51 protein-coding genes and 1 tRNA gene (2 of these 52 only partly in view) are annotated in these 56,884 nt (G+C 65.3%); 28 read left to right on the top strand and 24 right to left on the bottom strand.

Features of this window, described 5'->3' with window-relative positions; all coding sequences use genetic code 11:
* The 6 genes in view from ACI1V7_RS16745 to ACI1V7_RS16720 are tightly spaced (at most 28 nt apart) and all read left to right on the top strand, a layout consistent with a single transcriptional unit that may run on beyond the window.
* Positions 1–746 carry the 3' portion of a phage major capsid protein gene (locus ACI1V7_RS16745; protein WP_404532935.1) on the top strand. Its footprint begins 472 nt before the window's first position, so 746 of the gene's 1,218 nt are visible here — the last part of the coding sequence; its start codon lies off the left edge, out of view; it ends in the stop codon at positions 744–746.
* A 9-nt stretch (positions 747–755) separates the two neighbouring features.
* Positions 756–1,295 (top strand): HK97 family phage prohead protease, encoded by a 540-nt coding sequence (locus ACI1V7_RS16740; protein WP_404532934.1) that lies wholly within the window; start codon positions 756–758, stop codon positions 1,293–1,295.
* Positions 1,295–2,581 carry a phage portal protein gene (locus tag ACI1V7_RS16735; RefSeq protein ID WP_404532933.1) on the top strand — a complete coding sequence of 429 codons (1,287 nt, stop codon included), beginning with the start codon at positions 1,295–1,297 and terminating at the stop codon, positions 2,579–2,581. The genes ACI1V7_RS16740 and ACI1V7_RS16735 overlap by 1 nt, the downstream gene beginning before the upstream one ends.
* A gap of 28 nt (positions 2,582–2,609) precedes the next feature.
* Positions 2,610–2,927 (top strand): HNH endonuclease signature motif containing protein, encoded by a 318-nt coding sequence (locus ACI1V7_RS16730; RefSeq protein ID WP_404532932.1) that lies wholly within the window; start codon positions 2,610–2,612, stop codon positions 2,925–2,927.
* 12 nt (positions 2,928–2,939) lie between these two features.
* On the top strand, positions 2,940–3,332 hold the full coding sequence (locus tag ACI1V7_RS16725; RefSeq protein WP_404532931.1) for a P27 family phage terminase small subunit: 393 nt from the start codon (positions 2,940–2,942) through the stop codon (positions 3,330–3,332).
* Positions 3,304–4,872, top strand: coding sequence for a terminase large subunit (locus ACI1V7_RS16720; protein ID WP_404532930.1), 1,569 nt, complete (start codon positions 3,304–3,306; stop codon positions 4,870–4,872). Before ACI1V7_RS16725 ends, ACI1V7_RS16720 begins: the two co-directional genes overlap by 29 nt.
* 315 nt (positions 4,873–5,187) lie before the next feature.
* On the opposite strand, the gene ACI1V7_RS16715 is transcribed toward ACI1V7_RS16720, so the two are convergent.
* A tRNA-Arg gene (locus ACI1V7_RS16715) sits at positions 5,188–5,263 on the bottom strand.
* 269 nt (positions 5,264–5,532) lie between these two features.
* Between ACI1V7_RS16715 and ACI1V7_RS16710 the strand changes: the two genes are divergently transcribed.
* Together ACI1V7_RS16710 and ACI1V7_RS16705 are read left to right on the top strand one after the other, a co-directional pair.
* Positions 5,533–6,453, top strand: coding sequence for a c-type cytochrome (locus tag ACI1V7_RS16710; RefSeq protein ID WP_404532929.1), 921 nt, complete (start codon positions 5,533–5,535; stop codon positions 6,451–6,453).
* A 334-nt stretch (positions 6,454–6,787) separates the two neighbouring features.
* Positions 6,788–9,028 (top strand): RIFT barrel domain-containing protein, encoded by a 2,241-nt coding sequence (locus tag ACI1V7_RS16705; protein WP_404532928.1) that lies wholly within the window; start codon positions 6,788–6,790, stop codon positions 9,026–9,028.
* An 82-nt stretch (positions 9,029–9,110) separates the two neighbouring features.
* On the opposite strand, the gene ACI1V7_RS16700 is transcribed toward ACI1V7_RS16705, so the two are convergent.
* From ACI1V7_RS16700 to ACI1V7_RS16690, 3 genes are all read right to left on the bottom strand, one after another.
* On the bottom strand, positions 9,111–10,154 hold the full coding sequence (locus ACI1V7_RS16700) for a hypothetical protein (protein WP_404532927.1): 1,044 nt from the start codon (positions 10,152–10,154) through the stop codon (positions 9,111–9,113).
* Between the two features lie 214 nt (positions 10,155–10,368).
* Positions 10,369–11,373, bottom strand: a complete 1,005-nt coding sequence (locus ACI1V7_RS16695; protein WP_404532926.1) for a glycosyltransferase — start codon at positions 11,371–11,373, stop codon at positions 10,369–10,371.
* A 12-nt stretch (positions 11,374–11,385) separates the two neighbouring features.
* A complete protein-coding gene (locus tag ACI1V7_RS16690; protein WP_404532925.1) occupies positions 11,386–13,032 on the bottom strand; it encodes a glycosyltransferase family 39 protein in 1,647 nt (548 codons plus the stop codon).
* 543 nt (positions 13,033–13,575) lie between these two features.
* On the opposite strand from ACI1V7_RS16690, the gene ACI1V7_RS16685 reads away from it, so the two are divergent.
* A complete protein-coding gene (locus ACI1V7_RS16685) occupies positions 13,576–14,766 on the top strand; it encodes a right-handed parallel beta-helix repeat-containing protein (protein ID WP_404532924.1) in 1,191 nt (396 codons plus the stop codon).
* A gap of 70 nt (positions 14,767–14,836) precedes the next feature.
* On the opposite strand, the gene ACI1V7_RS16680 is transcribed toward ACI1V7_RS16685, so the two are convergent.
* From ACI1V7_RS16680 to ACI1V7_RS16670, 3 genes are all read right to left on the bottom strand, one after another.
* Positions 14,837–16,909, bottom strand: coding sequence for a M13 family metallopeptidase (locus ACI1V7_RS16680; protein ID WP_404532923.1), 2,073 nt, complete (start codon positions 16,907–16,909; stop codon positions 14,837–14,839).
* 79 nt (positions 16,910–16,988) lie between these two features.
* The gene (locus tag ACI1V7_RS16675) at positions 16,989–19,007 is read right to left on the bottom strand and encodes a M13 family metallopeptidase (RefSeq protein ID WP_404533423.1); all 2,019 of its coding nucleotides are present in this window, start codon (positions 19,005–19,007) and stop codon (positions 16,989–16,991) included.
* A gap of 389 nt (positions 19,008–19,396) precedes the next feature.
* Positions 19,397–19,978 (bottom strand): hypothetical protein, encoded by a 582-nt coding sequence (locus tag ACI1V7_RS16670; protein ID WP_404532922.1) that lies wholly within the window; start codon positions 19,976–19,978, stop codon positions 19,397–19,399.
* 294 nt (positions 19,979–20,272) lie between these two features.
* On the opposite strand from ACI1V7_RS16670, the gene ACI1V7_RS16665 reads away from it, so the two are divergent.
* The 3 genes from ACI1V7_RS16665 to ACI1V7_RS16655 all read left to right on the top strand — a co-directional run bounded on the left by ACI1V7_RS16665 (position 20,273) and on the right by ACI1V7_RS16655 (position 23,550).
* Positions 20,273–21,697 (top strand): S41 family peptidase, encoded by a 1,425-nt coding sequence (locus ACI1V7_RS16665; RefSeq protein ID WP_404533422.1) that lies wholly within the window; start codon positions 20,273–20,275, stop codon positions 21,695–21,697.
* Positions 21,698–21,847: 150 nt separating this feature from the next.
* On the top strand, positions 21,848–22,969 hold the full coding sequence (locus ACI1V7_RS16660; RefSeq protein ID WP_404532921.1) for a beta-ketoacyl-ACP synthase III: 1,122 nt from the start codon (positions 21,848–21,850) through the stop codon (positions 22,967–22,969).
* 161 nt (positions 22,970–23,130) lie between these two features.
* Positions 23,131–23,550, top strand: a complete 420-nt coding sequence (locus ACI1V7_RS16655) for a hypothetical protein (protein ID WP_404532920.1) — start codon at positions 23,131–23,133, stop codon at positions 23,548–23,550.
* A 175-nt stretch (positions 23,551–23,725) separates the two neighbouring features.
* On the opposite strand, the gene ACI1V7_RS16650 is transcribed toward ACI1V7_RS16655, so the two are convergent.
* The 9 genes from ACI1V7_RS16650 to ACI1V7_RS16610 all read right to left on the bottom strand — a co-directional run bounded on the left by ACI1V7_RS16650 (position 23,726) and on the right by ACI1V7_RS16610 (position 32,596).
* The gene (locus tag ACI1V7_RS16650; RefSeq protein ID WP_404532919.1) at positions 23,726–25,759 is read right to left on the bottom strand and encodes an oxidoreductase; all 2,034 of its coding nucleotides are present in this window, start codon (positions 25,757–25,759) and stop codon (positions 23,726–23,728) included.
* A 126-nt stretch (positions 25,760–25,885) separates the two neighbouring features.
* Positions 25,886–26,341 carry a hypothetical protein gene (locus ACI1V7_RS16645; protein WP_404532918.1) on the bottom strand — a complete coding sequence of 152 codons (456 nt, stop codon included), beginning with the start codon at positions 26,339–26,341 and terminating at the stop codon, positions 25,886–25,888.
* Between the two features lie 44 nt (positions 26,342–26,385).
* Positions 26,386–26,832 carry a DUF2721 domain-containing protein gene (locus ACI1V7_RS16640; RefSeq protein WP_404532917.1) on the bottom strand — a complete coding sequence of 149 codons (447 nt, stop codon included), beginning with the start codon at positions 26,830–26,832 and terminating at the stop codon, positions 26,386–26,388.
* Between the two features lie 102 nt (positions 26,833–26,934).
* Complete coding sequence (pip, locus tag ACI1V7_RS16635) at positions 26,935–27,891, bottom strand: prolyl aminopeptidase (protein WP_404532916.1); 957 nt, start codon at positions 27,889–27,891, stop codon at positions 26,935–26,937.
* Positions 27,892–27,940: 49 nt separating this feature from the next.
* Positions 27,941–29,272, bottom strand: coding sequence for an amino acid deaminase (locus ACI1V7_RS16630; protein ID WP_404532915.1), 1,332 nt, complete (start codon positions 29,270–29,272; stop codon positions 27,941–27,943).
* A gap of 16 nt (positions 29,273–29,288) precedes the next feature.
* Positions 29,289–29,678, bottom strand: a complete 390-nt coding sequence (locus ACI1V7_RS16625) for a DUF2750 domain-containing protein (protein ID WP_404532914.1) — start codon at positions 29,676–29,678, stop codon at positions 29,289–29,291.
* Positions 29,679–29,735: 57 nt separating this feature from the next.
* Positions 29,736–30,458 (bottom strand): AAA family ATPase, encoded by a 723-nt coding sequence (locus ACI1V7_RS16620; protein WP_404532913.1) that lies wholly within the window; start codon positions 30,456–30,458, stop codon positions 29,736–29,738.
* Between the two features lie 140 nt (positions 30,459–30,598).
* Complete coding sequence (gene phbB / locus ACI1V7_RS16615; protein WP_404532911.1) at positions 30,599–31,339, bottom strand: acetoacetyl-CoA reductase; 741 nt, start codon at positions 31,337–31,339, stop codon at positions 30,599–30,601.
* 81 nt (positions 31,340–31,420) lie between these two features.
* Positions 31,421–32,596 carry an acetyl-CoA C-acetyltransferase gene (locus tag ACI1V7_RS16610; protein WP_404532910.1) on the bottom strand — a complete coding sequence of 392 codons (1,176 nt, stop codon included), beginning with the start codon at positions 32,594–32,596 and terminating at the stop codon, positions 31,421–31,423.
* A 347-nt stretch (positions 32,597–32,943) separates the two neighbouring features.
* Here ACI1V7_RS16610 and minC point away from each other — a divergent pair, with 347 nt between their 5' ends.
* From minC to minE, 3 genes are read left to right on the top strand one after another with little or no spacing between them, the layout of a single operon-like run.
* Positions 32,944–33,753: a septum site-determining protein MinC gene (gene minC / locus ACI1V7_RS16605; protein ID WP_404532909.1), complete on the top strand. Its 810-nt coding sequence runs from the start codon at positions 32,944–32,946 to the stop codon at positions 33,751–33,753.
* A gap of 42 nt (positions 33,754–33,795) precedes the next feature.
* Positions 33,796–34,611 (top strand): septum site-determining protein MinD, encoded by an 816-nt coding sequence (gene minD, locus ACI1V7_RS16600; RefSeq protein ID WP_404532907.1) that lies wholly within the window; start codon positions 33,796–33,798, stop codon positions 34,609–34,611.
* 1 nt (position 34,612) lies between these two features.
* Positions 34,613–34,864, top strand: a complete 252-nt coding sequence (gene minE, locus ACI1V7_RS16595; protein ID WP_290413031.1) for a cell division topological specificity factor MinE — start codon at positions 34,613–34,615, stop codon at positions 34,862–34,864.
* A 51-nt stretch (positions 34,865–34,915) separates the two neighbouring features.
* Here minE and ACI1V7_RS16590 read toward each other — a convergent pair whose 3' ends face one another.
* Positions 34,916–35,440 carry a DUF697 domain-containing protein gene (locus ACI1V7_RS16590; protein ID WP_404532906.1) on the bottom strand — a complete coding sequence of 175 codons (525 nt, stop codon included), beginning with the start codon at positions 35,438–35,440 and terminating at the stop codon, positions 34,916–34,918.
* Positions 35,441–35,664: 224 nt separating this feature from the next.
* On the opposite strand from ACI1V7_RS16590, the gene ACI1V7_RS16585 reads away from it, so the two are divergent.
* The 9 genes from ACI1V7_RS16585 to ACI1V7_RS16545 all read left to right on the top strand — a co-directional run bounded on the left by ACI1V7_RS16585 (position 35,665) and on the right by ACI1V7_RS16545 (position 45,573).
* Positions 35,665–36,354: a response regulator transcription factor gene (locus ACI1V7_RS16585; protein WP_404532904.1), complete on the top strand. Its 690-nt coding sequence runs from the start codon at positions 35,665–35,667 to the stop codon at positions 36,352–36,354.
* A gap of 53 nt (positions 36,355–36,407) precedes the next feature.
* Positions 36,408–37,682, top strand: coding sequence for a glutamyl-tRNA reductase (gene hemA / locus ACI1V7_RS16580; RefSeq protein ID WP_404532903.1), 1,275 nt, complete (start codon positions 36,408–36,410; stop codon positions 37,680–37,682).
* Between the two features lie 100 nt (positions 37,683–37,782).
* Positions 37,783–38,859: a peptide chain release factor 1 gene (gene prfA, locus ACI1V7_RS16575; RefSeq protein ID WP_404532901.1), complete on the top strand. Its 1,077-nt coding sequence runs from the start codon at positions 37,783–37,785 to the stop codon at positions 38,857–38,859.
* A 176-nt stretch (positions 38,860–39,035) separates the two neighbouring features.
* A complete protein-coding gene (locus tag ACI1V7_RS16570; protein ID WP_404532900.1) occupies positions 39,036–39,506 on the top strand; it encodes a disulfide bond formation protein B in 471 nt (156 codons plus the stop codon).
* A complete protein-coding gene (gene prmC, locus ACI1V7_RS16565) occupies positions 39,506–40,345 on the top strand; it encodes a peptide chain release factor N(5)-glutamine methyltransferase (protein ID WP_404532898.1) in 840 nt (279 codons plus the stop codon). Before ACI1V7_RS16570 ends, prmC begins: the two co-directional genes overlap by 1 nt.
* A 76-nt stretch (positions 40,346–40,421) precedes the next feature.
* Positions 40,422–42,296 carry a DUF885 domain-containing protein gene (locus tag ACI1V7_RS16560; protein ID WP_404532897.1) on the top strand — a complete coding sequence of 625 codons (1,875 nt, stop codon included), beginning with the start codon at positions 40,422–40,424 and terminating at the stop codon, positions 42,294–42,296.
* Between the two features lie 89 nt (positions 42,297–42,385).
* Positions 42,386–43,981: a glutamate--cysteine ligase gene (gshA, locus tag ACI1V7_RS16555; RefSeq protein ID WP_404532896.1), complete on the top strand. Its 1,596-nt coding sequence runs from the start codon at positions 42,386–42,388 to the stop codon at positions 43,979–43,981.
* A 52-nt stretch (positions 43,982–44,033) separates the two neighbouring features.
* On the top strand, positions 44,034–45,050 hold the full coding sequence (locus ACI1V7_RS16550) for a histone deacetylase family protein (RefSeq protein ID WP_404532895.1): 1,017 nt from the start codon (positions 44,034–44,036) through the stop codon (positions 45,048–45,050).
* A 58-nt stretch (positions 45,051–45,108) separates the two neighbouring features.
* The gene (locus ACI1V7_RS16545; protein ID WP_404532894.1) at positions 45,109–45,573 is read left to right on the top strand and encodes a GNAT family N-acetyltransferase; all 465 of its coding nucleotides are present in this window, start codon (positions 45,109–45,111) and stop codon (positions 45,571–45,573) included.
* A gap of 118 nt (positions 45,574–45,691) precedes the next feature.
* Here the strand turns inward: ACI1V7_RS16545 and ACI1V7_RS16540 are convergent, their stop codons facing one another.
* The 3 genes from ACI1V7_RS16540 to ACI1V7_RS16530 all read right to left on the bottom strand — a co-directional run bounded on the left by ACI1V7_RS16540 (position 45,692) and on the right by ACI1V7_RS16530 (position 50,181).
* Entirely contained in the window at positions 45,692–47,014 is a 1,323-nt protein-coding gene (locus ACI1V7_RS16540; protein ID WP_404532892.1) for an MFS family transporter, read from the bottom strand.
* Positions 47,015–47,155: 141 nt separating this feature from the next.
* Positions 47,156–48,181 carry a ketopantoate reductase family protein gene (locus tag ACI1V7_RS16535; RefSeq protein WP_404532890.1) on the bottom strand — a complete coding sequence of 342 codons (1,026 nt, stop codon included), beginning with the start codon at positions 48,179–48,181 and terminating at the stop codon, positions 47,156–47,158.
* A gap of 122 nt (positions 48,182–48,303) precedes the next feature.
* Positions 48,304–50,181 (bottom strand): potassium transporter Kup, encoded by a 1,878-nt coding sequence (locus ACI1V7_RS16530; RefSeq protein ID WP_404532889.1) that lies wholly within the window; start codon positions 50,179–50,181, stop codon positions 48,304–48,306.
* A gap of 246 nt (positions 50,182–50,427) precedes the next feature.
* On the opposite strand from ACI1V7_RS16530, the gene rarD reads away from it, so the two are divergent.
* From rarD to ACI1V7_RS16515, 3 genes are all read left to right on the top strand, one after another.
* Positions 50,428–51,315, top strand: a complete 888-nt coding sequence (gene rarD / locus ACI1V7_RS16525) for an EamA family transporter RarD (RefSeq protein WP_404532888.1) — start codon at positions 50,428–50,430, stop codon at positions 51,313–51,315.
* Positions 51,316–51,489: 174 nt separating this feature from the next.
* The gene (gene ettA, locus ACI1V7_RS16520; RefSeq protein WP_404532885.1) at positions 51,490–53,157 is read left to right on the top strand and encodes an energy-dependent translational throttle protein EttA; all 1,668 of its coding nucleotides are present in this window, start codon (positions 51,490–51,492) and stop codon (positions 53,155–53,157) included.
* A gap of 280 nt (positions 53,158–53,437) precedes the next feature.
* A complete protein-coding gene (locus tag ACI1V7_RS16515) occupies positions 53,438–53,995 on the top strand; it encodes an REP-associated tyrosine transposase (protein ID WP_404532884.1) in 558 nt (185 codons plus the stop codon).
* Positions 53,996–54,057: 62 nt separating this feature from the next.
* Here the strand turns inward: ACI1V7_RS16515 and ACI1V7_RS16510 are convergent, their stop codons facing one another.
* Positions 54,058–54,609, bottom strand: coding sequence for a porin family protein (locus tag ACI1V7_RS16510; RefSeq protein WP_404532883.1), 552 nt, complete (start codon positions 54,607–54,609; stop codon positions 54,058–54,060).
* Between the two features lie 206 nt (positions 54,610–54,815).
* Positions 54,816–55,412: an alpha-ketoglutarate-dependent dioxygenase AlkB family protein gene (locus ACI1V7_RS16505; protein ID WP_404532882.1), complete on the bottom strand. Its 597-nt coding sequence runs from the start codon at positions 55,410–55,412 to the stop codon at positions 54,816–54,818.
* 49 nt (positions 55,413–55,461) lie between these two features.
* Between ACI1V7_RS16505 and ACI1V7_RS16500 the strand changes: the two genes are divergently transcribed.
* Positions 55,462–56,049 (top strand): putative pterin-binding protein, encoded by a 588-nt coding sequence (locus ACI1V7_RS16500; protein WP_404532881.1) that lies wholly within the window; start codon positions 55,462–55,464, stop codon positions 56,047–56,049.
* A 33-nt stretch (positions 56,050–56,082) separates the two neighbouring features.
* Here the strand turns inward: ACI1V7_RS16500 and ACI1V7_RS16495 are convergent, their stop codons facing one another.
* Positions 56,083–56,445: a hypothetical protein gene (locus ACI1V7_RS16495; protein ID WP_404532880.1), complete on the bottom strand. Its 363-nt coding sequence runs from the start codon at positions 56,443–56,445 to the stop codon at positions 56,083–56,085.
* A gap of 163 nt (positions 56,446–56,608) precedes the next feature.
* A protein-coding gene (locus tag ACI1V7_RS16490; RefSeq protein ID WP_404532879.1) for an MAPEG family protein crosses the window boundary here: on the bottom strand, positions 56,609–56,884 show its 3' portion. It continues 108 nt past the right edge of the window; 276 of the gene's 384 nt are visible here — the last part of the coding sequence; its start codon lies off the right edge, out of view; its stop codon occupies positions 56,609–56,611.

Genomic DNA, 56,884 nt, shown 5'->3' with positions numbered 1-56,884 from the left:
CCCGCCGCCTGGGCGTGCGCGTGCTGTCGGGCCTGACCGGTAATGTCACCATCCCGAAGCACGGTTCCGGCGTCTCGGTTGGCTGGGTTGCCGAGAACGGCGACCTGTCGGAAAGCGGCATGACCTTCGATAGCGTCACGCTGGCGCCGAAACACGCCGGCGGCATCACCGAACTGTCCCGCCAGCTCATCATGCAATCGTCGCCGGACGCCGAGCGCCTGGTGACTGACGATCTGCGGTTCATGCTGGCCAAGGCCATCGATACTGCGCTCATCAAGGGCGGCGGCACTAACGAACCGAAAGGCGTCCTGTCGACGGCCGGTATCCAGACCGCCAGCCTGGCAACCCTGAACTGGCTAAACGTCCTGTCGATGAAAGAGAAGCTGGAGCTGGTCAACGCCACGGCCGCTAACTGGCTGATGAGCAAGAAGGTCTCGACCAAGTTCGCCGGCACCGAAAAGTCGACCGGCACCGGCATCTACCTGATGAGCGGCGGCCAGCTGGCGGACCTGCCGGCTTACAGCACGAACCAAGTACCGAACACGGATGCGACCAAGGGCGTGGCGATCTTGGGCGACTGGTCTCAAGTCCTGCTGGGCATCTGGTCCGAGATCGACATCCTGGTGAACCCCTACGACTCGGCGGCCTACGCTCGCGGCGCCGTGAAGGTCCGCGCAATGTCCACGGTCGACATCGCGGTACGTCACCCAGAAGCCTTCGTTGTCGCCAACGACGTGGCAATCTAAGGGGGTAGCATGGACCTTGAGCTGAGGACCGGCAACGGCCTGTCAGTCGCAGCGCAAGGCCGGCTCGCCGGCTACGCGGCTGTCTACAACTCCGAGAGCCAAGACCTGGGCGGGTTTATCGAAGTGATCCGCCCTGGTGCTTTCGATGCGTCCCTCAGTTCCGGCGTCAACGTCCGCGCCCTGTGGCAGCACGACGGCAAAGCCCTACTGGGCACCACCAAGGCCGGCACCTTGCGCCTCAAGGATGACGCTCGCGGCCTTGGCTTCGAGCTCGACCTACCCGGCACCACCCTGGGCAAAGACCTGTCTGTGCTGGTCGAGCGCCGCGACGTATCCGGCTGCTCGTTCGGCTTTCGCGTGCCCGAGGGCGGCGACCGTTGGGAACAGCGCGGCGGCCAGCTGGTGCGTGAGCTGCTGAATGTTCAGCTGGTCGAGATCACCTTGACCGATGACCCGGCGTACATGGACACCACCGTAGCGAAACGCAGTATGTCCGCCCGGACCTGCGACACCCGCTCCCTTCAATCCCTCTGGCTGGAGACGCTGTAATGAGCCTGATTAACCGAATGCTGAGCCGTCTGGGCTACGAGCGCCGCGATGCCTCTGACTCGTATTGGGCGAACTACGCGGCACTGCGCAGCGGCGGCACCAGTCCGGCACGGGCCGAGAGCGTGAGCACCGTGTATGCCTGCGTCTCGGCGATCTCGGAAACCATCGCTACCCTGCCGCTGGTGCTGTACCGCCGTAACAGCGACGACGGCCGGGAGCGCGCCAAGGATCACCCGCTGTACAAGGTGCTCCACGACACCCCGAACGGCACCCAGACCGCGCTGGAGTTCCGCGAGCAGATGCAAGCCGCCGTGCTCTTGAAGGGTAACGCTTACGCTGAGATCGTCCGAGGCTACGACGGCCAGGTGCGCGAACTGCTGCCGCTCCACCCCGACCGCGTGACTGTGCTGGTGCTTGAAAATGGAAGGCTGGGCTATGAATACGTTGATACGAAAGGCCGCGTGCGGCGCCTACTACAAGACGAGGTATTTCATCTTCGTCACCGCACCGACAATGGCGCCCTGGGCGTCTCACCTATTGCTGCCGCTCGTGAGGTTGTAGAGCTGGCGCTTGCCGAGCGTGACCACGGCAACAGTACCTTCCGCAATGGCACCCGCCTGTCTGGCCTGCTCAAGTTCCCGGCCAAGCTCAACGACGGCCAGCGCGAGCGCATCCGGCAAGGCTGGCAGTCACAGTACGGCGGCGGCGCCAATGCTGGCAAGACCGCGATCCTTGAGGAAGGCGTCGATTACCAGACTGTCTCGATGACCCTCGAGGATGCCGAGTGGATCGCCTCACGCCAGTTCAGTGTTGAGGAAGTCTGTCGCCTGTTCCGCGTCCCACCAACCATCGTGGGCGATCTGAGGCACGGCAACTACTCCAATTCCGTCGAGATGAGCCGCCAGTTCGTGGTGCTGTCCCTGCGCCGCCACCTGACGATGTGGGAGCAGGCTATCTCGCGCTGTCTGCTGACCGAGGCCGGCCAACGCATCTACTTCGCCGAGCACAGCGTAGAAGGCCTACTGCGCGGTGACAGCCTCAACCGAGCCCAGTTCTACCACTACGCCATAGACGATGGCTGGATGGACGCTGATGAAGTCCGCCAACTGGAAAACCTGCCCAAGAAGGAACTCAATGCCGACCGCAATCAAACGCCACAAGCTCCAGACGCTCAAACCCCGCCTCAAGGAACTGGACCCGCTACAGGCAAGGGGAATCAAGACCCTGTCGAGCAAGACGCTCAAGGAAAAGCAGCAGGCCAACGGGCGAACGCTGGCGCTCAATAGCAAGGCATGGCGCGACCTGCGGCGCCTGGTGCTGAGTGAGCAGCCCATCTGCCCGGAGTGTCAACGCCGCGGCTCCTACACAGCGGCCAGCGAAGTCGACCACATCGACAACGACGCCAGCAACAACGAGCGCTCCAACTTGGTCGGACTTTGCAAGCCTCATCACTCGGAGAAGACCGCCCGCTATGAGCACTTCAAGCGTACGGGACGCTGGCTGCCGGTGAAGGGATGCGATGCGAACGGCATCCCTCTGGACCCGGAGCACCACTGGAACAAGGGCGAAAAATCACCAGCAACCGGCGCGCCCGAACCGACATGTACCCTTCACACGCACGGCCGCACTTGAGGATTTCACGAAATGGCGAATCGTCCGACCCCTACCGCGCTCAAAAAGCTCGCCGGGAACCCTGGCAAGCGGCCTATCAACAAGGATGAGCCTACGCCCACGACCGGCGCGCCACAGTGTCCCGACTGGCTCACGGGCGACTCGCTCAACGAGTGGAACCGGATCGTCCCCGAGCTGGACCGCCTGGGCGTCCTCACCTGCGTTGATGGCGGCGTGCTGGAGGCGTATTGCGTGACCTACGGCGCGATCGTCTCGGCTGTGAGAACCAATGAGCCACCGAAGGCGGCGCTCCTGGGCCAGCTGCGCGCCTACGCTGCCGAGCTGGGCCTGACGCCGGCCGCTCGCGCAAAACTGGTAATCCCGAAAGGAAAAGAAGATGACCCGGCAGAAGAGTTCTTCCACTGACCCTGGATTTTGGTACGACGAGGAAGCAGCGGAGCGCGCCGTCAAGTTCTTCTCGACCTGCCTCACCCATACCAAAGGCGAATGGGCCGGCAAACCGCTGGCGCTGTCGGACTGGCAGGCGGACGAGATCATTCGGCCGCTGTTCGGCTGGAAGCGTGCGGACGGCACCCGAAAGTATCGGACGGCCTATATCCAGATCCCACGGAAAGCCGGTAAGTCCACGCTGAGCGCTGGTATTGCGCTGTACATGCTCCTGGCGGACAAGGAGCCGGGCGCCGAGGTCTACAGCGCCGCCGCTGACCGCGATCAGGCCGCTATCGTGTTCGAGATGGCGCGAGGCATGGTAGACGCCTCAGAACCGCTCAGGAAGCGCACACAGGGCTATAAACGGTCCCTGGTAGTGCCGAGCACCGCGAGCAGCTACAAAGTCCTTTCCAGCGACGCATACACGAAGCACGGCCTCAACGCGCACGCCATCATCTTTGACGAGCTTCATGCGCAGCCCGACCGCGAGCTATGGGACGTGCTCACGACTTCGACCGGCGCCCGTCGCCAACCGCTGACCATCGCCATCACGACGGCCGGCTATGACCGCCATTCGCTGTGCTACGAGCTGTACGACTACGCGGTGAAGGTGCGGGACGGTATCTTCGATGATCCCTCGTTCCTGCCCGTGATCTACGAGGCCGGCCAGGATGATGACTGGAAGGCGCCGGCCACCTGGCGCAAGGCTCACCCCGGCCTCGGCGTCTCGGTCCGAGAAGAGTACTTCGAGCAGGAGTGCGCGAAGGCTGTCCAGCTGCCGAGCTACGAAAACACCTTCAAGCGGCTGCTGCTGAACGTCTGGACCGAGCAGGATACCCGCTGGCTGTCGATGGACGCATGGGACGCCTGCGGGGAGGAGCTGCCCGACCTGGAGGGCCGTATCTGTTTCGCCGGCCTGGACCTGTCGACCACCACTGACATCACCGCCCTGGTGCTGGCCTTCCCTGTCGGCGGGACGATCCACCTCAAGCCGTTCTTTTGGGTTCCGCGTGATGGCATCCAGAAGCGCGCCAAGCGTGACCGCGTGCCTTACGACGTATGGGTGAAGCAAGGGCTCATCGAGGCCACCGAGGGCAACGTGATCGACTACGACGTGATCCGGGCTCGCATCAACGAACTGGCTGAGCGTTACCACATCGCTGAGATTGCAATCGACCGCTGGAACGCTACCCAGCTGGCGACTCAGCTCACTGGCGACGGCTTCACGGTTGTCGGCTTCGGCCAGGGTTACGCCAGCATGAGCGCGCCTTGCAAGGAGCTGGAGCGCCGCATCCTGGGCCGGGAGATCAATCACGGCAAAAACCCGGTTCTTCGCTGGATGGCGTCTAACGTGAGCGTAACGATGGACCCGGCCGGGAACATGAAGGCGGACAAAGCCAAGAGCACCGAGCGCATTGATGGCATCGTGGCGTCCCTGATGGCGCTGGGGCGCACGATGGAATCGGACCACGACCGGCCAAGCGTGTACGAGACCGAAGGCATCATGTTTGTTTAGTGGACGGTGTCGTTCGGCGAAACGACACTTCCTCAAATTGAGGAATGCTGTGTAATCAATGAGATGGTCCACCATTGGTGGATAGCCAAGGGGTTGCCACAGATCGTGGCACCCCGGCAGATGCATCCAGCTTTGGATGGATTGGAGAAGGGGGGTAGCGCTTTGCGACCCCCTAGCAACGCGGGCTCTGCGTTCAATACAGACCCCTGGTGCATCCAAGCGGCCTAGCTGAGCAGGATTAGTCCACTAAAAGACCACAGAGACTTGTAGTCCACAGACACAAGGTCAAAATACCCTGTAAGTCATTGATTCTTATGGCGCGGCTGGCTGGGATCGAACCAGCGACCCTTGGCTTCGGAGGCCAATACTCTATCCACTGAGCTACAGCCGCGCTGGAGAGGTGTGCGAAGGATACAGAGTTTCGGCGCCGCCGTCTATGGAGGAGGCGCGTTACCTTCCCGGCGCAGCGCTCCTGGCAGCACTTTCCCTTGTGCAGGGCACCATGCAAAGTCACGTTCCGCGCGTGGAATTGCGTTTCCATTAATTACTTTGCGGTCTATAATCCTGCGGAGGCCATTGCGTACAAGAAGTATTCGAACGACAGGCATGGCCAGGCTGGCACAGATGTGAAGCGGTTTTTTTAATTCAATTAAGGAAATCATGAGCGACGCACACAACGAACAGCAATCCTTCATCCATACCCCCAAACAGTTGATTGCCGTAGTCGCTGGTTTTTTCCTGGTGATCGTCGTTGGCATCATCCTCCTGGTGACCTTCGTCACCAACAAACCATTGGAAGGTGCAGGATCGTCGGACCGTAACGCACAGGCACTCGTGGAGCGCATCCGTCCCGTTGCCGACGCAGGCTTCGTGTTCAAGGATGCGAACGCGCCGAAGGTGCTGCAGTCCGGCGATGCCGTCTATGCGGCGGTCTGCGCGGCTTGCCACGGCACCGGCGCCGCCGGCGCGCCGAAGGTCGGCGATGCCGCTGCCTGGAAGGCACGCCTCGGGCAAGGCTACGATAAGCTGGTGCAGCACGCGGTCCAGGGCATCCGCGCCATGCCGCCGAAAGGCGGTAATCCCGATCTCGACGATATCGAAGTGGCGCGCGCGGTCGTGCACATGGCCAATCAAAGCGGCGCCAAATTCAAGGAACCGGAAGCGCCGGCCGCCAACGCGGTCGCAGGTACGCCTGCCCCGGCTGCTGCACCGGCGGCATCCGCCGCGCCAGGTGCGGACGCTGCCGCCAGTGCCCCCGCCACGCCGGCTGCGGCAGCCCCGCCAGCTGCGGCACCGTCGCCGTCGCCCGCGCCGGTCGTCGCTGCGTCAGCCGAAACCGGAAAAACCGTGTATGGCACCGCGTGCATTGCGTGCCATGGTGCCGGAATCGCTGGCGCGCCAAAGTTCGGCGACAAGGCGGCCTGGGCCACGCGTCTCCAGCAAGGCAACGCCATCCTGTACGAGCACGCCATCAAAGGCTTCCAGGGCAAGGCTGGCGTCATGCCGCCGAAGGGCGGCTCTACCGCGCCTGATGCCGACATCAAGGCTGCCGTGGACTACATGGTCGCCGCGGCTAAATAAGGAATCTGGAAGCCATGTATTGTCCGGACGGATCCCATACCGCTCTGAACAAATGACAACAAGTTGCCGTTAGTTACTTTCAATTTGGCATCAGAAGCCGCCGAATGGCGATGCATTTCTGTTCGCCTTCCGTCGCCCGCATCGAATAATAATTAGTTATTTTGCTAGAAAGCAGAATACTATTTGTTGATGAGAGGCTATTTTTTCGTTGCCTTGCGGGAACAAACTCAAGAAAGTTCAAAATTTTTCTGGCCATCACTATTTCTGTGTCGTAATCTCGGTTTATTCGCCGTGCCTACTTATTGGCACAAAGTCATAACCGAGAGAGATAGTGATGAAATCAGCAAACGCCTTCCCGTCCTTCCGTTACCTCGCCATCGCCGCGGCCTGCGCCGCGCTGGCGGCGTGCGGCGGCGGCGGCGGTGCCAACGGCACTGATGTCGGCACCACGACCGCGGCATCGACCATTACCGTACCGAGTACCGCCGCAACGGCACCTTCGTCGGGCGCCAATGCGTCGACCGGCACGACCCCGGCATCCGGCTCGTCGGCTGCAACTGCCGCCAGTGTCATCACCGACGTGCGCATCCAGAATACCGATCCCGTCACGGCGCAAACCAATGTTCCGTTCACTTTCGGCCAGGTGTTCGCCGCCGGCCAGGTGAAGTCGGCCGACGCGCTCAGCGCTCGCCTCGAGGACGGCACCGTCGTCGCCCTGCAGATGGATGTCAAGGCCACCCACCCGGATGGCTCGGTGCGTCACGCCGTCGTTTCCGGCATCCTGCCGAACGTCGCCGCCGGCGGCCAGCGCACCGTTTCCCTCGTCAAGGGCGGCAACGCCCCCGCCGCGGCCATGCCGGCCTCCGTCGGCGACCTGATGCGCAATGGCATGAGCTTCTCGTTCCACGCCAAGATCAACGGCACCGACTATTACGCGTCGGCTGACGACCTGCTCAAGAGCACCACCCCGACCAGCTGGCTGAAAGGCGGCGTGGCCAACGAATGGCAAGTGGCGACGCCGCTGCGTACCGCCGATGGCACGCAGCACCCGCACCTGTCGGCGCGTTTCGCGATCCGCTACTACGGCGCCATCAAGAAGGCGCGGATCGACATGACCGTGGAAAACGACTGGGCCTACGAACCGTCGCCGCAGAACTTCAAGTATGACGCCAGCGTCATCATGAACGGCAAGTCGGTCTATTCCAACGCCGGCCTGAACCACCTGCACCACACGCGCTGGCGCAAGATCTTCTGGTTCAGCGGTACCGAGCCGAAAGTCGCCAGCGAGCCGTCGATCGCGATCAAGCACAACACCGCCTACCTGATTGCCAGCCGCGCCGTGCCGAACTATGACCAGAGCCTGGTGATTCCGGAACAGGCACTCGCCGACATGCAGACGCGTTGGAACGGCATCGGCAAGGAACCGATGTCCACCGGCCTCATTACCTATTACATGCCGATGACCGGCGGCCGCGACGACATCGGCCTGCTGCCGGCCTGGGGTGCGACCTACCTGCTGAGCCAGGACAGCCGCGCCCGCGAAATCACCCTGCGCACCGCCGACCTGGCAGGCAGCTTCTCGTCGCACTACCGCGACAAGAACACCGGCCGTCCGGTGAGCCTGCTCGACTATCCGTACATGACCATCGCCGGCCGCTCGACCGATACCGGGAACCCGGCTACCGGCAAGTACGAAGCCTTCCCGGGCTGCGGCGGCGACTGCAGCACGCCGAACACCCACGACGTGGCGCACCAGCCGGCCATGGCCTACCTGCCCTACCTGGTGACCGGCGACTACTATTACCTGGAAGAGTTGCAGTTCTGGGCAATGTACAACGCGTTCTCGACCAATCCGGGCTATCGCGACAACATCAAGGGCATCATGTCGTCCGAGCAGGTGCGCGGCCAGGCATGGTCGCTGCGTACCCTGGCCGAAGCCGCCTACATCACGCCGGATACGGATTCGCTGAAGAAGGCGTTCACGGACATCATCAACAATAACCTGGACTGGTACAACAAGACGTACACCGACAATGCGTCGGCCAACAAGCTGGGAGTGATCGTCAACGGCTACGCGCTGGGCTACGACAACAATACCGGCCTGGCTCCGTGGCAGGATGACTTTTTCACGGCGGCGATCGGCCATGCCGCGGAACTCGGCTTCACCAAGGCGACGTCGCTGCTGGCCTGGAAGGCGCAGTTCCCGATCGAGCGCATGGTCGGCAAGGGCGCCTGCTGGATCGATGCCGCGAGCTACTCGCTGCGCGTGCGCAGCGCCGACGGCGCGCCGTTCTACAGCACGATCGGCGAAGCCTACGCGGCCAGCCACGATGCCGCGACCAATGCGCTGGCCTGCGGCAGCGCCGCCATGGCGAGCGCCTTCGGCCTGAAGGTGGGCGAGATGACCGGTTACGCGAATGCCTACGCCGGCTATCCGTCGAACATGCAACCGGCGCTGGCCTATGCTGCGGACGTCGGCGGTGGCAAGGGCAAGGCGGCATGGAACCAGTTCGCGGCCCGCTCCGTGAAACCGGATTACCGCTATGGTCCGCAGTTCGCGATCGTTCCGCGCTGATCGCGGCCCCGGGAAGTCCGCCTTCCCGGTCCGCTCCTGAAAACGGCTGCCCTCGGGCAGCCGTTTTTTTATGGCGGGCGCGTCAGAACCTGGGCGTGGCGTCGAAGTGATCGCGGTCCTGGGCCAGCGGGTCGTGCATCCCGAAACCCGAGGCGCGACGCGCCGGCCGGGCGGTGGCGGCAGGGAACACGAGGGCCACGACCTTCGAGCCGGCCTGGCCGAGCACCCAGGCCGTCGCGACGATGAGCACGAGGGACAGCACGAAATCCAGCAGGTGCTGCCCGGTCGGGTGCACGAACAGGTACATGTGGATGATGAAGATCTCGAGCAGGCAGCCTTCCAGCTTCGCCAGCATGCGCAAGGGAGCCCAATGCGGCAGGCGCGCCTTCATCAGCCACAGGTTGGTACTGATGCAGGACAGTGCCAGCAAGGCATTGTTCGCGCCCTTGTAGCCCAGCACCAGGTTCAGCGCGAGGATCAGGACGAGCGACCCGGCCCCCAACGCCAGGGCCAGCCGCGGTGCGACACGGGTGTCGTACAAGCCGACGAATACCCCAAGGATGAAGCCCAGTGTCGTCAGCCACAGGGAAAATCCGAGATTCACGTTCTTGTCCATGAACATGAAAAAGGCGGTAGCGACGAGCGGCAGGAAGAAATCGTTGCCGTTGGCAACGCAGGCGCGCACCAGATAGGGATAGGTGGCGTAGAACAGCAGGAGCACCGTGAAGAACCACAAGCCCGCTCCCAGCGCACTCTCGTTGTGGCCGAATACGTTGAGGAAGCCGGACAGGCCGAACACATGGACCAGCGAGTGCCAGTGGAATACGACCTTGTCCTGCGCCAGCAGCAATACCGACAGGCACACGAGCAGGAACCAGTACCGTACCAGCAGGCGCTGCAGCTTTTTCTGCCAGAAGCTGCGCACGTCCAGCTTGCTGCCGTAGATGCGCGTCGTGAACAATGCCGACGAAAAGGTGAAGATGAAAAGTCCCACGACGGTGGGAATCCACAGCGGCAAGTCGGCGAACCAGTGCGACGCCACCACGGTCAGTATCGCCACGACCTTGAAGACGGAGTAGTTGAAACTGGCGGGAGAGTCCTGCAATGCCCGGGCGCTCGATGTCATGATGGGGTCCTCAATGAATGGGCCATGGAATGCCGCTCAGGCGCAGCAATCCAATGATTCAAAGGGCAATAATAACTTGGTATTTTTTTAAATAAAAGAACTAAGTGTTACTATTCAGCCATGCCCAGGCGGCTGTGGTTTTTATTTCCTTTTGCACAAATAGAAACGCCCGGTATTGCTACCGGGCGTTCATGCAGCACGAGGCCGAGGGAGATTAAAGGTCCTTCTCAAGCACTGCGCGCACCGATGGCGTGGTGAGGTAGGCCAGGCGCTTCAGCTCGCGCCGGCCATGCGTCACGGTGTCCAGGATCAGGCCGCAGGTCAGCGACAGGAAGGCCAGCAGCATGACGCTCGCCGCCAATACCGCGGTGGGCAGGCGGGGCACCAGGCCGGTCTCGAAGTAGGTCACGAGCACGGGGATCGCCAGGCCCGTCGCTATCAGCGACAACAGGCCGAAGATGAGCGCGAAGAAGGCCAGCGGGCGCTCGTTCTTGAACAGCTTGGTGATCATCATGAGGATGCGGAAGCCGTCGCGGTAGGTCGACAGCTTGCTGGTCGAGCCCTCCAGGCGCGCGCCGTACGGCGTGTCGATCTCGCCGATCGGCATGCGCAGCTCGAGCGCATGCACCGTCAGCTCGGTCTCGATCTCGAAGCCATTCGACAGCGCCGGGAACGACTTCACGTAGCGCCGTGAGAACGCGCGGTAGCCCGACAGGATGTCGGTGAAGCGGTTGCCGAACAGCCGCGCGACGGCACCGGTGAACAGGGCATTGCCGAAACGGTGGCCGGCGCGGTAGGCGGCGACTTCGGTATCGACGCGGCAGCCGACGACCATATCCATGTTCTCGTCGACCAGCTTGGCGATGAGGGCCGGGGCGCTGGCGGCATCGTAGGTGATGTCGCCATCGCACATCAGGTAGACGTCAGCATCGATGTCGGCGAACATGCGGCGCACGACGTTGCCCTTCCCTTGCAGGGTTTCCTTGCGCACGATGGCGCCGGCGGCCGCCGCTACTGCCGACGTGCGGTCCTTGGAATTGTTGTCGTAGACATAGATGCGCGCCTGGGGCAGTTCCTTGCGAAACGCCGTGACGACGGTACCGATGGCTGCCTCTTCGTTATAGCAGGGCAGGATGACGGCGATCTCGAGCCCGGCAAACGCCGTGTCGGCCGCTTCGGTCGGCAACGTGCTGTTCGACATCTTCGCTATTGAATGCATTGTGCTTTCTCGTTACTGTAATTTGACAATATTGGTCGCCTTGGCGGGAATGCCGAGGTCGCGTACCGCCGCGATATCGGGAACGACTGTCCCTACGGCGTCGTACACTTCGGTCGTGCCCGGTCGGTACTTGTGGGCGATCCGCTCGCGCAATCGGAAACCCGAGTCACTGCGCGCCAGGGCATCGCGCAGCTGGCTGCTGTGCGGGTAGGCGGCCACATTGCGTGCCAGGACCACGACGACGTGCTGGACGCCCAGCCGCCGCAGTTCCGCCTGCACCTGCTTCGCGTCACCGTATTTGAGGATATAGGAACTACCCATGAAATTCGAGTCGGCCAGCAGCTTCGAGGCACGAATGACGTAGCTGTGCAACGCCGGGTCCTGGATGGCCATGTCGGCGATGAAGGCACCTTCGCTGCCGGCGGCGCCGTCGATCACGGTCACGCTCGGCTGGCCCGATGCGCCTAGTTCGCGCGCCACGCGCGCGACGCCCGTATCCGCTTTCGGTTCGCGTTCGGCCAGGTGGAGCAGGCCCGGCACCGCCATGACGGCACCCAGCACGCCGACGACGAGCGGCCCTGCCACCGGCCGGCCGGGCGTGACCAGCCGCCGCGCCAGGCGCTCGGCCCCCAGCAGGGCCAGCACCACGACGGCCGGCAAGGCGGGCGCCATATAACGGTCGACGATGTCGACCGGCACCAGCGACTGCAGCGCCAGCGTGGCCAGCAGCAGGCTGAGGATGCCGGCCACGAGGCGCCAGCGCTGCGGCGAGGCGTGTCGTTCGCGCCATTCCATGACCACGGCGAACAGGGCCAGCAGCGCACCGACCGGCGTCAGGTTGTGCACCAGCGCCAGCAGGTTCGCCCCCAGTGCCTTCGATGCATAGTCGAGGCCGGCTTGATAATTGAACCCATCGGCGGCGATCTTCGCCGTCAGCATGTACCACGGCACGACGATGGCCGCGGACAGTGCGGCGGCCACGAGCAGCTTCACGTCCAGCAGGCGTTTCCAGTCGCCGGTGAGGACGATGTGGAAGACGGGGACCAGGGCGATCAGCCAGCCGTTGCCCTTGATGAGAACGGCCAGCGCGGCCAGCGCCGCAAAGCCCAGCGCCTTGCCCCAGCCCGGTTGCGCGGCATAGGCGATCCAGACGGCGGTGGCAGCCATCAGGCAGGCGCTCAGCGGCTGGTCCACCATGAACATCGCCTGGCCTTCCAGCGCGAGCGGCGCGAGCGCGTACACGAGCACGCCCACCAGCGCGGCACGGCGGCCGGACAGCAGCGTCAACGCCGCGGCGATGCCGAGCGCGGGCAGCGCGGCGACCAGTACATTGATGGCAAAGGCAACGGGAATCGTGGCCGGCAGAACCAGGAACAGCAGGCCGAGGAAACCGTAGTAGGCCGGCGGCCAGTGGCCGATCGAGATCTTCGGATAATGCACATAGAACTCGGTGGCGGCGCCCATCGGGTTCGCACCGAACTGGTGGCTCAGGTAATGGGCGATGAAATAGCCGTTGAGGAAGTGTGACGGCTCATCGGCACCGGAAAAACCGGCCTGGTAGGCGCGCGCCAGCAGCATCGCCAAGACGCCCATCCCTACCGCGCACAGGTAGGCCGCGAAGAGGAACGCGGCTGACGGCTTGTTGCTGGCTGCTTGCATTGGATCCGTTCTGAAAATCAAGGAAATTGTCTAATTTTACACTTATTTTTTATCAACAATTTAAAAATTGCTGATGTGTTGTGTGCGACGACACGGTGTCCACAACCCCGAAGGAGGTCGGGAAATCGGGCTTGGACGAGAAGAATGTAGCGTGAGCACAACGTCGACTATAAAAAATCGCGGATTTCAATTGCAGCAATTTTTTAGATATGTTCAATAACATTATTTTCCATATGAGAAATAGTGCTTTGAAGTCATGCTTTCGTTTGTACATTGCCGATCAAATGGACTTTCATAGGGAAAACATTGGCCTTGGGATGTTTTCCGGCCTGGAACTTGAGCAATGAAGAAGATGCTTAGGCAAGACGGAACTTATTTTTTAACTAATTACCGTGAAATAAGACACAATTTTGTGAATATATAAATCCTGGATGTAGCGGAGAGATCGTTACAACTGGTTACATCCTGGGATGGTCAGGCCTCGTATGCTCAAACTTTCCAGCAGGAATAACTGCTCACAGGAATTTGTTCACGAGGATATACATGCAATCTCTTCACACCAAAGCATCGCACCTCTTCCAATTCGCCGTGCTGGGCATGATGACGATCGGCAGCGCTTCCGCCGCTACCCTGGCGGTCGGTGCCGGCAAGCCGTATGCGACTCCGTGCAAGGCCTTTGCTGCCGCCAAGGATGGCGACGTCGTCGAGATCGCCAATGGCACGTACAGCGGCGATGTCTGCGGCATCTATGCGAATAACCTGACCATCCGCGGCGTCAACGGCCGCCCGAAGATCGATGCCGCCGGCAAGAACGCGATGGGCAAGGCGATCTGGGTTGTGTCGGGCAATAACATCACCATCGAGAACGTCGAGATGTACGGCGCCAAGGTGCCGGACCAGAACGGCGCCGCGCTGCGCCTGGAAGGCACCAATTTCACGCTGCGCTCGGCCTTCCTGCACGATAACGAGAACGGCATCCTGAGTGGCGTCAACACCGCCAGCAAGATCCTGATCGAATACAGCGAGTTCGGCTACAACGGCTACGGTACTGGCTATACCCACAACCTGTACATCGGCAATGCCGGCAGCCTGACCTTCCGCTACAACTTCTCGCACGACGCCAACGGCGGCCACAACCTCAAGTCGCGCGCCCAGGTCAATGCGATCTACAACAACCGCTTCTCGAGCACGGCGCCGGGCGAGACGGGCACGACGGCAGCCGGCAAGCCCAGCTACGAGATCGACCTGCCGAATGCCGGCTCGTCCTACGTGATCGGCAACGTGATCGAGCAGCCCGCCGCCAACAGCAACCCGAACATGCTGGCCTACGGCGAAGAAGGCGCGACCAATCCGGGGCAGGACCTGTACGTGGTCAACAACACCTTCCTGAACGACTACAGCTCGGGCGGCACCTTCGTGATGGTCGGCTCCGGCGTGAGCAAGCCGGTCCTGCTGCAAAATAATATTTTCGGCGGCATCGGTAGCGTCACCAACCAGGCGAACGCGATCGACAAGACCAATTACCGCTCGGCCGCGCCGGGCTTCGTCAACCGCGCCGCCTACGACCTGCGTCCGCTGGCCGACAATGCGCTGGTGGTGAATGCCGGTTCGGTGCCGGGCGTCGCGACGAGCGGTTTCGGCCTCAAGCCGGGCGCCGTCTACAAGCACCGCGCATCGGGTGCCACCCGCAACTACGACGGCAAGTACGACATCGGCGCGTACGAGGCCCAATAAGCCGCTCCGCCGCATCGCAAAATAAAAAGGGGTCGCTCAGGCGACCCCTTTGTTCATGGACGGCGCGCGCTTACCAGATGATCACGCGGTCCTTCGGTGCCAGGTACATCTTGTCGCCCTGCTTGACCTTGAAGGCGTCGTAGAAGCCCGGCTGGTTCTTCAGGGTGCCGTTGGCGCGGAACTGGCCCGGCGAGTGCGGGTCGGTCTTCACCTGCACGATCTGCTGCGCTTCGCGCATCTTGGTGCGCCAGACCTGCGCCCAGCCCATGTACAGGCGCTGTTCGCCGGTCAGGCCGTCGATGACGGGGGCCGGCTTGCCCTTCAGCGAGATCTTGTACGCCTTGTAGGCGATGGCCAGGCCCGAGTTGTCGGCGATGTTCTCGCCCAGCGTCAGCTCGCCGTTCACGTGGTAGCCCGGGATCGGCTCGAAGGCGTTGTACTGGGCGACCAGCATCTCCGTCTTGGCCTTGAAGTTCTTGTGGTCGGACGCCGTCCACCAGTCGCGCAGGTTGCCGTCGCCGTCGTACTGGGCGCCCTGGTCGTCGAAGCCGTGGCTGATCTCGTGGCCGATCACGGCGCCGATGCCGCCGTAGTTGACGGCGTCGTCCGCGTTGGCGTCGAAGAACGGCGGCTGCAGGATCGCGGCCGGGAACACGATCTCGTTCATCTCCGGGTTGTAGTAGGCGTTGATGGTCTGCGGCGTCATGCCCCATTCCTCGCGGTCGATCGGCTTGCCCAGCTTGTTCAGCTCGCGGTCCGCCTCGACGATGCGCGAGCGCATCACGTTGCCGACCAGGTCGTCACGCTTGACGACGAGGGCTGAGTAATCCTTCCACTTGTTCGGGTAGCCGATCTTCGGGGTGAACTTGGCCAGCTTGGCCTGCGCTTCCTTCTTGGTCGCGGGGCTCATCCAGTCCAGCGTGTCGATGCTCTGCTTGTAGGCGGCCAGCAGGTTCTTCACCAGCGCTTCCATGCGCGCCTTGCGCTCGGCCGGGAAGTACTGCTCCGTGTACAGCTTGCCCAGCGCCTCGCCCTGCGAGCGCTCGACGGCGCCGACGCCGCGCTTCCAGCGCGGTTCGATTTCCTTCACGCCCGACAGCGTGGTGCCGTAGAAGTCGAAGCGCTCGTCGACGAAGGCCTTCGACAGGAAGCTGCCGTAGGATTCGATCAGGTGCAGCGACAGGTAGGCCTTCCAGGTGTCGAGCGGGGTCTTGTTCGAGACCTCGACGAAGCCCTTCAGGTAGGTCGGCTGGCCGACGATCACGTAGCTCGTCTTGCCGGCGATGCCGGCCGCCTGCAGCCAGGCGTTCCAGTCGAAGCCCGGGGCGACCTTGTTCATGTCGGCCAGGTCGACCTTGTTGTAGGCCTTGATCGGGTCGCGCAGCTCGACCTTGGTCCACTGCACCCTGGCGATCTCGGTCTCGAAGTCGACGATGGCCTTGGCATTCGCGGCGGCGTTCTTGTCGCCGGCCAGGGTCAGCATCTTCTGGACGTGGGTCAGGTACTTGGCCTTGGCGGCGGCCAGCTTGGCGTCATCCGCCTTCAGGTAGTAGTCGCGATCCGGCATGCCCAGGCCGCCCTGGCCGATGTCGGCCACGTACTTGGTCGAATCCTTGTTGTCCTGGTGGATGCCGAAGTCGAACGGCACGCCCACGCCGATCTTGCCCAGGCGCGCCAGCAGGGCCGGCAGCTCGGACTTGTCCTTCAGCGCGGCGATCTTGTCCAGCTCGCCCTTGAGCGGGGTCACGCCCAGCTGTTCCAGGCGCGCCTCGTCCATGAAGCTGGCGTAGAAGTCGCCGATGCGCTGGGCATCGGTGGCGGCGGCCGGCTTGCCGGCGGCGACCTTCTCGATGATGCCGCGCAGCTGCGGCAGCGTGTTCTCGCGCAGTTCCATGAACGAGCCCCAGCTCGACTTGTCGGCCGGGATCTCGACGGTCTTCATCCACTTGCCGTTCAGGTAATCGTAGAAGTCGTCCTGCGGGCGCACGGACGGCTCGATGTACTGGGTGGCGATGCCCGAGGTCAGCGTCTGGCCGCCCTTGGTGTTCTTGGCCGCGTTCTTGGCGGCGGCCCCTTCGGCCGCCTGGCCCTGGCTGGAGATGAGGGCCAGCGTCAGGGCGCTGAGCAGGTATTGTTTTTTCATCGTGGTCTCTCTTCGTCGTTATGGTAAGCGGCCGGTGCCGGTGCGCCCCGGCCGCTGTCGTATCGATCGCTTCTGGCGATTACCAGATCGTAACGCGCTCTTCCGGTTTCAGGTACATCTTGTCGCCTTCCTTGACGCCGAAGGCTTCGTAGAACGCGCTCTGGTTGCGCAGCGTGCCGTTGGCGCGGAACTGGCCCGGCGAGTGCGGGTCGGTCTTGACCTGGGCGATCTGCGCCGCTTCGCGCATCTTCGAGCGCCACACCTGGCCGAAGCCCATGAAGAAGCGCTGGTCGCCCGTCAGGCCGTCGATGACGGGCGCCTGCTGGCCGTGCAGCGAGATCTTGTAGGCCTTGTAGGCGATCGCCAGGCCCGAGTTGTCGCCGATGTTCTCGCCCAGCGTCAGGGCGCCGTTGACGTGGTAGCCCGGGATCGGCTCGAAGGCATCGTACTGCTTGACCAGCATGTCGGTCTTGGCCTTGAAGCGGGCCTGGTCCTCGTCCGTCCACCAGTTGCGCAGGTTGCCCTGGCCGTCGGACTGGCTGCCCTTGTCGTCGAAGCCGTGGCCGATCTCGTGGCCGATCACGGCGCCGATCGCGCCGTAGTTGGCGGCGTCGTCCGCGTCGGCATTGAAGAACGGCGGCTGCAGGATCGCGGCCGGGAACACGATCTCGTTCATGCGCGAGTTGTAGTAGGCGTTCACCGTCTGCGGCGTCATGCCCCACTCTTCGCGGTCGATCGGCTTGCCCAGCTTGTTGATGTTGCGCTCGTAGCCGAAGGTGGCGGCGCGCTTGACGTTGCCGACCAGGTCGTCCGGCTTGATCGCCAGGCGCGAGTAGTCGCGCCACTTGCTCGGGTAGCCGATCTTGGGGTTGAACGTGGCCAGCTTGGCCTGCGCTTCCTTCTTGGTCGCCGGGCTCATCCAGTCGAGGCCGTCGATCGATTCGCGGTAGGCGGCCAGCACGTTCTTGACCAGCTCTTCCATGCGCGCCTTGCGCTCCGGCGGGAAGTACTTGGCCACGTATTCGCGGCCCAGCGCCTCGCCCATCGCGCCTTCGACCAGCGACACGCCGTTCTTCCAGCGCGGGCGGTTCTCGGTGGCGCCCGTCAGGGTCTTGCCGTAGAAGTCGAAGCTCTCGTCGACGAAGGCCTGCGACAGGTAGGGCGCGTACTCGCGCAGCAGCTGCCACTCGAAATAGGCGCGCACGGTGGCGAGGTCGGTCTTGTCCAGCACCTGGTTGAAGCCGCTCAGGTAGCTCGGCTGGCCCACGATCACGTAGTCGATCCTGTTGGCGACGCCGGCGCCGGCCAGCGCGGCCTTCCAGTCGTAGCCCGGGGTCAGCGCGGCCAGCTCGGCCACGCTCATCTTGTTGTAGCTCTTGTTCGGGTCGCGCAGCTCGACGCGGGTCCACTGCACCTTGGCCAGCTCGGTCTCGAAGCCGACGATCGCCTTGGCCATGGCGGCGGCATCCTTCTCGCCGGCGAGCTGCAGGATGTTGGCGACGTGCTTCTCGTAGGCCGCGCGGGTCTCGGCCATCTTCTTGTCGTCCAGCTTCAGGTAGTAGTCGCGGTCCGGCATGCCCAGGCCGCCCTGGCGGATGTAGGTCGCGTATTTCGTCGATGCCTTGGCGTCCTGCGCCACGCCGATGGCGTACGGGGTCGCCACGCCGATGCGCGCCAGGTGCGCGGCCAGGGCCGGCACGCCCTTCTTGTCCTTCAGCGTGCGGATGCGCTGGATGTCGCCGGTCAAGGGCTTGTAGCCCAGCGCCTCCAGCTTCTTCTCGTCCATGAAGCTGGCGTACAGGTCGCCGATCTTGCGCGCATCGCTCCCCGCCTTGGCGGCCGGATCCTTCTGGTCGGCTTCGATGATGCCGCGCAGCTGCGGGGTGGTGTCCTCGCGCAGCTTGATGAAGGTGCCCCAGCTGGAGCGGTCCGACGGGATCTCCGCGGTCTTGAGCCACTTGCCGTTCAGGTAGGTGAAGAAGTCGTCCTGCACGCGAACGCTGGGATCGATGTACTGCATGTCGATGCCGGACGACAGCGGCTTGGCGGCAGCCGGCGCGGCATTGTCCGCAGCGCCGGCCGGCGCGAAGGCGGCCATCAGGGACAGGGTCAGGGTGCTCAACAGGTATCGTTTCACTAGGAAATCCTTGCTCGTACGGGAAAAAGAGTGGCTTGTGGCCGTGGGCAAATCTAGCACGGCCGGAGATGCCCGGACTCCGGCCGTTGCTCGGCCGCTACGTCGTCACGGCGCGGCAGAACAGGGGGTCATCGGGGAAAGGTGGTGCAGCGGGACCGCTGCCGGCCAGGCCGGCCGGGATCGGTTTGCTCATGGGCTTGTCTCGGCTAGTGGCGGCACCGACACGAAATTGCCGCCTAGATAATTGATTCTAGCGAAGAAGCCAAGCAAAAATACGAGTGGAGGAACTTTTTTACTTTTCGATACATCATGCATATGTCAGCCGGCGCGAACGCCGGACCGACGCCTGCTCAGCCGCCGATATTCAGCGATGCGCCGCCGGGTCCGCCCATGCCAGGCCCACCCATGCCGCCGCGGCCATGGCCACCCGGGCGACCGCCGCCGCGTTCGCCGCCACGTTCTCCACCCGGCCGCCCTTCGCCCCGCCCTTCCGGCACCACGCGCATCAATTGTTCGGCCAGCAAGGCCGCGACCTGGGCCCGCTGCTTGTCGTCGAGGGCATCGTTGACGTCGAGCCATAGTGCGCGCAACTGCTTGTCCTCGGTCGCTTCGAGCGCGCTTTCGGTCGCTGCGGCCTGGTCGAGGTCGCGCAGTTCGACGCCGGGCTTCGCCAGCATGGCCCTGGCCCGTTCCTGCAGCGCGTCGCGGCGCTGCGTGCGTTCGCGCAGGATGGTGCGCGAGCGGCCTTCGACCTGGTTCCACAGGATCTGCTGGTTGGCGTTCAGGTTCAGCGACTTCTTCCATTCCGACGCCATCGGCAACAGGTCTTCGGCGCGCAGTTCCATCAAGGGGACGGCGAAGGACGGCGCGGCGGCGCCCAGCGCCAGGGCCAGCAGGCAGGCGCGGGCGGCGCGCGCGGATGTTGTCGGCATATCAAGCTCCCGGACAGAAAAAAGCCCACGGGGGGAACCGTGGGCAAAGACCACTTCAAGAGTGGAGAGAGAGAGAGAGAAAAACTGGATTCACTATAGGCCGCACACCCGGCCCTGTCCGGTCACTTTACAAATACTTACCTGGGGATCGGGTGGGAATACACGGATTTACAGGAACGCGGAGTTTGTATGTACAAAACCGAAAATCCGCTGCGAAAAAAGGACGGCCGGACCGGCCGGGCCGAAAAGCTCTATACTGACGCCGTAGTTCCTCGCATCAACGACCTGAACAAGATGGGCTCCAACCTCAAACGAATCGGCCTGGTGGGCCTGGGCGCCGTCCTCGGCGTCGCCGTCACGATGCAGTTTTCCGGCCTGGCCGACAAGCCGGTCGCCGACGGCATGCCCATCCACGACCTGCGCCAGCTGGCCGACGCCTACCGCCTCATCAAGGCCGACTACGTCGAGCCGGTCGAGGAGCGCAAGCTGTTCAGCCACGCCATTTCCGGCATGGTGGCTTCGCTCGACCCGCATTCGGCCTACCTCGACCGCGCCGCCTACCGCGAGCTGCGCGAAGGCACCGAAGGCAAGTTCGTCGGCCTGGGCATCGAGATCGGCCACAGCGACGACGGCTACATCCGCATCACGGCGCCGATCGAAGGCTCGCCGGCCGAGCGCGCCGGCGTCCTGCCGGGCGACCTGATCGCGCGCATCGACGGCGCTTCGGTGCCCGAGATGACGCTGGACGAGGCCATCAAGCGCATGCGCGGCGAGCCGCACACGAAGGTCGTGCTGTCGATCGTGCGCAAGAACGTCAAGGAGCCGCTCGAACTGACCATCATGCGCGACGAGATCACGCAGAAGAGCGTCAAGGGCAGGATCGCCGCCCCCGGCTATGCCTGGGTGCGTATTTCCCAGTTCCAGGAGCCGACCGTCGACGACCTGGCGCGCAAGCTGGCCACCCTGGCGCGCGAGGAACCGAACCTGAAAGGCCTCGTGCTCGACCTGCGCAACGACCCCGGCGGCCTGCTGCAGAGCGCCATCGGCGTGGCGGCGGCGTTCCTGCCCAAGGGCGCGGAAATCGTCTCGACCAACGGCCAGCTGGCCGATTCCAAGGCCCGTTTCTACGGCCGCCCCGAGTACTACCAGCTCGGCCGCGGCAACGATCCGCTCGACGGGGTACCGGCGCTGTTCAAGACGCTGCCCATGGTGGTGCTGGTCAATACCGGCTCCGCCTCGGCCTCGGAAATCGTCGCCGGCGCCCTGCAGGACCACCGGCGCGCGGCCATCGTCGGCAGCCCGACCTTCGGCAAGGGCTCGGTGCAGACCATCCGCCCGCTGGCCGGCGACACGGCCGTCAAGCTGACCACGGCGCGCTACTACACGCCCAGCGGCCGCTCGATCCAGGCGCGCGGCATCCTGCCTGACGTTCCCGTCGACGAGAATGCCGAGGACGACGGCCTGAACGCGCTGCGCATGCGCGAAGCCGACCTGCAGCGCCACCTGTCGAACGACCGCAACGGCGAGGCAGCGACCGACCGCGGCGACTTGGCCGAGCAGATGCGTATCCTGGCGCTGGAACGCACCCGCAAGCCGCTCGAATTCGGCAGCAGCGACGACTTCCAGCTGGGCCAGGCACTACGCCAGTTGCAAGGCCTGCCCGTGCAGTTGTCGAAACGCGCGGCGCACGTGGCGCCGCTGGCAAAGCACGAGCCTTGATCCTGCTACAAAGCCCGTACTGACGGGCTTTGTTCAATTAGCACATCCGTTCGGTTTTTCTACCCACGGCGGTTCCCACCGTCAGTACGTTTGTGTAGAATCGGCGAATTCTCGAGAGTTTCCTCTCGTTATCATCCAGGAATGTCTATCATGAAACCTGTCGTCATCAGCGGCACCGGCCTGTTTACGCCCCAGCACTCGATCTCCAACGACGAACTGGTGACGGCCTTCAACGCCTACGTCGAACTGTTCAATGCCGAAAACGCGGACAAGATCGCGGCCGGCGAAGTGAGCGCGCTGGAACCGTCCAGCAGCGCCTTCATCGAGAAAGCCTCGGGCATCAAGTCGCGCTACGTGATGGAAAAGGCCGGCATCCTCGATCCGACCCACATGACCTCGCGTATCAAGGAACGCGCCGACGAGGAACTGTCGCTGCAGGCCGAGATGTGCGTCGCCGCCGCCCGCCAGGCCCTCGAGCGCGCCGGCCGCAGCGCCGCCGACATCGACATGGTGCTCGTCGCGGCCAGCAATATGCAGCGCGCCTACCCGGCCATGGCCGTCGAGGTGCAGGAAGCGCTGGGCATCGAGGGCTTCGGCTTCGACATGAACGTGGCCTGTTCGTCCGCCACCTTCGCGATCCAGACGGCGGCCGGCGCCGTGCAGACGGGCCAGGCGCGCGCCGTGCTCGTGCTGAACCCGGAAATCACCAGCGCCCACCTGAACTTCCGCGACCGCGACAGCCACTTCATCTTCGGCGACGCCTGCACGGCGATGGTCATCGAAGCGGCCGAGAACGCCACCAGCAGCCACCAGTTCGAGATCCTCGATTCCAAACTGAAGACCAAGTTCTCGAACAATATCCGCAACAACTTCGGCTTCATGAACCGCTTCGACGAGGATGGCGTGGGCCAGCCCGACAAGCTGTTCCGCCAGCAGGGCCGCAAGGTGTTCAAGGAAGTCTGCCCGATGGCCGCCGAGATGATCCGCGAGACCGTCGAAGGCGCCGGCCTGCAGGTCGAGGACATCTCCCGCTTCTGGCTGCACCAGGCCAACCTGAACATGAACCACCTGATCGTGCGCACGCTGCTGGGCCGCGACGCCACCGAGCAGGAAGCGCCGGTGATCCTCGACACCTATGCGAACACCTCGTCGGCCGGTTCGATCATCGCCTTCCACACCCACCAGGACGACCTGGCCGCCGGCACCAACGGCGTGATCTGCTCGTTCGGCGCCGGTTACTCGATCGGTTGCGTGGTGGTAAGCAAGAAGTAAGCGCTTCTCCTTTCGGAACTACCGCAAATCAACATCCATTTGAGAAAAACGGTAGTTCCAGTCCTACAGCGGTGCGCTCCCTCTTCCTCTGGAATACGGGCTTCCCGGCGCGCATGATCCTTCTGTCAGCGCTTCCTGCGCAGCTTTTGAGGAGGATCAACATGACTAAGCAAAAAGGCCCGGACAGCACTCGCGCCCGCGGCATTGCCAAGGAAAAAATCGTCCCCGTCGCCGAGGGCAGCCAGCAGCCGCGCGCGCCGGGCTGGGTGGCCCCGGGCGGCGCCAACGTGCAGTCGGCCAATATCGAACAGCAGGGCGCGGCCTTGCGCGCACGCGGCTCGCTGCAGGGCGGCACGGACGGTCCCACCGTCCAGCGCACCAGTGCCCGCCAGAGCGCCCAGCGCCTGCAGGCGCGCGGCGAGGAAGACCGCCTGAATGCGTCGCGCCAGTCGGGCTATGGCGGCGCGGAACAGCGCCAGGTCAGCGCCGCGGCGCCGCAGCAGAATGCGGACCGGGAGCCGCCGTCGGACTACGTCAGCAAACCCAGCAAGAAGAAGAGCAGCGGGGCCGGGCAGCAGTAACGTCCCTTTCCTCCCGCATCGCATGCACGTCGTCCCTGCGCAGGCAGGGACCCAATTTTTGCTGGCGCTGTCGAAGCGCATGCAGAGCCTGGGGTGATAGTGCCGGGGGCACGATCACGCCTGCGCAGGGAGTCGTTTCCGGCAATGCCGGGAACGACGTTGTTTTAGTACTAAGTCATAACCGCGCCGCCAGTTCCGCCCCTTCGCGTATCGCCCTTTTCGCATCCAGCTCCGCCGCCAGCGCCGCCCCGCCGATCCTGTGGAACGCCGGTCCGCCGCGCGCGCCTTCCGGCGGCATCAGTTCCGCCAGGCTTTCCTGCCCCGCGCAGATGACGACGTTGTCCACGTCCAGCACCCGGCGTTCGCCGCCCACCGTGATGTGCAGGCCCGCGTCGTCGATGCGCTCGTACTGCACGCCGGCCAGCATCGTCACGCCGTGGCGCTGCAGGGTGGCGCGGTGCACCCAGCCCGTGGTCTTGCCCAGGCCCGCGCCCGGGCGCGTGGTCTTGCGCTGCAATAGCCAGATGCTGCGCGCCGGGGTCACCGGATGCGGCGGCACCAGGCCGCCCGGCGTGGCGACTTGCGGGTCGACGCCCCACTCGGCCATCCAGGCATCCACCGGCTGCGGCTGCGAGGACGCCGGCGCGTGCAGCAGGAATTCGGCCGTGTCGAAGCCGATGCCGCCGGCGCCGACGATCGCCACCTTGCGGCCGACCGCCGCGCCGCCGCGCAGCACGTCCAGGTACGTGAGGACCTTCGGGTGGTCGATGCCGTCGATGCGCGGGCGGCGCACCGTGACGCCGGTCGCCACGATCACGTCGTCGTAGCCCTCGGCCAGCAATGCCTCGCGCGTGACGCGCGTACCCAGGCGCAGGTCGACGCCGAGCAGTGCCAGCTGTCTCCCGAAATAGCGGATCGTCTCCGCGAATTCCTCCTTGCCGGGAATGCGCATCGCCGTGTTGAACTGGCCGCCGATGCGGTCATGGGCGTCGAACAGCGTGACGGCATGGCCGCGCCCCGCTGCCACGGTCGCCGCCGACAGGCCGGCCGGACCGGCGCCGACGATGGCGATGCGGCGCCGGCGGCGCGCGGGACGGTAGACGAGCTCCGTCTCGTGGCAGGCGCGCGGGTTCACCAGGCAGCTGGCGCGCCGGTTGGCGAAGGTGTGGTCCAGGCAGGCCTGGTTGCAGGCGATGCAGGTGTTGATGCGGTCCGCCTGTCCCGCCTGCGCCTTGTTCACCCAGTCCGGATCGGCCAGGAAGGGCCGTGCCATCGACACCAGGTCGGCCTGGCCGCCGGCCAGCAGGCGCTCGGCGTCGTCCGGCATGTTGATGCGGTTCGACGCCACCACGGGGATGCGCACGGCGCTCCTGAGGCGTCCCGCGATGGCGGCGAAGGCGGCGCGCGGCACCGAGGTGACGATGGTCGGGATGCGCGCCTCGTGCCAGCCGTAGCCCGTGTTGAGGATGGTCGCGCCGGCCCCTTCCAGCGCCTGCGCCGCCTGCACGATCTCGTCCCAGGTATTCCCGCCCTCGACCAGGTCCAGCACGGAGTGGCGGTGCATGATGATGAAGTCCGGCCCGACGGCCGCGCGGATGCGGCGCACGATCTCCACCACCAGGCGCATCCGCCCTTCGATGCCGCCGCCCCAGCGGTCGGTGCGGCGGTTGGTGCGCGCGCACAGGAACTGGTTGAGCAGATAGCCTTCGCTGCCCATCACCTCGACGCCGTCGTAGCCGGCGCGCCGCGCCAGCCGCGCGCAGCGCACGTACGCCGCGATCGTCTTCTCGATGCCGCGCTCGTCCAGCGCCTTCGGCTTGAACGGAGAAATGGGGGACTTGAGGTTCGAGGCCGACACCACCAGCGGCTGGTAGCCGTAGCGTCCCGCGTGCAGGATCTGCAGCAGGATCTTGCCGCCCTCCTCGTGCACGGCGCGGGTGACGCGGCGGTGATTCACCACGTCGCCTGCAAAGTTCAGCGTGCCGCCGAACGGCAGCAGCCAGCCCTGGCGGTTGGGCGAGATGCCGCCCGTGACGATCAGGCCCACGCCGCCGCGCGCGCGTTCGCGGTAGAACGCGGCCAGCTTGCCGTAATGGTAGAAACGGTCTTCGAGGCCCGTGTGCATCGAGCCCATGATCACGCGGTTCTTCAGCGTGGTGAAGCCGAGGTCGAGGGGGGACAGCAGGTGCGGATAGGCGTTAATGGACATTGAGAGCCATTTAATCGACGTCGTCCCTGCGCAGGCAGGAACCCAATTTTGCTGACGCTGTCGAACCGCATGCAACATTGGATCCCCGCCTGCGCGGGGACGACGGTTAATGCGTCGGGTATGGCATCAGGCCGGATAGCTCTCCGGCGAGCGCAGCTCGGCGAACTGCTCGATGCTGCCGATGCGCACGACGACGGGGTTCAGGCTGGCCGTGGGCGACAGCGAGCGCCAGGCGAACTTCCATTCCTTTTCGCGCGCCTGGGAACCGTTGGCGGAGAACGCCAGGCCCAGGCGCGAGCGCACGCCGTATTCGACGGGGCCGTCGATGCCGGCCCAGTTGGGCAGCGTGCGCTGCACGGCGCGGTGCAGGCGTTCGCCGAATTCCTCGGTATTGTGGATCACGAGGCAGCTGTCGGCCGGGCCGAGCACATTGAACAGGCTCTTGTCCCAGGCGGTGGAAAAGGACAGCGTCAGGAAGCCGTTCGCCGGCAGCAGGCGGAACTGGCCGGCGGACAGGGCCTGTTCCAGATCGCTGCGCATGCCGTAGCGGTGCAGGGTCGGGGGGCGTTGGTAGTCGTGCATGATGAGTCTCGATTCGTATTCGGTACGGAAAAAAAGGGCCCGCGCTATTCCTGCGGCGCCGTATGGTCGTACATGTGCAGGCGCATGTAGCGGAACGAGACGAACACCTCGCGCAGCAGGAACACGAAGCTGGAGATCAGGGCGACCATGGCCAGCACGAACATGCCGGCGATGTAGCGGTCCAGCGGCAGGTTGGTGGTGTCGCCCAGGAACAGGCAGGCGATCACCACGCAGATCAGGAAGCCGCAGATGGTGCTGCCCGTGAGCGCGTAGTTGATCAGCTGCCAGCGCTGGTACAGCACGTCCAGCTCCTCGACGTATTCGGGGTCCGGTCCCTTGCGCAGCGCGGCCCGCAGCTCCCGGGTACGGTCGATGACGCGGGCGAGGCGGTTGAGCAGCACGGTGAGCTTGGTCGCCACGCCCGTCAGCAGGAACACGGGGGCGATCGACAGCTGGATGACGTGGCCGATGTCGTTGGTCTGGATATTCATTCCGGATAGCGGGAGGTGATCGTTGTGATGGTTCGTCGCTGCCAGTGTAGCAGTCCGCACCCGGCGGACCGCGTTTCACTGCAGCCGCCGCAGGCGCCGCCCTTACTCGAAGCGGCCGTGGCGCTTGAACTGCTCGGTGGCGGCGACCAGCGCGCGCGCGATGCCCGTTTCCAGCGCGCCGTGGCCCGCATCCGGGATCATGCGCAGGCGCGAGCCGGGCCAGGCCTGGTGCAGGCGGTACGCCGACAGCGGCGGGCAGATCACGTCGTAGCGGCCCTGCACGATCACGGCCGGCAAGTGGTTGATGCGGCCGACGTCGCGCACCAGCTGGTCCTCGTCGAGGAAGCCGCCGTTGGCCATGTAGTGCGATTCGAGCCGGCCCACGCCCAGGTCGAGCGTGTCGGACGGATGTTCTTCTTCCTGCGGCAGCAGGAACACGCGGCGGCCCTCGAAGCGGCTCCAGGCGCGCGCCGCCGGCCAGTACTGGTCGGCATCGTCGCACAGCAGGCGGCGCGTGTAGGCGCCGAGCAGGTCGCCCTGCTCTTCCGGCGGCACGTGGGCGGCGAATTCCTCGTACAGCTCGGGATAGAACCAGCGCATGCCGTACAGGAAGAAATCCACTTCGGCCTTCGTGCACAGGAAGATCCCGCGCAGCACGAAGCCGAGGCAGCGCTCCGGATGCGCCTCGCCGTAGGCCAGCGCCAGCGTCGAGCCCCAGGAGCCGCCGAACACGAGCCAGCGCTCGATGCCGAACATGGCGCGCAAGCGCTCGATGTCCTGGATCAGCAGCTGCGTCGTGTTGTTGCGCCACTCGCCCAGCGGCGTGGACTTGCCGGCGCCGCGCTGGTCGAACAGGATGATGCGGTAGGCGCTGGGATCGAAGAAGCGGCGGTGCTGCGGCGACAGGCCGGCGCCCGGGCCGCCGTGCAGGAAGATCACCGGGATGCCCTTCGGGTTGCCCACCTCTTCCCAGTAGATCGTGTGCAGCGCGTCGACGGCCAGCATGCCGGAACGGTTCGGGAGGATGGGCGGGAACAGCGACGGTGGCATGACGGACATGGCGATCTTCTGGCGGATGGGGACGGTCGATTGTAGCCGCCCGGCCGCGCTAAAAAAAGGTATTCAGGCCGAAGCGTACCGTGTAGTCGTCGTCCACCCCCAGCAGCAGCTGCCAGCGGTCGAACGTCGTGCAGGGATGCGAGATGCCGCACCCCACCAGGTCGCCCACCGCCAGCAGGCTGCGGATCGGCCCGTCGGGCAGCGCCAGGTAGGCATGCTGGTCGTTCAGCTTGACGATCGCGCAGCCGGCGGGCAGCGCGCGCGGCAGTCCCGGCCCCGGGCTGTGGTACTGCAGGGCCACGGGCAGCCCGGAATCATGCGACGCATCACGCTTGCCCAGCGCCAGGATCGCCAGGCCGGGCTCGGGCCGCGACAGGACCACGCTCCACAGTTCCAGCGCCGGCAGCAGGCCGTGCGCGGGATCGATGCCTTCGCGCGCGTCGAGCTCGGCGATGGCGTCCAGGTACATGCCGTGGTCGCTGCTCACGTAGGAACCGCTGCGCAGCACGGGGCGCAGCGGGCGCGACAGCGCCTGGGCATCGCGCGCGAGTTCGCCGAAGGCGCGCGCCACCAGGTCGAAGTAGGACGAGCCGCCGGCCGTCAGCAGGATCTCGGGCATGCCGAACAGGCCCTCGTCGTCGGCTTCGCGCACCAGCGCGCACAGGCACGCCGTGAACGCCGCCACCGCGCGCAGGTCGGCCGCGCGGTCGTCCGAGACGAGCAGGCCCTCGTAGCCCTCGAAGCCGGCCAGCGCCAGCCCTGGCGCACGTTCGATGGCGCGCGCCACCGTCAGCGCCTCCTCGGGCGTGCGGCAGCCGGCACGCTTGCCGGACAGGCCCAGTTCGACCAGCACGGGCAGCGGCCGGCCCAGCGCGCGGCGTTCCGCCTCCTCGGCCAGGCGCGCCACGCCGGCCAGCGAGTCCGCCAGCAGGAAGCATTCGAAGTCGGGATCGTCGTGCAGCAGCTGCAGCACGGCGCGGATGTCGCTGCGCGCCACCAGCTCGTTGGCGACGATGACGCGGCGCACGCCGAAGCGGTGCGCCACCTGCACCTGCACGGCGTTGGCGAGGGTGATGGCCCAGGCGCCGTGCGCGAGCTGGGCGCCGAACAGCTGCGGGCACATGGTGGTCTTGCCGTGCGGTGCCAGCGAGACGGCGTGGCGGGCGCAGAAGTCGCGCATCCATTCCAGGTTGTGGCGCAGGCTGGACGTCTTGAGCACGGCCACCGGATAGCTGGTGTCGCCGTGCAGCACGTTCCAGCCCTGCACGCCGATGGCGCCCTGGCGCAGCGGCGCCGTCAGCGCCAGTCCCTTCGTTCCCGGTTGCAGGACCTGTTCCTCCAGGCCCGACAAGGCCAGCCCTCCCGGCTGCAATGCATTCATGGATGTCCTCGTTGGATCAGTTTCGCCGGCGCCGCACTTCGTCCTGCAGGTCGACCTTGAGCAGGCCGGGCGTGGGCATGGTGCCCTTCGAGCCCGGCGTGCGGAAGATGCCGGGAACGAGGCCGTCCTCCTGCAGCTGTGGCAGCAGCCCGTCGAGCAGCTCGTCCAGGCCGAAGGCCTGCGGCGCGTAGCCTTCCCACTCGAATTCGGCGCACAGCAGGGCGAACTCGCGCTCCGGCCACAGCGCGAACACGAGCGTGCCGTCGTCGCGCTTGGCCAGCGCCCAGCCGTTGCGGTACAGGCCCCAGACCTCCCCCGCCTGCGCCACGTGCTCGACGAAATATTCGTAGCGCTGCTGGGCCGGCAGGCGCACCACTTCCTTCACTTGTTCCGCATCGAGTGCCATCGCGTTCCCTCCATCGGCTCCAGCATACGCCAGGCAGGGGCATCGGCGGCGCAGCGCTCATTCCCCGTCCAGCAGCTGCTGCAGGCGGCGCGGATAATGGTTCAGGAAGTCGCGCGTGACGGCGTAGTGCTCGGTATCCTCGTAGGCCGTCTCGGTGACGCCGCTGCCGTCGAACAGGCAGATCTTGGCGTTCGGATAGGCCAGCAGGATCGGCGAGTGGGTGGCGATGATGAACTGGGCGCCTTCCTTCACGAGCCGGTCGATCAGCGCCAGCGCGGCCAGCTGGCGCGTGGGGGACAGCGCCGCTTCCGGCTCGTCCAGCAGGTACAGGCCGTCGCCGCGGAAGCCCAGCATCGTGTCCATGAAGGCTTCGCCATGCGAGCGCAGGTGCATCGACGGGCCGCCGCCGGGGCCGAGTTCGTCGAGGTAGGTGAATACGTTGAACAGGCTTTCCGCGCGCAGGAAATAGCTGGAGCCGGGCCGCTTCCAGCCCTTGGCCAGGCGCAGCACGCCGTGCAGCGGCGACGTTTCCTGCTGGTTCCGGTGTACGTGGCGCGTGCCGCCCTCGGCCGGCAAGCCGAGCGCCACGGCGATCGCCTCCAGCACCGTCGACTTGCCGGCCCCGTTCTCGCCCACGAAGAAGGTGACGTCGGGATGCGGCAGCAGCACGCCCATGTCGCGCACGGCGGGGATGTTGAAGGGATAGCGTTGCAGGTCGAGCTCGGCGAGCGGGTCGATGTGGATGGAACGCAGGTAGGGCTTGGCGGTCAGCGGGGGCATGGGCACTCCGAAAGCTACGCGCAATAAAAAACGTCGTCCCTGCGCAGGCAGGGACCCAATGTGTGCCTGCGTTACGATAACGCCCGCAAAATTGGGTCCCCGCCTGCGCGGGGACGACGTTCATGGACTGAGCGTGCCGCTCAATGCATGTGCTGCCCGCCATTGATGGCGATATTGGCGCCCGTCACGAACGCCGCCTCGTCCGAGGACAGGTAGGCGACCAGGCCCGCCACTTCTTCCGGCTTGCCCAGGCGGCCCATCGGGATTTGCGGCAGGATCTTGGTTTCCAACACATCCGACGGGATGTCGGTGACCATCTTGGTGCCGATGTAGCCCGGCGAGATGGTGTTCACGGTCACGCCCTTGCGCGCCACTTCGAGTGCCAGCGCCTTGGTGAAGCCGTGGATGCCGGCCTTGGCCGCCGAATAGTTGGTCTGGCCGAAGGCGCCCTTCTGGCCGTTGACAGACGAGATGTTGATGATCCGGCCCCAGCCGCGCTCGACCATGCCGTCGGCGACGGGCTTGGTCATGTTGAACACGGAATCGAGGTTGGTCTTCATGACCGCATCCCAATTGACCTTGTCCATCTTCTTGAAGGTCATGTCGCGCGTGATGCCGGCGTTATTCACCAGCACGTCGACCGCGCCCACTTCCTGCGTCACCTTGGCCACGCAGGCCTGGGCCGAATCGTAGTCGGACACGTCGCACTCATAGGCCTTGAAGTCATGGCCCTGGTCGCGCATGCCGGCCAGCCAGCCCTGGGCTTTCTGGCTGCCCGGCGAATAGGTCGTCACGACCGTGTAGCCGAGTGCCGCCAGCTTGATGCAGATCGCTTCGCCCAGACCGCCCATGCCGCCGGTCACTAATGCCACTCTAGCCATTTGTCTTCTCCTAGTTTTTCACTTATAGACGATCGAAACCACCAAAAACCGTTGTTGAAGCGTGCTGCATCCTGCGTCGAATCAGCGCTCGACCGCCAGCGCCACGCCCATGCCGCCGCCGATGCACAGGCTGGCCAGCCCTTTCTTGGCGTCGCGGCGCACCATCTCGTGCAGCAGCGTGACCAGCACGCGCGCGCCGGAGGCGCCGATAGGGTGGCCCAGGGCGATGGCGCCGCCGTTGACGTTGATCTTCGAGGTATCCCAGCCCATCTGCTTGTTGACGGCGACGGCCTGGGCGGCGAACGCCTCATTGATTTCCATCAGGTCGACGTCTTCGTGGCTCCAGCCGGCCTTTTCCAGGCACAGGCGGGCGGCCGGGACGGGCCCCATGCCCATGATGGCCGGATCCAGGCCGGACATGGCATAGGCCTTGATGCGGGCCAGCGGGGTCAGGCCCAGTTCCCTGGCCTTCGAGGCCGACATCATGATCACGGCCGCGGCGCCGTCGTTCAGGCCGGAGGCGTTGCCGGCGGTGACGCTGCCTTCCTTGTTGAAGGCGGGACGCAGGCTGGCCAGGCCTTCCAGCGTGGCGCCGTGCTTCGGATACTCGTCCGTGTCGAACACGGTCGTGCCTTTCTTGGAGACGATCTCGACCGGAACGATCTCGTCCTTGAACTTGCCTTCCTTCATGGCGGCCTCGGCCTTCAGCTGCGACTGCAGCGCGAATTCGTCCTGTTCGGCGCGCGTGATCTCGTATTTCTTGGCGACGTTCTCGGCGGTGACGCCCATGTGGTACTGGTTGTAGACGTCCCACAGGCCGTCGACGATCATGGTGTCGGTGAGCTTGGCGTCGCCCATGCGGAAGCCGTCGCGCGAGCCGTTCAGCACGTGCGGCGAGGCGCTCATGTTTTCCTGGCCGCCGGCGATGACGATCGAGGCGTCGCCGCTCTTGATGGCCTGGGCCGCGAGGTGGGTGGCGCGCAGGCCGGAGCCGCACACCACGTTCAGGGTCGAGGCCGGCACGGTGTTCGGCAGGCCGGCCTTGATGACGGCCTGGCGCGCCGGGTTCTGGCCGGCGCCGGCGGTCAGTACCTGGCCCATGATGACTTCGCTCACCGAGGCCGGATCGATGCCGGTCTTGGCGATCAGGTGCTTGATCACCGTGGCGCCCAGCTCGGTGGCGGGAATCTTCGACAGTGTGCCGCCGAACTTGCCGATTGCGGTCCGGCCGGCGGCCACGATTACGACGTCTTCCATATCAGTCTCCGGTAACCCGGCCCGGGGGCCGGGGTGTTCAATGATGGACATCCCTACTTTCACATTCCCTCGCGCATGGCCTTGCATGTTTTTGCACATGCTTCGACGGAAGCCAACAATCTTAGTCGGTTTGCTAGTGGGTTATTTAAGCGAAATCAATCTTATCAGCTTATTCAGCGCGGCTATCGGAGATTTGGGGCAATGGTGTTATTGCCGAGCATGTTTTTCTGTTCCGTTTTTATTTACGGAAACACCCCTTGCCGGCCATATAAACGCGGGCCGAATCCTTTCCCGTTTCACGAAATTTCAAAGTAGAATGCTCGGGCTAGCGCCACTCAGAATGCCTTATGCCTAAAACCTCGAGTTCCCTGCCCATCGAAATCAAGATTTCCACGGTCGTGGCCATTTCGACCATCCTGCACTCGGCCGACCCGATCGCGATCGATGCCGCCTTGCAGCAGATGACGGGGGGTGTGTCGGACTTTTTCGAGGATGAATTCGCCGTCATCGACATCGCCGGCATCGCCGACGACGCCGCCCAGATCGATTGGGAAAGCCTGGTCGCGCTGCTCAAGCGCTACCGCCTGAACGCGGTCGCCGTGCGCGGCGCCCCGGCGGCGCTGCACGAGGTGATCCGCGCCCACGACCTGTTCCTGGACGACGGCACTAGCGGCCTGCAGGCGGGCGGGCGCGAGGACGCCGAGCGGCACGCCGACAGGCAGGCCGACACCCCGGCCGAACCGGCGCCCGCGCCGGCGGCAGCCGTCCCGGTCCCGGCGGCACCGGCCCAGCCGGCCCCCCTGACGGCGGCCATGATCGTCGACACCCCGGTACGCGCCGGCCAGCGCATCTATGCGCGCGGCACAGACCTGATCGTCACCGCGGTGGTCAACAATGGCGCGGAACTGATCGCCGACGGCAGCATCCACGTGTACGCGCCGCTGCACGGCCGCGCGCTGGCGGGCGCCTCGGGCAATGCGGGAGCGCGTATCTTTGCGCTGTCGCTGGAGCCGGAACTGGTTTCCATCGCCGGCGTGTATCGCACCTTCGACGAGGGCCTGCCGCCCGAAATGTCGCGCCAGCCGGTACAAATCCGTTTGGTCGGCGACCGAATCGATATATCATCGCTGGGTTCGGCAACTCGCACGAGCGCCTGATCCTGCGGCACTGACCAGATACTGTTAAGGACTCACTATTTCATGGCAAGAATTATCGTTGTTACGTCCGGCAAGGGCGGTGTGGGCAAGACCACTTCGAGCGCCAGTTTCTCGACCGGCCTGGCGCTGCGCGGCCACAAGACCGCGGTGATCGACTTCGACGTCGGCTTGCGTAACCTCGACCTGATCATGGGTTGCGAACGCCGCGTCGTGTATGACCTGATCAACGTGATCAATCGTGAAGCCAGCCTGACCCAGGCGCTGATCAAGGACAAGCACTGCGAGAACCTGTTCATCCTGCCGGCCTCGCAAACCCGCGACAAGGACGCGCTGAGCGAGGAAGGCGTCGAGCGCGTGCTCAACGAAATGGTCCAGATGGGCTTCGAGTACATCATCTGCGATTCGCCGGCCGGCATCGAGCATGGCGCCCTGATGGCGCTGACCTTCGCCGACGAGGCGATCATCGTCACCAACCCGGAAGTGTCGTCGGTGCGCGATTCCGACCGCATCCTGGGGATCCTGCAGGCCAAGTCGCGCCGCGCCCAGAGCGGCGGCGAACCGGTCAAGGAACACCTGTTGATCACCCGCTATTCGCCGCGCCGCGTCGAAGCGGACGAAATGCTGTCCTACGACGACGTGCAGGAAATCCTGCGCATTCCGCTGATCGGCATCATCCCGGAATCCGAAGCGGTGCTGCATGCATCGAACCAGGGCAATCCGGCGATCCATTTCAAGGAAACCGACGTGGCCCAGGCCTACCAGGACGTGGTGTCGCGCTTCCTTGGCGAAGAAATTCCGCTGCGCTTCACCAACTACGAAAAGCCTGGTCTGCTGCAGCGATTGTTTGGAGCAAAGTAATATGGCCTTGCTTTCATTCCTGTTTCCGCAGAAACAGAAGAGCGCGAACGCGGCCAAGGAGCGGCTGCAGATCATCATCGCGCGCGAGCGGACCAACCGCGCCGGCCCGGACTTCCTGCCGGCCCTGCACCGCGAGCTGATCGAGGTGATCTCGAAGTACACCAAGGTCAATGCGGAAGACATCAAGATCTCGCTCGACCGCCAGGGCAACCTGGAAGTGCTCGACGTCAACGTCGTCCTGCCGGACGCCTGAGCGCCGCGGGACCCAGACCATGCCGGGCGCATCGCTGCGCCCGGCATTTTTTTATGGCGCCGCCGGTGCGTCGGGCGCCGTCAGCGCCACCTCGCGCGCGACCTTCACGCAGGCTTCCACGTGCTGGTAGCCCATCTGCCGGAACAGGGCGAAGCCGATCGCGGCCGACGCCAGCTGCCCCGCCAGCGGCACCACCTTCGCCGCCGACTTGGCCGCCAGCTTGGCGCCGGACTTCTGCAGCACCTTGATCACCAGCTCCTTCGTTACCAGCTTGCCGACCAGCATACCGCCCAGCGCGCCGACCGCCTGGTGGGCGGCGACGCGCATGCGCGGTTGTAACCGTTCGATCTGCACGGGCGTCAGCCCGAAGGCCCGGTTGATCTCCTCGACCATGCTGGCGAAGCTCGTCAGGTCCGCCGCGATATCGACTCCCGGTATCGGAACGGCCGCCACGCCCGCCGAAATGGCGGCGCGCTTGCGTACGATGGCGCGACAGCGCTCGCGAACTTGCTCAATTTCGTCATTTGAAACGGGCAGCAAGACCAGTTCCCCGCTTTCCTTCCTTTTTTTGAACATTTTTCCTCCGTTTCGGCATCTTGATGTACAGTGTAACCGCTGGTTCGTTGGCAATTTGACACAAATGTGACGTAATTACCCAACGAAAATGTGAATTTACTTGTGGCATCGGTAGCTTTGCTTTTTAAATCTCTGTTATATTTAGTGACATTGTAGGAATGTTCCTACAGTGGCTCTACAGTGAAAGCAGAGCAGTTCCAAAGCACGCATGCCGAGACAGCCCCATGAGAATAGCCGTACTGGATCACGATAACGCCCAGGCAGAACTCATCTGCCAGGTACTGAATGGCGCTGGACATAGCTGCCAAGCATTTGACAACGGCAAAGATATGCTGGGGCAATTGCGCAAGGACAGCACCGACCTGCTGATCGTCGACTGGCAGGTCAACGATGTCCCGGCGACCGAACTGCTGCGCCGTGCCAAGGAAAAAATGGCGCCGAATACCCCCACCATGTTCCTGGCCGGCAGCTCGGCGGAAGACGACATCGTGGCCGGCGTCACGGCCGGCGCCGACGACTACCTGGTCAAGCCGCTGCGCCGCGGCGAGCTCGTCGCCCGCGTGCAGGCCCTGCTGCGCCGCGCCTACCCGTCGCAGAACGGCGCCGAACAGCTGCAGTTCGGCCCCTACGTGTTCGAGACCCGTCCCGGCCGTCTCATGATGGATGGGGAGCAGATCGATGTGACCCACAAGGAATTCAACCTCGCACTGCTGTTTTTCCGTAACCTGGGCCGCCCGCTGTCGCGCGCCTACATCCACGAATCGATCTGGGTGCGCGAAACGGCCGTGCCCTCGCGCACCATGGACACCCACGTCTCGCGCGTGCGCAACAAGCTGCGCCTGCGTCCGGAGAATGGTTTCCGCCTGGTCCCCGTCTATAGTTATGGATACCGGCTGGAAAAATTGGGGGCGTGAAGCCCTGCCCGCAACGGGGTATAATGGACGGACCGCCTAATTTTTAATCAGTCATGCAACTCCTTGCCGTCGGCCTGAACCACACCACTGCACCGGTCTCGCTGCGCGAGCAGCTGGCGCTCGGTCCCGAGCAGCTGGGCGCGGCGGTGCAGGCGGCACGGGGCTGGTTTTCGCGCTTCAATACCCGCGGCGAGGACGAGGCGGCCCTGCTCTCGACCTGCAACCGCACCGAGATGTATGCCGCCAGCGACGCCCCCGACCCGCTCGACGCGTCGGCGCGCTTCCTGGCCGACTACCACCAGCTGAACTTCGCCGACCTGCGTCCGCACCTGTACATGCTGCCGACGCACGACGCCGTGCGCCATGCCTTCCGCGTCGCGTCCGGCCTCGATTCGATGGTGCTGGGCGAGGCCCAGATCCTCGGCCAGATGAAGGATGCGGTGCGCGTGGCCGACGAAGCCGGCGGCCTGGGCACCTATCTGCACCAGCTGTTCCAGCGCAGCTTCGCGGTCGCCAAGGAAGTCCGCAGCACCACCGAGATCGGCGCCCACAGCGTGTCGATGGCCGCCGCCGCCGTGCGCCTGTCGGAACGCATCTTCGACAGCATCAGCGAGCAGAACGTCCTGTTCATCGGCGCCGGCGAGATGATCGAGCTGTGCGCCACCCATTTCGCCGCGCACAATCCGAAGTCGATCACCATCGCCAACCGCACGCTGGAGCGGGGCGAGGCGCTCGCCGCGCGCTTCTCCGGCCGCGCGATCCGCCTGGCCGACCTGTCGGACCTGCTGCCGCAGTTCGACATCGTGATTTCCTCGACCGCCTCGACCCTGCCGCTGATCGGCAAGGGCCTGGTCGAACGGGCGCTGAAGGCGCGCCGCCACCGTCCCATGTTCATGGTCGACCTGGCGGTCCCGCGCGACATCGAGCCGGAAGTGGCGCGCCTCTCCGACGCCTTCCTGTACACCGTCGACGACCTGGCCGAGGTAGTGCGCACGGGCGTCGAGAACCGCCAGGCCGCCGTGGCCCAGGCCGAAGCGATCATCGACACGCGCGTGCAATCGTTCATGCACTGGATCGGCGACCGCGCCGTGGTGCCCGTCATCCGCGACCTGCACGAATCAAGCGAACTGCTGCGCCAGGCCGAACTGGAACGCGCGCGCAAGCTGCTGGCCAAGGGCGAGGACGTCGACGCCGTGCTCGAGGCGCTGTCCAAGGGCCTTACCGCCAAGTTCCTGCACGGCCCGCAACAGGCCCTGCACCGTGCCCAGGGCGACGAACGCGCACGCCTGGCCAGCCTGCTGCCGCAGCTGTTCCGCGGCCGCCGTTAGCACCCTCCCCTTTTCGCAGCGCCCGCTTCTGCTATCCTGCGGCGGGCGGCCTGCCTCCTGCCGCCCCGCGGCTTCGTTCGTTTTCACTGACTAGACTCCTATGAAACCATCCATGCTGGCCAAGCTGGACCAACTGGCCAACCGCCTCGTCGAACTGGACGAACTCCTGATGTCCGAGGACGCCACCGCGAACATGGACAACTTCCGCAAGATGAACCGCGAGCGCGCCGAACTGGAGCCGCTGGTGGTCGTCTATCGCCAGTACCAGACGGCGCAGGGCGACATCGCCGCGGCCCAGGAGATGCTGGCGGATCCGGACATGAAGGAATTCGCCCAGGACGAGATCGACGCGGCCAGGGAACGCATCGCCGCGCTCGACCTGGAACTGCAGAAGATGCTGCTGCCGAAGGACGAGAACGACGAGCGCAACATCTTCCTCGAGATCCGCGCCGGCACTGGCGGCGACGAGTCGGCGCTGTTCGCCGGCGATCTGCTGCGCATGTACACGCGCTACGCGGAGCGCAACCGCTGGCAGGTCGAGATGGTGTCCGAGTCGCCGTCGGACCTGGGCGGCTACCGCGAGGTGATCGTGCGCGTGGTCGGGCAAGGCGCCTACTCGAAGCTGAAATTCGAATCCGGCGGCCACCGCGTGCAGCGCGTGCCGGCCACCGAGACCCAGGGCCGCATCCACACCTCGGCCTGCACCGTGGCCGTGATGCCGGAAGCGGACGAAGTCGAGGACGTGCAGATCAATCCCGCCGACCTGCGCATCGATACCTACCGCGCCTCCGGCGCCGGCGGCCAGCACATCAACAAGACCGACTCGGCCGTGCGCCTGACCCACCTGCCGACCGGCATCGTGGTCGAATGCCAGGACGACCGCAGCCAGCACAAGAACAAGGCGCAGGCGATGAAGGTGCTGGCCGCGCGCATCAAGGACGTGCAGCTGCGCGAACAGCAAAGCAAGGAAGCGGCCACCCGCAAGAGCCTGATCGGCTCGGGCGACCGCAGCGAACGCATCCGCACCTACAACTTCCCGCAGGGCCGCCTGACCGACCACCGCATCAACCTGACGCTCTACAAGCTGGACATGATCATGGACGGCGACCTGGCCGAACTGACGAACGCCCTGTCCGCCGAACACCAGGCCGAGCAACTCGCCGCCCTGGGCGATTGAACTTTTAATTCGGGGTCAGAGCACATTTTTTGAGAAATTGCTCAGAAAATGTGCTCTGACCCCGAATTACTAAGCCGGCTCTAAGTTGCCAGAGTGAAAATGCAGCAGCCGCACGATGCCTTCGCGCTTGTGCGAAAATCGCAAGCTCGATAGACCGATCACCCAACAGGAAGCTTATGTCCTCGTCCCGCAACATCCTGCTGTCCATCGCCGCCGTCAGCATCGCCCTGGTCGGCGCCGCCCTGTACCTGCAACATGCCAAGGACATGCTGCCCTGCCCGCTGTGCATCATCCAGCGCTACCTGTTCCTGGGCATCGCGGTCTTCGCGCTGATCGGTGCCTTTGCAGGCAAGATCAAGGCCTTCGGCGCGCTGGCCCTGCTGTCCGCCCTGGGCGGCCTGGGCGTGGCCGGCAAGCACCTGTACGTGATCGCCCATCCGGGCTTCTCCTGCGGCATCGACCCGATGGAGACCACCCTCAACAAGATCCCGACCGCCACCCTGCTGCCTTCCGTGTTCCGCGCCGACGGCTATTGCGAAGCGACCTCCGACACCATCTTCGGCCTGTCGGTGCCGCAGTGGTCGGCCGTCTGGTTCGTGATCCTGGCGCTGGCCCTCGTCTGGGTGCTGGTGCGGCGCGCGCGCTGATGACGATTCGTCCCGGCACGGCCGTGGGCGCGGCGCTGGCCGCGCTGCCGCTCGACCCGCTCGAGAACCGCATCCTGCTGTGCCATGCGACGGGCCTGAGCCGCATCCAGCTGATCACGCAGGCAGAGCGGGCGCTCACCGACGCCGAGGCGGCGGCGCTCGACGGCCTGGTCGCGCGCCGCCTGCATGGCGAGCCGATCGCCTACATCGTGGGCAAGCGCGAATTCTTCGGCCTCGATTTCGCCGTCAGCGACGCCGTGCTGATCCCGCGCCCGGACACGGAACTGATCGTGGAACTGGCGCTCGAACGCCTGCAGCAAGGTGAACGCCTGCTCGACATGGGCACGGGCAGCGGCGCGATCGCCGTGTCGATCGCCCATACCCGCCCCGATGCGCACGTCACGGCGCTCGACGTCAGCGAGGCGGCCCTGGACGTCGCGCGCCGCAACGCGCAACACAACGGCGCCACCGTGCGCTTCCTGCGCAGCGACTGGTTCGCGGCGCTCGACGCGGGCGAACGCGGGGCCGAACGCTTCAACGTGATCGCCTCGAACCCGCCCTACATCGCTGCCGGCGACGCCCACTTGTCCCAGGGCGACCTGCGCTTCGAGCCGGTCGGCGCGCTGACCGACCATGCGGACGGCCTGTCGGCGCTGCGTACCATCGTCGACGGCGCCCCGGCCTACCTGCACGCCGGCGGCTGGCTGCTGCTGGAACACGGCTACGACCAGGCCGACGCCGTGCGCGCGCTGCTCGGCGCGCGCGGTTACGCCGACGTGCAGAGCTGGCGCGACCTGGCCGGCATCGAACGCGTCAGCGGCGCCCGCCTGCCTGCGTAAGCAGGGCCGCCCCGACGGGGGCGCGGCCATGTCGATGTCTTTGTTACAATCCCCACTCCATATTCCGGGACCTGCGATGCGTCGATTGTGCGCGACTTTCATCCTGCTCGGCCCCTTGCTCGCCGTCGCGGCCAAGGTGGATCCGGTCCAGCCTGCCCCGCCGACCGCGGCCGAGCAGGCGCAGGCGCTGTTCGAGCGCGACTGGGAATGGCGCCTGCAGCACCAGCCCGAATTTGCCACCGGCATCGGCGACCACCGCTACGACGGCCAGCTGGCCGATACTTCGCTGGCCGCCAGCGCGCAAGCCATCGAGCACGATCGCCGCATGCTGGAACTGGCGCGCCAGATCGACCGCGCGCAGTTGCAGGGCCAGGACCGCCTGTCCTGGGACCTGTTCGTGGGCGACAAGGAACGGCGCCTGGCCGGCGCCGCCATCGTGGCCTTCGATCCGCAACCGATCACGGCCTACGACGGCCTGCAGTTCCGTTTCCCCCAGCTGGTCGCCCAGATGCCCTTCGTGACCGAGGACGACTACCGCAACTACCTGGCGCGCCTGCGCGCGCTGCCGGCCCACGTCGACGGCCTGATCGAGCAGATGCGCGAAGGGATGCGCACCGGCTGGACGGCGCCGAAGGCGATCATGGCGGCGCTGCCGGACCAGTTGAAGGCCTTGCGCGAGCACCTGGCCGATGGCGCCGTCGGCGCGCCCCTGAAACGCCTGCCGGCGACCATCGATCCCGAGGCGCGCGCCCGGCTGGCCGCGGACGGCGCGGCCGCGCTGCAGGCCGCGGCGCCGGCGCTGCAGAAGCTCGAGGACTTCGTGCGCAGCGACTACCTGCCGGCCGCGCGCACCACCCTCGGCGCCGCCAGCCTGCCGGGCGGGCCGGCCTGGTACGCCTGGCTCGTGCGCAGCGGCGCCGATACCGCGCTGGCGCCGGCCGAGATCCACGCGCTGGGCCTGAAGGAAGTGGCGCGCCTGCGCGAGGAGATGCGCGCCACGATGACGCGCACCGGCTTCCGCGGCAGCTATGCGCAGTTCCTCGCGTTCGTGCGCAGCGATCCGCGCCTGTTCCCGACCGACGCGGACGCGCTGCTGAACCGCTACCGGCGCACCATCGCGCGCGCCTATGCGCGGCTGCCGCAGCTGTTCGACGCGATTCCTCCCGACGAGATCGCAGTCAAGCCCGTGCAGCAGGCCGGCGCCGAGGGTCAGGGCGCCGCCTATTACGAAGCGGGAACGCCCGGGCGCACGGCGGCGCTGGTCGTGAACACCTCGCGCCTGAACACGCGGCCGCTGTGGGAAGTCGAGACGCTGACCCTGCACGAAGCCGTGCCCGGCCACCACCTGCAGGTGGCGCGTGCCCGCGCCATCGCCGGCCTGCCGGCGTTCCGCCGCTACGCCTGGTACCCGGCCTATGGAGAGGGCTGGGCCCTGTACGCCGAAGGGCTGGGGCCGGACCTGGGCTTGCTGCGCGATCCGTTCTCGCAGTTCGGCCGCCTGGCCGACGAGCAGCTGCGCGCCGCGCGCCTAGTGGTGGACACGGGCATCCATGCGCTGAACTGGTCGCGCCAGCAGGCGATCGAATTCCTGAACGCGAATACCGCGAATCCGCCGTCCGACAACGTCGTCGAGGTCGACCGCTACATCGCCCAGCCGGGCCAGGCGCTGGCGTACAAGATCGGCCAGCTGCGCATCGGCGCGCTGCGCGAGCGCGCCCGCGCCGCACTGGGGGAACGCTTCGACATGCGCCGTTTCCACGACGCCGTGCTGGGCGACGGCGCGCTGCCGCTGGACGTGCTGGAACGCCGCATCGACCTGTGGATCGCCACCCAGCAGTTGCCGCCGGTCGTGCCGATCCCCGTGGAGCCGGAGGCGCCGGCCACCGACCCGGCGCCCGCGAAACCGGCGCGCTCGCCGGGCGAGGACATGCCCCTGCTGGCACCCTATTAATGGAACTGTCATATTGATAGTCTCCCGGCGCGCTTGGCCGTTTTCGGTTACTCTCTGCACCTTCACGGCAGTATAAGAAAGGAAACCCTGTGTCGAACCAACTGACCCGCCGCCTGGCCTTGCTGGACGACGATGCGCACCGCGGCCTGCTGCTGCAGGGCCTGCGCGGCATCGAACGCGAGACGCTGCGCGTCGACCGCCAAGGCCACCTGGCGCGCACGCCTCATCCGGTCCAGCTCGGCTCGGCGCTGACGCATGCACAGATCACGACCGACTACGCCGAAGCCCTGCTCGAATTCATCACCCCGGCCGAGCACGACATCGGCCTGGCCCTGCATCGCCTGGATGCGATCCACCGCTACGCCTACGCCAAGCTGGGCGACGAGCTGCTGTGGAGCCAGTCGATGCCCTGCGACCTTCCGTCCGAGGAAGACATCGAGATCGCCTGGTACGGCAAGTCCAACATCGGCATGCTCAAGCACGTCTACCGCCGCGGCCTGGCGCTGCGCTACGGGAAGGCCATGCAGTGCATCGCGGGCATCCACTACAACTACTCGCTGCCGGAAGAACTGTGGAAGGTGCTGGCCGCGAGCGAGGGCATCGCCGAGGAACGCCGCCACGCGCTGCGCGACTTCCAGTCCGAGAGCTACATCGCGACGATCCGCAACTTCCGCCGCTACAGCTGGCTGCTGATGTACCTGTTCGGCGCCTCGCCGACGCTGGCCAAGGGCTTCCTGCGCGGCCGCCAGCACCAGCTCGAGACGCTGTCCGACGACACCCTGTACCTGCCGTACGCGACCAGCCTGCGCATGAGCGACCTGGGGTACCAGAACGATGCGCAATCGGGCCTGCGCCCGCACGAGAACAGCCTGGAAAGCTACGTCACGTCCTTGATGGACGCCGTCAACCGCCCCTATCCGCCGTACGCCGAGATCGGCACCAAGAAGGACGGCGAGTGGGTCCAGCTATCGACCAACATCCTGCAGATCGAGAACGAATACTATTCGACGATCCGTCCGAAGCGCGTGATCCGTACCGGCGAGCGCCCCGTGCAGGCGCTGTGCAACCGCGGCGTGCAGTACATCGAGGTGCGCTGCCTGGACGTCGACCCGTTCGAGCCGGTCGGCATCGCGCTGGAGACGGGCCGCTTCCTGGACGCCTTCCTGCTGTTCTGCGCGCTCGAGGAAAGCCCGCTCATCAACGCCATGGAGAGCCAGGTCCATGCGCGCAACTTCGCGCGCACCGTCAAGGAAGGCCGCCGTCCGGGCCTGACCCTGACCCGCAACGACCACGAAGTGCTGCTCAAGGACTGGGCCGAGGAGCTGCTCGACCGGATCCGTCCGGTGGCCGAGCTGCTCGACAGCGAACACAATTACAAGGGCGCCCACGTGGAGGCGCTGGACGCGCAGAAGGCCAAGGTCGCCGATCCGGACCGCACGCCGTCCGCGCGCGTGCTGCAGGAAGTGCGCGTGCTCGGCTCGTTCGAGAAATTCGGCCTGCGCCAGAGCGAGCTGCATGCCCAGGCCTTCCGCGCCGACCCGCTGATGCCGGCCGAGGTGGCGCTGTTCGACGAGATGGCCAAGGCCTCGCTCGAGGAACAGCAGCGGATCGAGGCGGCCGACACGGGCAGCTTCGACGACTTCGTCGCCGCCTACAACAGCAGTACACTATGCGGGAATAACTGATTCCTGCCGCTGCAAGCGCATCGCCTGCGGCGGCCATCGCCGCGGGGATGCCTTGCTGACCTTCTTCAACGAACACCACGCCCAGCACGCCGGGAACGGGGGTTCGGACCAACCCGGACGGATCGACATCGTCGCCGCCGAACTGGCGCAGCGCGGCCTGGGCCGCATCGTCACGCCACACGGCGTGGCGCTGGCCTCGCTCGAGCGCGTGCACACGCCGCGCTACCTGCACTTCCTGCGCAGCGCCTGGAACGAATGGCTGGCCTACGACCCCCGCAATGCCGGACGCGACATCGTGCCCGCCGTCTGGCCGGCGCGCGGCATGCGCCACGATATCGAGCCGGACGACCTGGCCGGCCGCATCGGCCTGCATACGATGGATGCGCACACGCCCATCAAGGCCGGCACCTGGATCGCCGCCAAGACGGGCGCCGATTGCGCGATCAACGCGGCGCACGCGCTGCGCCTCGGCGAGCATGGCAGCTTCGCACTGACCCGGCCTCCCGGCGGGCACGCGGGCGCCGACTACTGCGGCGGCGGCTGCTACCTGAACAATGCGGCGCTGGCCGCCCAGCACCTGCTCGACGACGGCCTGCAGCGCGTGGCCATCCTCGACATCGGCAGCCGCCACGGCAACGGCACCCAGGGCATCTTCTACCACCGCCAGGACGTGCTGTTCGTGTCGATCCACGCCGACCCGCGTACCCACTATCCGTTCTACCTCGGCCACGCCGACGAGACGGGCACGGGCGACGGCGCCGGCTGCACCATGAACCTGCCGCTGCCGCGCGGCACCGCCGGGCCGCAATGGATGATGGCGCTGGAAACGGCCTGCATCAAGATGGCGGGCTATGCGCCGCAGGCGCTGGTGGTCTCGCTGGGCGCGGACGGCTTCGAGGGCGACCCCGCTTCGCCCTTCCTGCTGGACTCCACGGATTTCCTGCGCATCGGCGAACGCATCGGCTACCTGGACCTGCCCACCGTGTTCGTGCTGGAAGGCGGCGCGGCGCGGCCGGAACTGGGCGTCAACGTGGTCAACGTGCTCGAGGGATTCGAAGCGCCGGCCTGACATGTTGCGGGTCGATCGCGCGTTCAGCGCGTTTTTATTATCAAGGAATGGAACGAGAATGATCGAATGGCAGTTCAGCAGCTTCGCCGACCTGACGGCAGCGCAGTTGTACGCGGCGCTGGCCTTGCGCCAGCAGGTGTTCGTGCTCGAGCAGACGTGTTTGTATCCGGACATCGACGGCCTCGACCCCGGCGCCCACCACCTGCTCGGCTGGCGCACCGTCGACGGCAGGCGCGAACTGGCGGCCACGCTGCGCTGCCTGGCGCCCGGCGCGAAGTACGAGGAGATGTCGATCGGCCGCGTCGTCACCAGCCCGTCCACGCGCGGCACGGGACTGGGACGCGAGCTGGTGGCCCAGGGCCTCGCCTGCGCCGACAGGCTGCACCCGGGCCACGCGATCCGCATCGGCGCCCAGGCGCACCTGGAAAAGTTCTATGGGAGCTTTGGCTTCGTCACGGTGTCGGAACCATACGACGAGGATGGGATCATGCACATCGACATGGTGCGGCCGGCGGCACGCTGATACGCTGACGCGGCACCAACACGACGTCGTCCCTGCGAAGGCAGGGACCCAATGTTGCAAGCGTCGTCGAACTGCTTGCAGAAATTGGATCCCCGCCTGCGCGGGGACGACGTGGTGCTTACTTCAAATGCCCATGCCTGGTCGGATCCGGCATGCGGATCGCGACGATCAGCGCCAGCAGGCACATGATGCTGACGTACCAGTAGAAGTAGGATTCGTGGCCGGCCTGCTTGAACCACAGCGCCACGTATTCCGCCGACCCGCCGAAGATGGCGTTCGCCACCGCGTACGACAGGCCCACGCCCAGCGCACGCACTTCGACCGGGAACATCTCGGCCTTGATCAGGCCGCTGATCGAGGTGTACAGGCTGACGATCGCCAGCGCGGCGACGATCAGCGCGCCTGCCGCGACGGGGCTCTGCACGCCGCCCAGGGTGGTCATGATGGGCACCGTGCAGACGGTCGCCAGGGCGCCGAACCAGATCATCGCGGTGCGCCGGCCGATGCGGTCCGACAGCGCGCCGAACACCGGCTGCAGCGCCATGTAGATCAGCAGGCAGACCGTCATCACGCGGCTGGCCGTGGTCGTGCTCATGCCGGCCGTGTTCACCAGGTATTTCTGCATATAGGTGGTGAACGCGTAGAAGATCAGCGAGCCGCCGGCGGTGAAGCCCAGCACGGTGACGAAGGCGCGCGTATGGTTGCGCAGCAGCGCGCCGACGGTGCCGGCGCCCTCGCTGTTGCGGGCGTGGTCGGTGGTGGTCTCGTGCAGCGAGCGGCGCAGCAGCAGCGAGATCAGGGCCGCGCAGGCGCCGACCACGAACGGGATGCGCCAGCCCCAGGCCTTCAGTTCGTCGTGGGACAGGATCAGTTGCAGGATGCCCAGCACCAGCAGCGCGGCGAGCTGGCCGCCGATCAGCGTCACGTACTGGAACGAGGCGAAGAACCCCTTGCGGCCCGGCTCGGCCACTTCGCTCATGTAGGTGGCGCTGGTGCCGTACTCGCCGCCCACCGACAGGCCCTGGAACAGGCGCGCCAGCAGCAGCAGCAGCGGCGCCGCGTTGCCGATCGAATCGTAGGTCGGCAGCGCCGCGATCATCAGGGAGCCGCCGCACATCATGAGCACCGAGATCATCATCGAACGGCGGCGGCCGTAGCGGTCGGCGATGCGGCCGAACATCCAGCCGCCGATCGGACGCATCAGGAAGCCGGCGGCGAAGATGCCGGCGGTGTTCAGCAACTGGGCCGTCGCGTCGCCCTTCGGGAAGAACGCCGACGAAAAGTACAGCGCGCAGAAGGAATAGACGTAGAAATCGAACCACTCGACCAGGTTGCCGGACGAGGCGCCGACGATGGCGAAGATGCGCTGACGCGAGGTCAGGTCGTGAATTGCTTTTGCTTCAGTTGCTTCAGTTGCTTCTGTTGCAGCCGTATTGCTCATTGTGCTCCTCCGAATCGTTCATCGCATGGCAGCGCTGAACGACTCACGGGAGAACCGCCAGGCCAGCACGGCCATCTTTCAAGGATAGCAGTTTCTTAATTTTTTCGGTTGAACGCTATCGAATTTATTTCCGTAAAGACATTATTCAGTACGGGACGGCAAGGTTGCCGCGCCTGGTTCGCGCCGTTCGCTGCGCAGGCGGGCCAGCGCGATGATGTCGGCCGTCGTCTCCATCGGGATGCCCTTGCGCGCGGCCAGCTCGAGCACGGCGTCGCCGATCGCCGCCAGTTCCAGCGGCCGGCCGGCCTCGTAGTCCTGCAGCATCGAGGTGCGCACCGCGCCCATGCCGGCGCCGCGCGCGATGAAGGTGTCCGGGTCGAACGGCAGCCGGGCGCCGTAGGCGGCGGCCGTCAGCATCGCTTCGCCCAGGATCTTCTTGACCAGCGGGCGCATCGACGGCAGGCCGTAGATCTGCTCCAGCGTGGCGCCGGTGAGCACCGACAGCGGATTCGAGCTGAGGTTGGACAGCACCTTGGTCCAGACGACGTCGCGGATGGAGGCCGTGGCCTCGGTGGCGATGCCGGCGCCGGACAGCACGACGGCCAACTGCTGCGCGCGGGGGCTGGCGCGGTGGTCGATCTCGCCCACGATCAGGCGGTGCGGGTTGTTGGCGCGGACCACGCCGGGGGCCAGGGTCTCGGCCGTGATGTAGACGACGCAGCCGACCAGCTGCGCCGCCGGCACGGCCCGGGCCAGCACGCCGTCCGGATCGAGCGTCGCGAGCGGGCGCCGTTCCGGCTGCGCGCCGGCGCCGCCGCTGCTGCTGCCGCTGCTCCCATCGGAAAACCACCAGGGAATGCCGTTGATGGCGGGGACGACGATCGTGTCGGGACCGAGCATGGGCCCGAGAAGGGGCAGGACCTCGGCCAGCGCCGTGGTCTTGGTGCAGACGAACACGATGTCCTGGGGTCCCAGGGCGGCGGGATCGTCGGACGCCGCCGGCCGTGCCGTGTGGGTGCCTTCGAGGTCGTGCAGGCGCAGGCCGCGTTCCCGGATCGCCTGCAGCGTGGCGCCGCGGGCCAGGACGGAAACGTGGTGATCGGCCATGGCCAGGCGCACGGCGATGGTGGTGCCGATCGCGCCGGCACCGACGATGGAAATACGCATGATGATTCTTGACGGTCTCGTTCCGGCAGCTCGCTGGCCGGATCATATGAAGACCGCAATGTAGCACATGTGGCGCCGCGGCGCGCCCCTCCTTGGAAGGAGAGGCGGCGCGGGCGGGCGGTTCAGATCTCGACCTGGGTGCCGAGTTCGATCACCCGGTTGGTCGGGATCTGGTAGTAGGCGGCGGCCGTGCGGGCGTTGCGCTGCATGGCCACGAACAGGTGTTCGCGCCACGGCATCATGCCCTGGCCGGGCACCGAGATGATGGTCTGGCGGGTAATGAAGAACGAGGTCTCCATCATCTCGAAGACGAGGCCCTTGCAGTCGCACATGCGCAGGATCGCCGGGATGTCCGCCTCGTCCTTGAAGCCGTAGTAGACGTTCAGCTGGTAGCAGTTGTGCCCCAGCGGGATCACTTCGACCTGCTCGTCGTCCGGCACATAGGGTTCCTCGCGGATGCGCACCGTGAGGAACACGACGCGTTCGTGCAGCACCTTGTTGTGCAGCAGGTTGTGCAGCAGCGCGTGCGGCACGCCGTCGGTCTCGCCGCGCAGGAAGATGGCGGTGCCGGCCACGCGCTCGGGCGGGGCCACGAACAGCGACTGCAGGAATTCCTCGAGCGGGATCGCGTGGCGCTCCAGGTTCTGGAACACCAGCTCGCGGCCGCGCTTCCAGGTCAGCATGATGGTCAGCAGGACGGCGCCCAGGAACAGCGGGAACCAGCCGCCGTGCAGCAGCTTGAGGGTGCTGGCCGAGAACAGCGCCAGGTCCAGGAACATGAAGAAGCCGGTGGCGCCCAGGCACAGCCACAGGGGCAGGTGCCAGCGGTAGCGGATCACGAAGAAGGTCAGGAACGTGGTGGCGAACATCGTCGCCGTCACCGCGATGCCGTAGGCGCCGGCCAGCTTGTCCGAGGAGCCGAAACCGATCACCGCGATCAGCACCACGATCAGCTGCAGCCAGTTCACGGCCGGGATGTAGATCTGGCCGATCTCGCTTTCCGACGTGTGCATCACGCGCATGCGCGGCAGCAAGCCCAGCGCGATGGCCTGCTTGGTCATCGAGAAGGTGCCCGAGATCGTCGCCTGCGAGGCGATCACCGCGGCCATCGTCGACAGCACGACGAGCGGCAGCACGCTCCAGCTGCCGAGCTGGTGGAAGAACGGGTTGTCGATGGTCTCCGGATGCGTGATCAAGAGGCCGCCCTGGCCCAGGTAGTTCAGCGCCAGCGCGGGGAACACGATCAGGAACCAGGCGAAGCGGATCGGCTTCTTGCCGAAGTGGCCCATGTCGGCGTAGAGGGCTTCGGCGCCCGTCAGCGCCAGCACCACGGCGCCCAGCGCGACGAAGGCGATGAACTGGTTGCGCAGCACGAATTCGAACGCGTAATACGGGTTCAGCGCCTTCAGGATCACGGGCGCCTGCACGATGTTGATGATGCCCATGATCGCCAGCGCGGAGAACCACAGGATCATCACCGGCCCGAACCAGCGGCCGATGCCGGCCGTGCCGTGGCGCTGCACGCTGTACAGCACCAGCAGCACGGCGATGGTCAGCGGCACCACGTATTTTTCCAGGCCGGGGGTGGCCACTTCCAGGCCCTCGATGGCGCCCAGCACGGAGATCGCCGGCGTGATCACCGAGTCGCCGTAGAACATGGTGGCGCCGAACACGCCGATCAGCATCAGTGGGAAATGCCAGCGCGAGTGGCGCGTCACGGAGTTCAGCGCGAGCGCCATCAGCGCCATGATGCCGCCCTCGCCGCGGTTGTCGGCGCGCAGCACGAGGGTCACGTATTTGAGCGAGACGATCATCGTCAGGCCCCAGAAGATCAGGGAGACGATGCCCAGCAGGTTGAACGTGTTCAGCGCCAGTCCGTGGGTGGGATCGAAGATGGTCTTGAGCGTGTACAGCGGGCTCGTGCCGATGTCGCCGTAGACGATACCGACCGCAGCCAGGGTCAGCGCCGCAAGGCTGCTTTTCTTGTGTTGCGCCGTCAAGGTGTCACCGTTGGTTGTTCTGGTGCGTTGCACAATAGAATATTTAATAAGGAAAGACAAGGTTGGCTTTCCGCCGAGCTTGCTATTTTCTCAAAGTTTTGTTCATGATTCCAATTCATGTGAACAGTCTGCCCGATCGCCCCGGCTGCCAGCGCGCGTTAGCTTGCCCATGAAAAAAATGGCAAGCGCCGGCACAAGGCGGGAAGTTCCCGGATAATGTCGGCCCGACCATTTATCTCCGCTTCCATGTCCACCGGCATCCTGTCCGCCGCCCTCGCCTTCCTGTGCTGGGGTCTGTTCCCGTTGTACTTCCACGCGATCGGCGACGTGCCGCCCGTGCAGATCCTCGCCCACCGCATGCTGTGGTCGCTGCTATTCCTCGTCATCGTGCTGCTGGTGCGGCGCCAGTGGGCCTGGCTGGCCGTCGTGCGCCAGCCGCGCGTGTTCTTCAGCTTCGTCGCCTCGGCCTTGCTGCTCAGCATTAACTGGCTGATCTATATCTGGGCCGTGAACAATGGCCACGTGATCGAAGGCAGCCTGGGCTACTTCATCAACCCGCTGGTCAACATCATGTTCGGCTACCTGCTGCTGAAGGAACGCCTGCGCCGCGCGCAATGGCTGGCGATCGGCGTCGCCGCGCTGGGCGTGGCCTGGCTGACCTGGCAGGCCGGCACCGTCCCCTGGATCGCGCTGGCGCTGGCCGCGTCGTTCGGCGGTTACGGCCTGCTGCGCAAGACGGCGGCGCTGGGGGCATTGGAGGGCCTGTCGTTCGAGACCATGGTGCTGTTCCCGCTGGCGGCCGGCTACGTCATCTGGCTCACCATCCACGGCGAGAATGCCTTCATCAACACGCCGTCGGACACGACGCGCCTGCTGCTGATCGCGGCCGGGCCGATCACGGCGATCCCGCTGCTGCTGTTCGCCTCGGGCGCGCGGCGCATTCCGCTGTCCGTGCTGGGACTGCTGCAATACCTGTCGCCGACGCTGCAGTTCCTGCTGGGCGTGTGGCTGTTCCAGGAACCGTTCAGCGCCGACCGCCTGGTCGGCTTCGCCCTGATCTGGATCGCGCTGGCGCTGTTTGCCCTGGAAGGCTTGTTGCGCCGCCCGTCCAGCCCCGCACCGAAGCAAGCTTGACTTGCTTCACACCGGGGTCAGAGCCCGATTTTTGGCAATTTCCCAAAACCGGGCTCTGACCCCGGCTCTGACCCCGGTTTGTGTTAACGCAAACGTGGAAATAAGTGCTCTGACCCCGAATTTTCAGTATCCTGTCGTCCTCACAATCGCATTCACCGAACACATACTTATTACATGGCCAATTACGTCTATACCATGAACCGCGTGGGCAAGATCGTCCCACCGAAACGCCAGATTCTGAAGGACATTTCTTTGTCCTTCTTCCCGGGCGCAAAGATCGGCGTGCTGGGCCTGAACGGCTCCGGCAAGTCGACGCTGCTCAAGATCATGGCCGGCATCGATACCGACATCCAGGGCGAAGCGCGCCCGATGCCGGGCCTGAACATCGGTTACCTGCCGCAGGAACCGCAGCTCGATCCGGACAAGACGGTGCGCCAGGAAGTGGAATCCGGCCTGGGCGAAGCCTTCGAGGCGCAAGCCAAGCTGGAAGCCGTGTACGCCGCCTATGCGGAAGAAGGCGCCGACTTCGACGCGCTGGCGAAGGAACAGGAACGCCTGGAGTCGATCATCGCCGCGGCCGATGGCGGCAACCTGAACCTGCAGCTGGAAATGGCCGCCGACGCGCTGCGCCTGCCGCCGTGGGACGCCAAGATCGGCGTGCTGTCGGGCGGCGAGAAGCGCCGCGTGGCGCTGTGCAAGCTGCTGCTGTCGAAACCGGACATGCTGCTGCTGGACGAACCGACCAACCACCTGGACGCCGAGTCGGTCGAATGGCTGGAACAGTTCCTCGTGCGCTTCCCGGGTACCGTGGTCGGCATCACCCACGACCGCTACTTCCTCGACAACGCGGCCGAATGGATCCTGGAACTGGACCGCGGCCACGGCATCCCCTGGAAGGGCAATTACTCGACCTGGCTGGAGCAGAAGGAAGCGCGCCTGAAGCAGGAAGAAGCGACCGAGTCGGCGCGCCAGAAGGCGCTGGCCAAGGAACTCGAGTGGGCGCGCCAGAATCCGAAGGCACGCCAGGCGAAGTCCAAGGCGCGCATGGCCCGCTTCAACGAGCTGTCCGAATACGAATACCAGAAGCGCAACGAGACCCAGGAGATCTTCATCCCCGTCGCGGAACGCCTGGGCAACGAAGTCATCGAGTTCAACAACGTCTCCAAGGCCTTCGGTGACCGCCTGCTGATCGACAACCTGTCGTTCACCGTGCCGCCGGGCGCCATCGTCGGCATCATCGGCCCGAACGGCGCCGGTAAATCGACGCTGTTCAAGATGATCGCCGGCCTCGAGCAGCCGGATAGCGGCGAGGTCAAGATCGGCCAGACGGCCCGTGTCTCGCTGGTCGACCAGTCGCGCGACGACCTGTCCGCCGGCAAGACCGTGTTCGAGGACGTCAGCGGCGGCGCCGACATGCTGTCCGTCGGCCGCTTCGAGATGCCGTCGCGCGCCTACCTCGGCCGCTTCAACTTCAAGGGCTCGGACCAGCAGAAGCTGGTCGGCAACCTGTCGGGCGGCGAACGCGGCCGCCTGCACCTGGCCAAGACCCTGCTCAAGGGCGGCAACGTCCTTCTGCTGGACGAACCGTCGAACGACCTGGACGTCGAAACCCTGCGCGCGCTGGAAGACGCGCTGCTGGAATTCGCCGGCAGCGTGATGGTCATCTCGCACGACCGCTGGTTCCTGGACCGCATCGCGACCCATATCCTGGCCTTCGAAGGCGATTCCCAAGTTACCTTCTTCAACGGTAACTACCAGGAATACGAAGCCGACAAGAAGAAGCGCCTGGGCGAAGAAGGCGCGAAACCGAAGCGCATCCGCTACAAGCCGCTCACGGCCTGACCCGTTCGCCGCCAGGCAGCAGTAGACACGTCGTCCCCGCGCAGGCGCGGATCCAATGTTGCAAGCGTCTCATGATGCATGCAGCACTTGGGTCCCCGCCTGCGCGGGGACGACGTTTTTCATGGGTTTGCCACTTCCATCACATTGATTTATAAGCGGAAATGGATCGCCATCAATTTCAAGCCATGTGTAGAATCGACCGCGGTTGAGCTTGTTCAAGCCCTGCGCGCTTTGCGCCAGATCGAAACGAGGTAGCAATGACGTCGGGCAGACTACATTCATGACACATTACCGCGACAACCGCGTGCCGGGGACGACCTTCTTCTTCACGGTACGCTTGCTGGACCGCGACAGCTCCTTGCTGACGGACCATTTTTCGGCATTCGGGGAAGCGATGCGCCAAGCCCGCGTCCGCAAGCCCTTCCACGTCGATGCCTGGGTGGTGCTGCCCGACCACGCGCATGCGATCTGGACCCTGCCGCCGGGCGACCACGATTGCGCCTTGCGCTGGCGCGCCGTCAAGATCGCCTTTTCGAAAGCCCTTCATAAAGCCTGCCTGCAGGGCGGCACCCATCCCGCCGCGCACCAGGCCGGCGACGTCATCTGGGAGCGCCACTACCGCGACTACCGTGTCGGCGACGACGAGGAATACGCGGCGCTGATCGACTACCTGCACACGAATCCCGTGCGCCACGGCCTGTGCGAGGAGGCGGCCGCCTGGCCGTGGTCGTCGCTGCACCGCTTCGTCGCGGCGGGCTTCGCGGCGCCAGCCATGCCCTTGCCGGCGCCGCCATGGATGCGGGCCCGCGCCGCTCCCGTGCAAGCGCTGCGCCAATAACGACAAAAAACGACAAAAAGGGGCCCGCAGGCCCCTTTTCCCTAGGATCTGATGCTACCGGCTCAGAAGCTGTAGCGTGCGCCGATGGTCCAGACATCCGGCTTGGCGCCGAAGTCCTTCGACTTGCCATAGCGCTCGTATTCGGCGGTCAGCGCGACGTTCTGGTTGATGTTGTACTGCAGGCCGACGGCGCCGTAGGCACCCGTGTCGTCATCCTTCAGGTTGACCAGGTTCGTGCGCAGTTCGCGCTGGCTGTGCTGGACGCCCAGCTTGCCGTACAGCGAGAACTGGTCGTTCAGCGGGGTGCTGGCCTTGGCCGCGACGTAATAGCCGTAACCTTTCGTATCGCCGCTCACACCGGCGCCGCTGACGTCCGCCTTGCGGAAGTCGGTGTAGCCGACTTCGGCGCCCCAGGTCTGGTTGAATTCGTAGCCGCCGAAGACCTTGCCCGACGCCTTGTAGCCATCGTTGTCCAGGCCGCGGAAGTCTTCATGGTCCGCAGTCGCCACGCCGACGCCGACGTAGGCGCGCGGTTGGGTGCTGGCGGTGGTTTGTGCTTGTGCGGCCGAGATGGCGGCAGTAGTAGCGAGCAGTGCAACGATGAGCTTTTTCATGGTCTTTCCTCTTCGATTGTTTGACTGGTTCGCGATGCCAATGTGAATCGCGATGGAGGCAAGATAGCACTGCAACTCGACAACGTCCGTGCCCATTTCGTAAGAACTGTAATGAGATGTAAGCTACCTGACCGAAAGGTCAGTAATTTGAAGAGAAAAGTTGGCCGACGATGTGATGCAGTTGAATGCAGAAGGAGAGCGGGATATCAGCCGATGGTCCGAAACGTCAGGTTGACCCGTGGCCCCGTCGGCTTGGCCGTCTTGTTGATGCCATGCACCCAATGCGTCTGCAGGGAGCCCGCCATCAGCAGCAGGCTGCCGTCCGTCAGATCGAATTTGACCGTCCGCTTGCTGGCCTTGTGGCGCAGGATGAAGGTCCGGCTGGCGCCGAAACTGAGCGAGGCGATAGCGGGCTCGGGGCCGAGTTCCCGCTCGTCGTCGCTGTGCATGCCCATGCTGTCGGCGCCATCCCTGTAATAGTTCAGCAGCACGCTGTTGTAGCGCCGCTCCGTCACTTCCTCGACCGCGGCATGCAATTGGCGCAGCAGCGGCGTCATCGGCAACGGCGCGAGGGTCAGGCCGGAATACGTGTAGCCGGCGTCGCCGTAGCAGGCCGTCAGGCGCGGCTGCAGGTGGCGCTTGCCATACACCACGACGGTCTCGTGGCGCCAGGGGGTCTCGTCGACCAGGCGGCGCAGTACGTCGGCATTCGGAATGGGCAGCGGCAGCTGGGCCAGCATGGCCAGTTCGCCATCCTCGATCGGGATGGACTGCAGGCGGGCCTCGGCGGAAAACAGGTCCATGTCGGAAACTTTGCTCTATGATGAAGCATCTTCGAACATGCATTCTCTCATGAACAAACGCCAGTTCCTGGGCACGGCAGCCGTCGCGGGCGCCTTGCCGCTCGCCGCCCGGGCCGGATCGACCGTCCCGGCCGGCCGCGGTCCTGCCCTGCTGACCGTCACCGGCGCCATCGCGCATCCGAACCGCGGCCCCCTCGACCCCGTACTGGACCAGATGATGCACAAGCAGCAGCTGGCCTTCGACAAGGCCCATGCCTTTGACCACGCCGCACTGCTGGCGCTGGCGCCGCAGACGATCCGCCCGACGCTGGAATACGACGGCAAGCCGCACGTGCTGCGCGGTCCGCTGCTGGTGGATGTGCTGGGCAAGGCCGGTGCCGTGCTGGACGACAAGACGGTGCTGGTGCTGCGCGCCGTGGATGGCTACAACGTCGAACTGCCGCTGGCGCAGGCCAGAAGCCGGCGCTTCATCGTCGCCACCCACATCGACGGCAATCCGATGGGGCTGGGAGGATTGGGACCGCTATGGGCCGTCTACGATGCCGACCGCGTGCCGGAAATGGCGAAGCTGCCGCTGCCGCAGCGGTTTGCGGCATGCCCATGGGCGTTGTATCACGTGGAAGTGAAGGCGTCGTAAGGGACGGCCTCGTCGGGGCGGCCGTTACGCCGATTATGCGTAGGCTTCGGCGAGGCTCATGACGCGGGGCGTCACCTTGATGCCGACGTTGCCGAACAGCGTATCGAGCGCAGCCAGGTTGCTCGTGCATTCCTCGGCCTTCCAGCCGTTGAACAGGTCGGTGCCGTCCTTCTGGAAGTGCATGTCGAGGACCTTGCCCTTGTCGCGGTGGACGTAATTCTGCTGGTGGACGCTCTGGAATCCCAGCTCGGCCAGCGCCGCCAGTACCGCGTTCGGCGGATTGTCCGGATCGGTGGCCATGAACACGCCGAAGGTCTTGCCCGGCGGCTTCGCAGCGACGTCGACCTCGTAGATGCCGGGCGCTTTGGTCACAGAGGTACTCTTCAAGAACAGCATGCCATCTCCTTTTCCGGTCCGGGGCTGACCGCCAGCGGGCCGCTTCCACAGTTTTCCGTACAGACGACAAGCTTATTGCACTCAGGAAAATTTGTCGACAAATTCGCGCATTCTTTAGCTACCCTTTGGTTACGCCGCAACGTTAAATCGACGGTTTTGACGTTCAGGCTAGCCTAAGTAACAAACCTGTCGCACTGGCCACGACCAGGGCGCCGCACGCCACCATGCCGATCACGAAGCCGGCTTCCCGCCTGGCCGGATCGCGGTAATAGCCAAGCGCATACAGGATGCGGCCGACGCACCACAGCAGCCCGCCCGCGGCGGCCCACGCATCGCCCAGGAAGTGGCCGCACAACCACAAGGGCGCCAGCACCAGCGGCAGTTGTTCGAGCGTGTTCGCCTGCACCCGCTGGGCGCTCTGGAACGGCAACGGCCCGTC

The organism is Massilia paldalensis, from assembly GCF_044901715.1.
Taxonomy (GTDB): Bacteria; Pseudomonadota; Gammaproteobacteria; order Burkholderiales; family Burkholderiaceae_D; genus Telluria; species Telluria paldalensis.
This window is presented reverse-complemented; position numbering and strand designations above follow the sequence as displayed.

Coding starts and splice junctions, on each gene's coding strand:
- ACI1V7_RS16740 (WP_404532934.1), top strand. CDS start 756: ATGGACCTTGAGCTGAGGACCGGCAACGGCCTGTCAGTCGCAGCGCAA.
- ACI1V7_RS16735 (WP_404532933.1), top strand. CDS start 1,295: ATGAGCCTGATTAACCGAATGCTGAGCCGTCTGGGCTACGAGCGCCGC.
- ACI1V7_RS16725 (WP_404532931.1), top strand. CDS start 2,940: ATGGCGAATCGTCCGACCCCTACCGCGCTCAAAAAGCTCGCCGGGAAC.
- ACI1V7_RS16720 (WP_404532930.1), top strand. CDS start 3,304: ATGACCCGGCAGAAGAGTTCTTCCACTGACCCTGGATTTTGGTACGAC.
- ACI1V7_RS16710 (WP_404532929.1), top strand. CDS start 5,533: ATGAGCGACGCACACAACGAACAGCAATCCTTCATCCATACCCCCAAA.
- ACI1V7_RS16705 (WP_404532928.1), top strand. CDS start 6,788: ATGAAATCAGCAAACGCCTTCCCGTCCTTCCGTTACCTCGCCATCGCC.
- ACI1V7_RS16700 (WP_404532927.1), bottom strand. CDS start 10,154: ATGACATCGAGCGCCCGGGCATTGCAGGACTCTCCCGCCAGTTTCAAC.
- ACI1V7_RS16695 (WP_404532926.1), bottom strand. CDS start 11,373: ATGCATTCAATAGCGAAGATGTCGAACAGCACGTTGCCGACCGAAGCG.
- ACI1V7_RS16690 (WP_404532925.1), bottom strand. CDS start 13,032: ATGCAAGCAGCCAGCAACAAGCCGTCAGCCGCGTTCCTCTTCGCGGCC.
- ACI1V7_RS16685 (WP_404532924.1), top strand. CDS start 13,576: ATGCAATCTCTTCACACCAAAGCATCGCACCTCTTCCAATTCGCCGTG.
- ACI1V7_RS16680 (WP_404532923.1), bottom strand. CDS start 16,909: ATGAAAAAACAATACCTGCTCAGCGCCCTGACGCTGGCCCTCATCTCC.
- ACI1V7_RS16675 (WP_404533423.1), bottom strand. CDS start 19,007: ATGGCCGCCTTCGCGCCGGCCGGCGCTGCGGACAATGCCGCGCCGGCT.
- ACI1V7_RS16670 (WP_404532922.1), bottom strand. CDS start 19,978: ATGCCGACAACATCCGCGCGCGCCGCCCGCGCCTGCCTGCTGGCCCTG.
- ACI1V7_RS16665 (WP_404533422.1), top strand. CDS start 20,273: ATGGGCTCCAACCTCAAACGAATCGGCCTGGTGGGCCTGGGCGCCGTC.
- ACI1V7_RS16660 (WP_404532921.1), top strand. CDS start 21,848: ATGAAACCTGTCGTCATCAGCGGCACCGGCCTGTTTACGCCCCAGCAC.
- ACI1V7_RS16655 (WP_404532920.1), top strand. CDS start 23,131: ATGACTAAGCAAAAAGGCCCGGACAGCACTCGCGCCCGCGGCATTGCC.
- ACI1V7_RS16650 (WP_404532919.1), bottom strand. CDS start 25,759: ATGTCCATTAACGCCTATCCGCACCTGCTGTCCCCCCTCGACCTCGGC.
- ACI1V7_RS16645 (WP_404532918.1), bottom strand. CDS start 26,341: ATGCACGACTACCAACGCCCCCCGACCCTGCACCGCTACGGCATGCGC.
- ACI1V7_RS16640 (WP_404532917.1), bottom strand. CDS start 26,832: ATGAATATCCAGACCAACGACATCGGCCACGTCATCCAGCTGTCGATC.
- pip (WP_404532916.1), bottom strand. CDS start 27,891: ATGTCCGTCATGCCACCGTCGCTGTTCCCGCCCATCCTCCCGAACCGT.
- ACI1V7_RS16630 (WP_404532915.1), bottom strand. CDS start 29,272: ATGAATGCATTGCAGCCGGGAGGGCTGGCCTTGTCGGGCCTGGAGGAA.
- ACI1V7_RS16625 (WP_404532914.1), bottom strand. CDS start 29,678: ATGGCACTCGATGCGGAACAAGTGAAGGAAGTGGTGCGCCTGCCGGCC.
- ACI1V7_RS16620 (WP_404532913.1), bottom strand. CDS start 30,458: ATGCCCCCGCTGACCGCCAAGCCCTACCTGCGTTCCATCCACATCGAC.
- phbB (WP_404532911.1), bottom strand. CDS start 31,339: ATGGCTAGAGTGGCATTAGTGACCGGCGGCATGGGCGGTCTGGGCGAA.
- ACI1V7_RS16610 (WP_404532910.1), bottom strand. CDS start 32,596: ATGGAAGACGTCGTAATCGTGGCCGCCGGCCGGACCGCAATCGGCAAG.
- minC (WP_404532909.1), top strand. CDS start 32,944: ATGCCTAAAACCTCGAGTTCCCTGCCCATCGAAATCAAGATTTCCACG.
- minD (WP_404532907.1), top strand. CDS start 33,796: ATGGCAAGAATTATCGTTGTTACGTCCGGCAAGGGCGGTGTGGGCAAG.
- minE (WP_290413031.1), top strand. CDS start 34,613: ATGGCCTTGCTTTCATTCCTGTTTCCGCAGAAACAGAAGAGCGCGAAC.
- ACI1V7_RS16590 (WP_404532906.1), bottom strand. CDS start 35,440: ATGTTCAAAAAAAGGAAGGAAAGCGGGGAACTGGTCTTGCTGCCCGTT.
- ACI1V7_RS16585 (WP_404532904.1), top strand. CDS start 35,665: ATGAGAATAGCCGTACTGGATCACGATAACGCCCAGGCAGAACTCATC.
- hemA (WP_404532903.1), top strand. CDS start 36,408: ATGCAACTCCTTGCCGTCGGCCTGAACCACACCACTGCACCGGTCTCG.
- prfA (WP_404532901.1), top strand. CDS start 37,783: ATGAAACCATCCATGCTGGCCAAGCTGGACCAACTGGCCAACCGCCTC.
- ACI1V7_RS16570 (WP_404532900.1), top strand. CDS start 39,036: ATGTCCTCGTCCCGCAACATCCTGCTGTCCATCGCCGCCGTCAGCATC.
- prmC (WP_404532898.1), top strand. CDS start 39,506: ATGACGATTCGTCCCGGCACGGCCGTGGGCGCGGCGCTGGCCGCGCTG.
- ACI1V7_RS16560 (WP_404532897.1), top strand. CDS start 40,422: ATGCGTCGATTGTGCGCGACTTTCATCCTGCTCGGCCCCTTGCTCGCC.
- ACI1V7_RS16545 (WP_404532894.1), top strand. CDS start 45,109: ATGATCGAATGGCAGTTCAGCAGCTTCGCCGACCTGACGGCAGCGCAG.
- ACI1V7_RS16540 (WP_404532892.1), bottom strand. CDS start 47,014: ATGAGCAATACGGCTGCAACAGAAGCAACTGAAGCAACTGAAGCAAAA.
- ACI1V7_RS16535 (WP_404532890.1), bottom strand. CDS start 48,181: ATGCGTATTTCCATCGTCGGTGCCGGCGCGATCGGCACCACCATCGCC.
- rarD (WP_404532888.1), top strand. CDS start 50,428: ATGTCCACCGGCATCCTGTCCGCCGCCCTCGCCTTCCTGTGCTGGGGT.
- ettA (WP_404532885.1), top strand. CDS start 51,490: ATGGCCAATTACGTCTATACCATGAACCGCGTGGGCAAGATCGTCCCA.
- ACI1V7_RS16515 (WP_404532884.1), top strand. CDS start 53,438: ATGACACATTACCGCGACAACCGCGTGCCGGGGACGACCTTCTTCTTC.
- ACI1V7_RS16510 (WP_404532883.1), bottom strand. CDS start 54,609: ATGAAAAAGCTCATCGTTGCACTGCTCGCTACTACTGCCGCCATCTCG.
- ACI1V7_RS16505 (WP_404532882.1), bottom strand. CDS start 55,412: ATGGACCTGTTTTCCGCCGAGGCCCGCCTGCAGTCCATCCCGATCGAG.
- ACI1V7_RS16500 (WP_404532881.1), top strand. CDS start 55,462: ATGAACAAACGCCAGTTCCTGGGCACGGCAGCCGTCGCGGGCGCCTTG.
- ACI1V7_RS16495 (WP_404532880.1), bottom strand. CDS start 56,445: ATGCTGTTCTTGAAGAGTACCTCTGTGACCAAAGCGCCCGGCATCTAC.